Origin of the sequence: Nonlabens dokdonensis DSW-6 (genome assembly GCF_000332115.1) — a bacterium.
Classification (GTDB): Bacteria; Bacteroidota; Bacteroidia; order Flavobacteriales; family Flavobacteriaceae; genus Nonlabens; species Nonlabens dokdonensis.
In genome coordinates, this window is record NC_020156.1 from 3,662,301 (window position 1) to 3,719,971 (window position 57,671).

Sequence of the window (57,671 nt, forward strand, 5' to 3'; positions counted from 1 at the left end):
TACCGCTTTATCGATAGGACACAATACCATTTGAGTATCTTTTATTCCTACCATGTAATTAGTCTTTCCTTCTAGAAGACTCTCTACTGCTTTCACGCCCATGCGACTTGCAAGAACACGATCTGCACAAGAAGGAGAACCACCACGCTGCATATGTCCTAAAACAGATACACGCACTTCATATTCTGGTAAGTTTGCTTCTACATAATCTTTAAGTTCAAAAACATTTTCACCAGTTTGATCACCTTCGGCAACTACAACTATACTAGAAGACTTTCCAGACTGTCTAGAGCGTTTTAAACTTTCTAGTAATCGATCTTTTCCTAAGTCTTCTTCTGGAATTAATATTTCTTCAGCTCCTGCTCCTACTCCTGCATTTAATGCGATGTGTCCGACGTCACGACCCATTACTTCTACAAAGAACAAACGGTTGTGTGAACTCGCCGTATCTCTAATTTTATCGATCGCTTCTACTACTGTGTTCAGCGCGGTATCATAACCTAAAGTAGCACTAGTCCCGAAGATATCATTATCTATTGTACCAGGAATTCCCATAACTGGAATATCAAATTCTTGAGAGAAAATCATCGCACCAGTAAAACTTCCATCTCCACCTATCACTACTAAGGCATCCAGCCCCTTTTCTCTCGCTTTCGCGAAAGCGGACTCACGACCTTCCTTAGTTCTAAATTCTTGCGATCGTGCAGACTTAAGTATCGTACCACCTTTATTAATGATATTATTTACACTACGAGCATTCATTTCTTTGAAATCACCTTCTATTAAACCTTGGTAACCTCTATAGATTCCTATGCACTCAATTTCATGAAAAGCACAGGTACGAACTACAGATCGTATAGCGGCGTTCATACCTGGAGAATCACCTCCAGAAGTCATCACACCTATTTTATTTATTTTACTATTCATTGCATTTTTAATAATAACCATGCTAATCTATTAAACTTTTACCGTTGAAAGTAGCTAATTATTTTATATTTAGCATTTCCACAAAATTCAAACGTTATCGTTAATAACTTTTTTTATGAAATTAGAAATCATTGACATTTGCATCATTGTTTGCTTCTTTTTAGTCTCTCTAGCTATAGGAATAATCGTCTCCAAACAGAGTTCTAAAGACAGTTCTTCTTTCTACCTATCTGGTAGAAATATGCCATGGTGGCTTTTAGGTGTTTCTATGGTTGCCACCACATTTGCTGCAGACACGCCTAATCTGGTCGCTGGACTCGTAAGAGCCGATGGTGTTTCTGGAAATTGGGTCTGGTGGGCGTTTCTATTAACCGGTATGCTTACCGTATTTTTTTATGCCCGATTGTGGCGCCGTAGCGGTATTACTACAGATCTTGAGTTTTATGAAATGCGTTACAGCGGTAAAAGCGCTGCGTTCTTGCGTGGTTTTAGAGCTATATACTTAGGAGTCGTCTTTAATATTATTATTATGGCAACCGTTTGCCTTGCTGCGATCAAGATAGGTCATGTAATGTTCGGTTTTAGCGCAGGAACCACTTTGGTTTATGCCTCTGTTGTTACTCTAGCCTACTCGCTTTTAGGAGGTTTAAAAGGCGTTTTAATAACTGATTTTGTCCAGTTCATCATTGCGATGGTAGGATCGATCTGGGCGACATGGTACATTCTTGATTTACCAGAAATCAACGGTATGGCCAACTTAATAACGCATCCTAATGTACAAGAAAAGCTGGACCTCTTGCCCGACTTTAGTAATACCGATATGATGATGGGAATTTTTATCATTCCTATCGCGGTACAATGGTGGAGCACCTGGTATCCTGGAGCTGAGCCTGGTGGTGGCGGTTATATCGCACAAAGAATGCTGGCTGCCAAAGATGAAAAAAACGCCACTTGGGCAGTACTTTTCTTCAATCTAGCACATTATGCACTACGTCCATGGCCGTGGATCATTATAGGACTCGCTTCCTTAATCATTTACCCAAATCTAGAATCGCTCGCCACAGCTTTTCCTGATCTGGATAGTAGTTTTATCAAAGACGACTTAAGTTATCCTGCCATGCTCACCTATTTACCAGCAGGATTATTAGGACTGGTCGTTACCTCGCTCGTTGCCGCATTTATGAGTACCATTTCTACCCATTTAAATTGGGGTTCTAGTTATGTGGTAAACGACTTTTATGCCCGATTTATAAAACAAGACGCCAGCGAAAAAGAAAAAGTCATCATAGGACGTCTTTCTATGGTTGCCATGATGGCACTTGCCGCAGCGCTGTCCTTTGTGCTGGAAGAAGCAAAATTTGCCTTTGACCTCATTATACAAATAGGAGCTGGATCTGGACTCTTATTTATACTGCGCTGGTTCTGGTACCGCATCAATCCATGGTCAGAGATTACTGCAATGGCAGTTTCTTTTGTTATTGCGCTATTGTTTTTTATCAACTCTAGTGAAGAATTAGGATTAGAAAACCAACTTTTTGGCGCGCTAGAGAGCTGGCATATGATATGCATTAATGTATTCATTACCAGCATTGCCTGGCTGGTCGTTACCTTTCTCACTGTACGTAGCAACCAAAACACCATAAACCGTTTTCACGAAGCTATCTTTGGTAAAGAATCTAAGTTTCACAACTTCCAGTACAAAACCATAGGTTTCCTTTTAGGAGTAATAGGCGTTTATAGTTTGCTATTTGCCACTGGTAAATTGCTCTATAATGAAATAGGTATAGGTCTGGGATTGCTATTTGTTTTTCTAGTCTGTACCGCAAGCATTATAGGATTGAGAAAAAAGTTGTTTTAGAAAAGTTTCGCTTTCGCGAAAGAGAGAACGTCCCAATTAAGTTATCAACAATTGTTGAAATTCGTAAAAAGTTCTCATATACACCTAAAAGCGCAATATATAAAAATTAGCAAAAAAGTTCTCATATACGCCTAAAATGGTATGGTTAGTATATAGTTATTTATTAAATTGCTTATATATACTAGTTGTGGTGCATTTGAAAAAAATGAAAATAAGACAAATTTCGATATTAATATTTACTCTTTCAGTAGCCTTTTCTTGTAGAAAATATATTCAAAAAGAAACTACTGACTATAAATATTTTGACAGACCTAAATCTGACACAATTTCGATTAATAAACTGAAAGCAATAACAGACGAAGAATATTTACAATATGGAGTAAGAGTTGCATTTGTAAGTGAAAACAATGACACTATTATTCCATTTGGTAAATATGCATATTACGGAACCGATACATTAGAGTTTTATGCGAATGTAATTGAACATCCGAATGATAGTACTTATGGAAGACAGATTGCTATCGACAGAAATCAGAATGTTTTGTTTGATATTGTAATGTTTGACAATGGGCCAGAACCTTTTAATAATGGACTGACTCGAGTTCTTAGAAATGGTAAAATGGGCTACGCCAACAAATTTGGTCAAATAGTGATTTCTTGTGAATATGATTATGCAAAATGGTTTGAAAATGGAAAAGCCGAAGTGACTTATAAGGCAAAAGAGTATTTTGATTTGGAAGAACATAAAAGAGTTGAAAGTGACGAATGGTTCGAAATTGACAAAAAGGGAAAGAAATTAAAATAAAAACGACACCACAACAAGGTGTATAAAACATAGCTAATAAGTGTTTAACCGAAAGGTTTGTGTATACTTAGAAAGTCCGCCAAATTTTTAATTTGGCTTTTAAAAAGAGAAAAATTAAAAACAAAATATAAAAATTCGGTTCTGTGTTTATCCGAAAGGTTCGTGTCTTTTTACACGCTACGTTTCATACACAAGTCCGTTGAAAAAAATCAACGATTTCGCAACATTGAAATTCATCGATTCTATTCTGAGCTTGGGTTTAATTTAGCAGTATTATGCTGGATATTACGATGTAGCTAGCCTTTCAAGTTGTTTCGATTGCATCGTTGAAAACTCTTGTTTTCAGAACGTAAAAACGTACAAACAACTTGTAAAAGGTAGCGTAAATAGAATAGAAATCCGCATTAACACTCTGAAATTATGTCAGCTACAGAATGATCTTACAGAAATCAACGTCCCTTATACTCAGGTATAAAGGGCATAGATTCCTTATGAAGTTTTATTTTCATTTATTGACGAGTGGCAAATGATTGACATTTAACAACACTAGCGATAATTCATTTCAAAGAGAAGACAGTAATTTAGATCAAAGTAATATCTTTAGAGCAATCAACTAAGAATTAACGGTAAGGGTTGATGCGTGAAACGAATCATAGCCTTACCGTTACCCACAATTTAAAAAAACATCGAGACTTTAAACAAAATAATCAGTTGGATAAATGATAATTCGGGATTTTTATCCTTGATATTATTTATTGCGACAATCATTTATGGATGGTGGAGTGGACTTTGGTCATCGTTGACTAAAAAACCGAAATTATCCGTTCGATTTATTGATAAAGTGTCATTTTACAGTTTCTATTTCACCGGAGAAAAATGGATGAATAAAGAATTAAATACGGAATTTGAACTTCATAAAACGGGATTTGTTGCTTATATGTCAATTGCGAATATTGGAAACAAACCGACTTCCATAGATAAAATATTTCTCGGATATGAGAAGAATAAAGCAAAATCATTTTGGAAAAAACCTGAAATGGAATGGCTTGCTCAATGGCATCCAGCAGAAAATTTTTTAATCACTAATAAGAGTGGACATACGATTGGAGTAAATAATCTGAGAGTGAAATTTAACGAATTTGGTAGCGACAGCGATAGTGAATTAAATGTTGGAAAAAGTTCTGTAGGTGTTGCCTATTTTGAACAAGTTACTGCCTGGGGAAATTTGAACCCTAAGACTACCGAAAATGACGCGATTAACGTAATTATTAAAATAAGAGATATTTATAAAAAGGAATATAAATTTAAAACCAAATTAAAAAAACTTCCGATTGAAAAAGCTCGAGAATTTAATCCGCATTTTGGAAATGTTGAGAAATTATTAGATTAGAAGTAGATAAAAACTGTGGGTAACAATGTATATAAAAAATAGCGCAAGTCATTGCTATCACTATGGTTTGGGCGTTTTTGGAAAGTCGCCAAATTTTTAAATTTGACGATTTCCAATAAAAAAAAGGAATAGTAAAATTTAAAAATTCGGCTTGTGTTTAATCCGAAAAGTAACAGCTTATTTTCAGCGCTACTTTTCATATACGGAGCCGTCAGTTCGTCTCAAAACTGCGTGATTTCAGTTTAAATATACGTTAGAAAAGTGAAGTGAATGGATTTTGAGAAAGTGAGTTGGTAAGATTATTTTTGGTTTGAAAAGGCTTAAAAATGTTGATAGGAGCTTAAAAATGGCTTTATGGCGTTGTTTATTAAGTATAAAGGCTAGTTTTCCTTGCTCTTTTATGATGTTTAGGATTCTTTTGAGGTTGTATGCGATAGCGATGAGGCCAAAATCTGCACTGGCGTTCTGGATTCCTTTTTTAGTAATAATGTGATCAAAACCCCATTGGCGCTTTATGGTGCCATATGGATGTTCTACGATGGCTTGTCTTTTTTTATAGATCTCTGGTTGGTGTTGTACTCGTTTAAAATTAGCTTCTATGTACTGTTTGTATTCACTACGCTGTACTATTTTACCGTTTGCTTTTGAGGTGGTGCATAGCGACCTGACTGGGCAGTTTCTACAGGCGCTGGTCTTGTATTGCTTGAACTTATAATTACGTGCTTTGTACCAGTTTCCATTGCTTTTAAGCTCGTGACCTTGCGGACATTGATAGCTGTCAGATGCTTTATCGTATTTAAAATGTTCTACGTTATAAGCTGGATCGGGCGCTTGACTTTTACGTCCTATAGCTGGTATGGCTACTAGGGTATCGATACCTAAATCGTGTGCTGTTTTAAACTCGCTGCCCGTGTGATAGCCTTTGTCGTAGAGAGCGGTGAATTGGTTGGTTTTAAGGATGGATTTTGCTCTGCGCAGCATGTTTCCCATCGCTTTTTTATCATTCTCGTTAGTAACTTTATAATCTAGGAGTACTTTATGGTCAGCATCTACCGTGGTTTGTGCGGTGTAGCATACTTCTGTGATCATCCCACGAGTAATTTGGTGCCTGCTATCTGGATCGCTGGTGGACAACTGCGGATTTTCGGTCGTGGTATCTTCCTTCAGCGTTTTATTGATTCCTTCGTAACGCTTGCGCTGTTTGTTGTGCTTGTCGATTTGGTCTTTGTGGTCTTGCTTTTCTTGGTCGTTGTCCGCTTTTGCAAGAGCGGTATTATGCTCCTCTAATTTTTTATCGATGTACTCGATGTGTCGGGCTACTTTTTTGAGGTTGTAATTGTTTTTCTTGCTGTTTTGAGCTCTGAGTTTAGTGGAGTCTCCAGCGATTAAGGTGGCGCCTATCAGGTTGTGGTTTTGGGCGATACTCACGGTGGCTCTAAAGACGCGTTTAATGGCTTTGGGGTTGTTTTTTCTAAACCTAGAGATGGTGTTGTGGTCTGGTTTGAGATTGCCTAGCAACCAGATGAGCTCGATGTTGCGATTGCATTCCAGTTCTAGTCTTCTAGAGGATCTCATGCGGTTCATGTAGCCATAGATGAAGAGTTTGAGAAGATCTGCTGGATCATAAGGTGGTCTTCCTTGAGATGCTAGTGATGCAAAGCCTAGATGTTCTAAATCGAGACTGTCTACAAAGGTGTCAATAGCCCTAACGGTATTATCAGCGGCAATCATGTCATCTAGGCATGTGGTGTATAAAGTGAGCTGACTGCGCGACTCTTTTTGCAAGTATTCCATATATAAATATCGGAAAAATCGATATAAATATCAAGCAGAATGGGAGAGTTTTGAGACAGTCTGACGTTTATGTATAAGAATAGTTGCGGGTTTGTATGCGAGGATTTTCCGAAGGAAAATCAGACGTTACAAACCAGCAACGACCTTTGATTAAGCACTAAACCGCAATTATTTTTATACGGTGTTATGCAATGTTTTTTAATTTTTATATTTCAGACTTTCAATATCTTTTTTGTCGCCAATGATTTGATAATTCAAAATTCGATTAAAAACATCTTGTTTATTTATCTCAATAATTGTCTTGTCAAATTTATTCTTGATTAAAATGTCCTTGTCGATAATAATATTCTTGATTAAACTGTCAAAGACGTTTTCATCTGGTTCTGTCGTAATGATAATTCCGTTAACTAGCTCTTTTTTGGTTGTTATTTGGTTTATGTTGACACTAACCTGAAAATCGTTTGTTGTAAACTTACATTTTAAAATTATTTCCAAATCATTGGATTTAAATCTTTTCTTTTTTATTAACCATTCATTCTTGCAACCAGAGACGATAAATTCATTAAGAATATTCAATAACTCTTTTGTTGGTAATTGTTTGAATTCAGAAGCTTTTTTAAACCCTAATTCTAACAATTCTAAATAGTAACTAAAGTCAGAAGTTCCTTTAATTTTTAAATATCTGTCTCTATCAAATGGTAATTGAACGTTTAATACATCTATTGGTCTAATTGAAGGATTTTCAATTTCATCTTCGTGCAGCGATATTGATAACATATTGAAATTTCCATCAGTTTTAAAACGAAGCCTTCTTAACTTTTTAGAAAAGTAGTTGCTTATAAATCTTGTTCGTAATTGAAACTCATACCTTAAGTCGTTTTCATCTTTAATGTACTTGTCGTATTCAAGTCCTAAGTTAAAATAGTAAAGTGTCATTGGGTTGTCAAAATGGATTGTTTTTCTCGTCGGTGATTTTTTAAATATTGCATAACGGTAAGGCTATGATTCGTTTCACGCATCAACCCTTACCGTTAATTCTTAGTTGATTGCTCTAAAGATATTACTTTGATCTAAATTACTGTCTTCTCTTTGAAATGAATTATCGCTAGTGTTGTTAAATGTCAATCATTTGCCACTCGTCAATAAATGAAAATAAAACTTCATAAGGAATCTATGCCCTTTATACCTGAGTATAAGGGACGTTGATTTCTGTAAGATCATTCTGTAGCTGACATAATTTCAGAGTGTTAATGCGGATTTCTATTCTATTTACGCTACCTTTTACAAGTTGTTTGTACGTTTTTACGTTCTGAAAACAAGAGTTTTCAACGATGCAATCGAAACAACTTGAAAGGCTAGCTACATCGTAATATCCAGCATAATACTGCTAAATTAAACCCAAGCTCAGAATAGAATCGATGAATTTCAATGTTGCGAAATCGTTGATTTTTTTCAACGGCAGTTCGTCTCAAAACTGCGTGATTTCAGTTTAAATATACGTTAGAAAAGTGAAGTGAATGGATTTTGAGAAAGTGAGTTGGTAAGATTATTTTTGGTTTGAAAAGGCTTAAAAATGTTGATAGGAGCTTAAAAATGGCTTTATGGCGTTGTTTATTAAGTATAAAGGCTAGTTTTCCTTGCTCTTTTATGATGTTTAGGATTCTTTTGAGGTTGTATGCGATAGCGATGAGGCCAAAATCTGCACTGGCGTTCTGGATTCCTTTTTTAGTAATAATGTGATCAAAACCCCATTGGCGCTTTATGGTGCCATATGGATGTTCTACGATGGCTTGTCTTTTTTTATAGATCTCTGGTTGTTGTTGTACTCGTTTAAAATTAGCTTCTATGTACTGTTTGTATTCACTACGCTGGACTATTTTACCGTTTGCTTTTGATGTGGTGCATAGCGACCTGACTGGGCAGCTTTTACAGGCGCTACTCTTATATTGCTTAAACTTATAATTACGTGCTTTGTACCAGTTTCCATTGCTTTTAAGCTCGTGACCTTGCGGACATTGATAGCTGTCAGATGCTTTATCGTATTTAAAATGTTCTACGTTATAAGCTGGATCGGGCGCTTGACTTTTACGTCCTATAGCTGGTATGGCTACTAGGGTATCGATGCCTAAATCGTGTGCTGTTTTAAACTCGCTGCCCGTGTGATAGCCTTTGTCGTAGAGAGCGGTGAATTGGTTGGTTTTAAGGATAGATTTTGCTCTGCGCAGCATGTTTCCCATCGCTTTTTTATCATTCTCGTTAGTAACTTTATAATCTAGGAGTACTTTATGGTCAGCATCTACCGTGGTTTGTGCGGTGTAGCATACTTCTGTGATCATCCCACGAGTAATTTGGTGCCTGCTATCTGGATCGCTGGTGGACAACTGCGGATTTTCGGTCGTGGTATCTTCCTTCAGCGTTTTATTGATTCCTTCGTAACGCTTGCGCTGTTTGTTGTGCTTGTCGATTTGGTCTTTGTGGTCTTGCTTTTCTTGGTCGTTGTCCGCTTTTGCAAGAGCGGTATTATGCTCCTCTAATTTTTTATCGATGTACTCGATGTGTCGGGCTACTTTTTTGAGGTTGTAATTGTTTTTCTTGCTGTTTTGAGCTCTGAGTTTAGTGGAGTCTCCAGCGATTAAGGTGGCGCCTATCAGGTTGTGGTTTTGGGCGATACTCACGGTGGCTCTAAAGACGCGTTTAATGGCTTTGGGGTTGTTTTTTCTAAACCTAGAGATGGTGTTGTGGTCTGGTTTGAGATTGCCTAGCAACCAGATGAGCTCGATGTTGCGATTGCATTCCAGTTCTAGTCTTCTAGAGGATCTCATGCGGTTCATGTAGCCATAGATGAAGAGTTTGAGAAGATCTGCTGGATCATAAGGTGGTCTTCCTTGAGATGCTAGTGATGCAAAGCCTAGATGTTCTAAATCGAGACTGTCTACAAAGGTGTCAATAGCCCTAACGGTATTATCAGCGGCAATCATGTCATCTAGGCATGTGGTGTATAAAGTGAGCTGACTGCGCGACTCTTTTTGCAAGTATTCCATATATAAATATCGGAAAAATCGATATAAATATCAAGCAGAATGGGAGAGTTTTGAGACAGTCTGACGGTCTTGTATATGGCTCGTAGCGTGTGAATTAGCGATAACCTTTCGGTTAAGCACGAGCCGAATTTTTTAATTTTCTTATTATCTTTTCTTTTCAATAAGCCAAATTAAAAAATTTGGCGGACTTGCAAATATACCTTAACTTTGAATTAAGCAACTGATTAGCTATGAGCTATATACGTTGTTGCCCACAGTGTTTTTCGCTCTGTAAACTCCAGATTTAATCCAATTCAGTTCATTTTCGTAATGCTTTTTTATAAATATATTCCAATCATCCCAACTGAAAAAATTACTCGTATGTTTTATGAAAAGCAATTTTGTTACTTTTCCATTTGAATGTTCAATTTTTACTTCTCTTGGAAATGTCCCGTTTATTTTTTCTGATTTCTTAAAATCTATAATTTTAAAATCACTTTTCTTAATTGCGGTTTTAAGATAGTTAGAAGCCTCAACACCAATAAATATGCAAAAGTCAGGTTTTAATATTGGCAGTAATTTAAAATAGTTCTCCCAACCATTCAAATAATCATTATCATTTGGTCTGCTTTTTCTCGTGTGCATTGAACTTTGAACAAAATTGTAAAATGCTAATTTCGACCAAAGAATTTTAGTGTCAATTCGGCTATCATTTCTAAATAACGCACGATTTAAATAATAGAAAACTTTCGTTCGGTCGTATTTTTTTTCGAGAGCAATTATCTTGTGAATATCTCTCGTAAAAGTTGGTTTATTATTCCAATCGATTGATTTTTGATTATCATCTCGATAATGGCTTTCGCCAATAATCACAACTTTTTTCTCTGAACCAAAATATTTCTCGCCAATAAAAGGCAACCATTTCAATTCGGTTATTTCTTTAAATTCCGAATCCTTTGATTTATCCATTAATTTATTTTTTCTTCTTCCATATATGTTGAGTTTGTTAATTTACTAACATCAACATTATATTTTCTTTGGTAAGCAGATTTGATTTCGGCTTTTCCTTTTGTGTAACCCATTGGTTTGTGAGTAAAAACAACTTCAACGCTCATTCCTTTTTCGATTTTCTGTCCGCCAAAAGTTCCACTACGTTTTATTGATACTTTGTATAATCCCATAATTTTAATTTAATGATTGATTTTCGTGTTTGTACTGTCTCCCAACATTGTGGGCAACGTCAGACTGTCTCAAAACTCTCCCATTCTGCTTGATATTTATATCGATTTTTCCGATATTTATATATGGAATACTTGCAAAAAGAGTCGCGCAGTCAGCTCACTTTATACACCACATGCCTAGATGACATGATTGCCGCTGATAATACCGTTAGGGCTATTGACACCTTTGTAGACAGTCTCGATTTAGAACATCTAGGCTTTGCATCACTAGCATCTCAAGGAAGACCATCTTATGATCCAGCAGATCTTCTCAAACTCTTCATCTATGGCTACATGAACCGCATGAGATCCTCTAGAAGACTAGAACTGGAATGCAATCGCAACATCGAGCTCATCTGGTTGCTAGGCAATCTCAAACCAGACCACAACACCATCTCTAGGTTTAGAAAAAACAACCCCAAAGCCATTAAACGCGTCTTTAGAGCCACCGTGAGTATCGCCCAAAACCACAACCTGATAGGCGCCACCTTAATCGCTGGAGACTCCACTAAACTCAGAGCTCAAAACAGCAAGAAAAACAATTACAACCTCAAAAAAGTAGCCCGACACATCGAGTACATCGATAAAAAATTAGAGGAGCATAATACCGCTCTTGCAAAAGCGGACAACGATAAAGAAAAGCAAGACCACAAAGACCAAATCGACAAGCACAACAAACAGCGCAAGCGATACGAAGGAATCAATAAAACGCTGAAGGAAGATACCACGACCGAAAATCCGCAGTTGTCCACCAGCGATCCAGATAGTAGGCACCAAATCACTCGTGGGATGATCACAGAAGTATGCTACACCGCACAAACCACGGTAGATGCTGACCATAAAGTACTCCTAGATTATAAAGTTACTAACGAGAATGATAAAAAGCGATGGGAAACATGCTGCGCAGAGCAAAATCCATCCTTAAAACCAACCAATTCACCGCTCTCTACGACAAAGGCTATCACACGGGCAGCGAGTTTAAAACAGCACACGATTTAGGTATCGATACCCTAGTAGCCATACCAGCTATAGGACGTAAAAGTCAAGCGCCCGATCCAGCTTATAACGTAGAACATTTTAAATACGATAAAGCATCTGACAGCTATCAATGTCCGCAAGGTCACGAGCTTAAAAGCAATGGAAACTGGTACAAAGCACGTAATTATAAGTTTAAGCAATATAAGAGTAGCGCCTGTAAAAGCTGCCCAGTCAGATCGCTATGCACCACATCAAAAGCAAACGGTAAAATAGTCCAGCGTAGCGAATACAAACAGTACATAGAAGCTAATTTTAAACGAGTACAACAACAACCAGAGATCTATAAAAAAAGACAAGCCATCGTAGAACATCTATATGGCACCATAAAGCGCCAATGGGGTTTTGATCACATTATTACTAAAAAAGGAATCCAGAACGCCAGTGCAGATTTTGGCCTCATCGCTATCGCATACAACCTCAAAAGAATCCTAAACATCATCAAAGAGCAAGGAAAACTAGCCTTTATACTTAATAAACAACGCCATAAAGCCATTTTTAAGCTCCTATCAACATTTTTAAGCCTTTTCAAACCTAAAATAATTATACCAACTCATTTTCTCAAAATCTATTCACATCACTTTTCTAACGTAAATTTAAACTAAATTTAGGCAGTTTTGAGACGAACTGCCGTTGTGCAACATTATAACCAAACACTAAAACAAAAAATGAAAAAAATTTACACTTTACTATTATTGTCTGTTTTTATTACATCTTGCGGAATCAAAAAATTTCCCGTAATACCAAATTCCGAAACTATTCTCACGCCTGAGATTAATGAAATAAACACTTCTGAAATTGGAATTACCCTTGTTTCTAAGGAAACTGCGAAAAAATATAGTGCGATAGAAATAACTAAGGAAGTAAAGATTAAGCCGAATATGCTGGTAAAAACTTTAGAGGTAGGAGAAACGTTTATCAAAAAATTTGAAACGGAAGATTTTGAATTGTATGAAAATGTGAATGACCAAACTTATGGTATAGCTATTTCAAAAAATGGGGAAATGCCAAAAGTTTATAGCACAGGACCTACAGGAACTGGATTAAGATTAAAACCTTCAAAGTATCAGATAGAATACGTTTCTACTCAAAGACCAATTAAAAGTGATGATTATTATAAGCAGGAATTCATTTATAATGGTAAAGTTGGAAATGGAATTAAATTTATATACCGAGAGTTTGTAAATGATTATGCAAGACCTGCTTTTACACAAGATTTGCAGTACGATTTAAGTGAAGATAGAATTATTGGGTTTAGAGGATTGAGACTTGAAGTGATAAGTGCAACCAACACTAAAATTGAATACCGAATATTAAATTACTTCGCGAATTAACGTTGCACAACACTGGCTATACGCAATTGCTCGGTTCTTGCTCATCCCAAAAATTTCTGCGAAATTTTCTACGGTTTGGTTATATTTAGAAACATAAGGCTGAGACACGCAACAGGGGATAGGCAAGACCGTTGTGCATAATATAAAACAAACTATGAGTACAACAAAAGAAAAACCGAGTTATGAGGAACTTGAAAAAAAAGTAAAACTGTTATCGCAGATTAACCTAAAAATAAGTATGTATCTAACGAGATTACTTCAGCAAGCAATCGATATTAGCCAAAGAGATGAAGTTAAAGATTTATTGCCTTTTACCGTCGAAATAAAAGTAGATCCAGAAATAGAAAATCTTTACGGAACATTCATTCAAAAGACTGAATAAAAAGCTTTTCCACTGCATCATCAAATCTTTTTAAACACTCTATTTGGTTTTTAGACACACCCATTAGTAAAAATTGAGTCATCGGTATAGAAGTACCTTTTATAATAACTCGTTGTTCAGGGTCTAAATTTTCATCCGAGTATACATCGGATATCAAATCGTTTGAGTTTTCGATTATCTGTTGACTTAAATAATGAGAACGTTTTATAAAGTGGTCTGCCTTGTTAGGGAAGTCTTGATTAAAGTCAGATATTTGTTTTGAAGTGAAATCCGAAAGTCTTTGGTAGTGTTCGTCTAAAAATTCTTGTATAGTCATAAACCAAACATAACGAAAATTACACTATGCACAACACGGTATATAGAAAATTGCTCAACTAATTGACAACACAAAAACCAGTAAGAAATTAAATTAACTAAAATGCCAAAAAATAACAAACAAAAACCGCAACTTTCTATATACAAAACCGTCAGACTGTCTCAAAACTCTCCCATTCTGCTTGATATTTATATCGATTTTTCCGATATTTATATATGGAATACTTGCAAAAAGAGTCGCGCAGTCAGCTCACTTTATACACCACATGCCTAGATGACATGATTGCCGCTGATAATACCGTTAGGGCTATTGACACCTTTGTAGACAGTCTCGATTTAGAACATCTAGGCTTTGCATCACTAGCATCTCAAGGAAGACCACCTTATGATCCAGCAGATCTTCTCAAACTCTTCATCTATGGCTACATGAACCGCATGAGATCCTCTAGAAGACTAGAACTGGAATGCAATCGCAACATCGAGCTCATCTGGTTGCTAGGCAATCTCAAACCAGACCACAACACCATCTCTAGGTTTAGAAAAAACAACCCCAAAGCCATTAAACGCGTCTTTAGAGCCACCGTGAGTATCGCCCAAAACCACAACCTGATAGGCGCCACCTTAATCGCTGGAGACTCCACTAAACTCAGAGCTCAAAACAGCAAGAAAAACAATTACAACCTCAAAAAAGTAAGCCCGACACATCGAGTACATCGATAAAAAATTAGAGGAGCATAATACCGCTCTTGCAAAAGCGGACAACGACCAAGAAAAGCAAGACCACAAAGACCAAATCGACAAGCACAACAAACAGCGCAAGCGTTACGAAGGAATCAATAAAACGCTGAAGGAAGATACCACGACCGAAAACCCACAGTTGTCCACCAGCGATCCAGATAGCAGGCACCAAATTACTCGTGGGATGATCACAGAAGTATGCTACACCGCACAAACCACGGTAGATGCTGACCATAAAGTACTCCTAGATTATAAAGTTACTAACGAGAATGATAAAAAAGACGATGGGAAACATGCTGCGCAGAGCAAAATCCATCCTTAAAACCAACCAATTCACCGCTCTCTACGACAAAGGCTATCACACGGGCAGCGAGTTTAAAACAGCACACGATTTAGGTATCGATACCCTAGTAGCCATACCAGCTATAGGACGTAAAAGTCAAGCGCCCGATCCAGCTTATAACGTAGAACATTTTAAATACGATAAAGCATCTGACAGCTATCAATGTCCGCAAGGTCACGAGCTTAAAAGCAATGGAAACTGGTACAAAGCACGTAATTATAAGTTCAAGCAATACAAGACCAGCGCCTGTAGAAACTGCCCAGTCAGGTCGCTATGCACCACCTCAAAAGCAAACGGTAAAATAGTACAGCGTAGTGAATACAAACAGTACATAGAAGCTAATTTTAAACGAGTACAACACCAACCAGAGATCTATAAAAAAAGACAAGCCATCGTAGAACATCCATATGGCACCATAAAGCGCCAATGGGGTTTTGATCACATTATTACTAAAAAAGGAATCCAGAACGCCAGTGCAGATTTTGGCCTCATCGCTATCGCATACAACCTCAAAAGAATCCTAAACATCATAAAAGAGCAAGGAAAACTAGCCTTTATACTTAATAAACAACGCCATAAAGCCATTTTTAAGCTCCTATCAACATTTTTAAGCCTTTTCAAACCAAAAATAATCTTACCAACTCACTTTCTCAAAATCCATTCACTTCACTTTTCTAACGTATATTTAAACTGAAATCACGCAGTTTTGAGACGAACTGACGTTAGGCAACATTTGACAAAAATTCTGCAAACATTAAAAATTTTACTTATCTTTGACGTTAGTAACGTAAAACAAAACTATGATTATTTCTTTCGGCTCGAAACAAACTGAACAAATTTGGAATGGAATGCGAGTTAAAAAAATGCCGATTGAAATACAGAACGTTGGACGTCGAAAATTAAGAATGCTGAATAATTCACAAGATATTGCTGATTTGAGAATTCCGCCTTCAAACCGACTTGAAAAACTGACTGGAAAATTAAAAGAGTTTTATAGTATTCGGATTAACAAACAATGGCGAATTATATTCATTTGGGAAAGCGGAAACGCAAGCGAAGTGGAAATAATCGACTATCACTAAAAAAGTAAAATAATGGAAAAGTTAGCAAACGTACATCCAGGAGAAATTTTGAATTTTGAATTTCTTGAGCCACTTGAAATTACGGCATACCGACTTTCAAAGGACTTGAAAATTCCGCAAACTCGAATATCTGAAATCATAAAAGGGAAACGCAGAATTACTGCCGACACAGCTTTACGATTGAGTAAATATTTTGGAAATTCCGCAAAATTTTGGCTTGGAATTCAAGATGATTATGACATCGAAGAAGAAAAAGATGCGAAAGAAAAAGAATTGAACGAAATTAAACATTACGGAAATAAAAACGTTGCCTAACAAAGAACTGAGGTAAAAAACAACCTTTTTCTTCATTAAATTTAGACACTAATTTTTGAGGCTCAGAAGTCAGTAATTTGATTTCTGAGCTTTTTATTTCTATATAATTACTTCCAGCTACCCTAATTTTGAAACGTAGGTTTCATCGTAGGGTTTACCAGATTTTGCAATCGCAAAACATTGTTTGAGCAGCTTATTACAAACAGCTATTAGTGCCAGTTTTTTACTTTTTCCTTTTGCAACAATACGTTCATAGAGTTCTCGGCATGCTTTATTGTACTTACAGGCATTAAATGAGCATAGAAATAAGAGATTACGTAGCTTTCTATTTCCTACTTTGCTGATTCTGGCGCGTCCTCTGACACTACTGCCTGATTCTCTGATAGTAGGTGTTATTCCTACATAACTACATAATTGTGCAGCATTCTCAAACTTAGAAAAACCATCAGTCACCACTATTAAAAACAAGGCTGTTTTTTTACCTATTCCTGGAACTGATGTCAGTAAAGTAAGCTGTGCTTGTTGATCTGCTTTTACAAGAGATAGAATATGTGACTCGATTCCTTTTATTTCCTTGTCTAGATGTTTTCTACTTCTTCTCAAAGATCGATAGACTTGCTTAGAAGGCAGCCCTAACACTTCTTCTCCATGCATTTTATTCTTTAGCATCGTACGCTGTTTCAAATAAGAGTCCAGTAATCTAAATAACTGAAGGCATTCGCTTTGAACATCTGTTAGCGCATTGTAAATAGGAACTTCATTAGTTAAAGCGTACTCACAAATTGCTTTTGAATCGCTCTTATCCGTTTTAACCTTGGCTAATTTCATTTGTATAAAACGCTTAATAGACAAGGGATTTATTACCGATACTACTACTCCATTCTTGTAAAGAAACTGTGCAAGTCTATAATGATAATAACCTGTGGCTTCCATGGCTACTATACTATATTCAGGTAAAGACTTTAATAACTGTTTGAATCCAGACTCATCATTTTTATACTGATTATGACCAGATTTACTACCGTGTACATCAAATACATCTTTACTGATGTCAACTCCAAAAGTTTCTTTATATTTATTCATAAGAAATAATTTAGGAAAGAACCAGCTACTTTGCTCACAACAACTTAAAAACGAGATCAATAGTCTCACAGAACTGATCGTGATTTAGTAGTAAAAGAGAGAGGATTATCAATGTTGTCGAAGTCTGAAGCTTCACCGTGTATACTAACCTTAATTCTCTCTTTTGTTCTTTCTGATTTATGCTATTAATTTAATATTTTAATAGAAATCAAACTTAAGACGTATATAGCTCATAGCTAGGTAGTTGACAAATAGAAGTTAAGGCATATTTGCTAGTCCGCCAAATTTTTTAATTTGGCTTATTGAGTAAAAAAGATAATAAGAAAAATTAAAAAATTCGGCTCATGCTCAATCCGAAAATAATTTGATAATTTGCACGCTACGAGCCATATACAGAGACGTCAGACTGTCTCAAAACTCTCCCATTCTGCTTGATATTTATATCGATTTTTACGATATTTATATATGGAATACTTGCAAAAAGAGTCGCGCAGTCAGCTCACTTTATACACCACATGCCTAGATGACATGATTGCCGCTGATAATACCGTTAGGGCTATTGACACCTTTGTAGACAGTCTCGATTTAGAACATCTAGGCTTTGCATCACTAGCATCTCAAGGAAGACCATCTTATGATCCAGCAGATCTTCTCAAACTCTTCATCTATGGCTACATGAACCGCATGAGATCCTCTAGAAGACTAGAACTGGAATGCAATCGCAACATCGAGCTCATCTGGTTGCTAGGCAATCTCAAACCAGACCACAACACCATCTCTAGGTTTAGAAAAAACAACCCCAAAGCCATTAAACGCGTCTTTAGAGCCACCGTGAGTATCGCCCAAAACCACAACCTGATAGGCGCCACCTTAATCGCTGGAGACTCCACTAAACTCAGAGCTCAAAACAGCAAGAAAAACAATTACAACCTCAAAAAAGTAGCCCGACACATCGAGTACATCGATAAAAAATTAGAGGAGCATAATACCGCTCTTGCAAAAGCGGACAACGATAAAGAAAAGCAAGACCACAAAGACCAAATCGACAAGCACAACAAACAGCGCAAGCGATACGAAGGAATCAATAAAACGCTGAAGGAAGATACCACGACCGAAAATCCGCAGTTGTCCACCAGCGATCCAGATAGTAGGCACCAAATCACTCGTGGGATGATCACAGAAGTATGCTACACCGCACAAACCACGGTAGATGCTGACCATAAAGTACTCCTAGATTATAAAGTTACTAACGAGAATGATAAAAAAGCGATGGGAAACATGCTGCGCAGAGCAAAATCCATCCTTAAAACCAACCAATTCACCGCTCTCTACGACAAAGGCTATCACACGGGCAGCGAGTTTAAAACAGCACACGATTTAGGTATCGATACCCTAGTAGCCATACCAGCTATAGGACGTAAAAGTCAAGCGCCCGATCCAGCTTATAACGTAGAACATTTTAAATACGATAAAGCATCTGACAGCTATCAATGTCCGCAAGGTCACGAGCTTAAAAGCAATGGAAACTGGTACAAAGCACGTAATTATAAGTTTAAGCAATATAAGAGTAGCGCCTGTAAAAGCTGCCCAGTCAGATCGCTATGCACCACATCAAAAGCAAACGGTAAAATAGTCCAGCGTAGCGAATACAAACAGTACATAGAAGCTAATTTTAAACGAGTACAACAACAACCAGAAATCTATAAAAAAAGACAAGCCACCGTAGAGCATCCGTATGGCACCATAAAGCGCCAATGGGGTTTTGATCATATTATCACTAAAAAAGGAATCCAGAACGCCAGTGCAGATTTTGGACTCATCGCTATCGCATACAACCTCAAAAGAATCCTAAACATCATAAAAGAACAAGGAAAACGAGCCTTTATTCTCAATAAACAAACCTATAAAGCCATTTTAAAGCTCCTATCAGCATTTTTAAGCCTTTTCAAACCTAAAATAATTATACCAACTCATTTTCTCAAAATCCATTCACTTCACTTTTCTAACGTATATTTAAACTGAAATCACGCAGTTTTGAGACGAACTGACGTTAACCGCAATTAAAAAACATATAAAAATAATTTCATCATATGGAACACGATAGAAGAAGTTTTATTAAAGCAATTTCTCTACTTTCAATCTCTTTAGGTTTAAATCCGTTGGAATTGCTAGCAAATAATGTTAATGGGGCTAGTATTGATCAACTTGAATTATTTGAAGAAGTTCGTAGGAACGTTGAAGAATTCAATTATGTAACTCAAATTTTAAATGCAGACCCAAACCTTCTTCAAAAAAACTACAATAAGCTTTATAAAGTTTCAACTAAAATTTCAGATGATAAATTCAGAAATTACAATCAGGAAAAACAAATCAAAAAAATCTCAAGATATGAAAGAAGAATAGGTAGAACTAAAGTTTCGAAAGAAGATATCAGAAATTCATTAATAAATAATTCAACTTCAGATTGGGTAGGTGCAATGAATGCATTAAGTTTTGGTTATAGCCTAACTTCAACCATTTTCAGTGGAGTAGCGTGTGCAGCTTCTATAGCAGCAGTACCATATGGAGCAGGCGTACCTGCTGTCGCAACTACTTGTCCTGTTTTTTTATTAAATGCTGGCTTCACTTCATTTGCAGGCACTCAGCTTGTAGGGAACACCAATCGCGCTAATAAAGCTCTACAACATTCAAGTAACCATTTGGTAAATCTTGTTAAGAATAACCCTTCGAACAAATTTTTAAACTCCAACGATTATACTTTCAAGGTTGGTAGTATCAATCTGAGCCAAGATTCGAATACATTTCAACTGCCTACTCCTGGAACGACTGAAGCTGAAAGTGATTTTCAAAATTTTCTTAGAGAGAAACTATCTAATGGCGGAATAATTCTTAATGAAGATAGCCTTAAAAAATTTTTAGAAGGATATGTTGAAAAAGTTGGAAAAGTACAAACAGAATTGATAACTGAATATATTGAAAGATCTAACAAAAAAAAATCAGTTCAACAAAGAGAACTTAAAGAGAAAGTTGCCTTCTATCAAAGTCTTGGGCGTTTAACTTCTGTCTTATTTAATTCAGTATTCCCGCCAAAAGAGGCAGAAATACTTTCAATATTGACTAATGTAGGATTCGAGTATATGGCGACAGGAATTGTTTTAGGTCCGATGGGTTGGGGAGCCGTAGGTATTCAAATTGCCTCCGTTTTACTTAGTTCAAAGAATAAAACTGGAGAGTTTCAAAATTATGTGTTAAAAGCCCTTGAACAAATTAATTTTCAGCTAGAAACTATTAACAAAAAACTAGATGATATATATTATAATCAAATAGAAATACTTGTAGAACTACACAAAATATCCTCAAAAATCGACTCCCTTTCTTACAACGTACTTAAGGGGTTAGAATCTATATCCGGAGAACTAAATGATCTATCTATATCTATAGATCAAGTCCAAAGAAACAGATATTATATTCAGTTGAAGACGAATAATTTAAATCTCAAGGATGAACTAATTGACGATTCATCAATAATGACTACTAAAGATGTGTTTAATGAGATTAGGTCTTTAAGAAATGCTTTTAGTAATCATCTTAGTGAAAATTATTTCACCAATTATATAGATGGGAATTTAGATGGAAATTTACTTAAAAAAGAAACATACGAATCTTTCAATTACCTAACTAAAGTATCGTTATATGACAAAGTTGGACTGATTCCAGCTGCTTATAATTTTTCACCAGAAAAAATAATTGTTCAGTCGAAAAAAGAGATATATCATCCTTTAGAATCATACTTAGCTTGTCAAAACATTACGTCATGGCTCACCCTCAGCAAATTAAATAAAAAACTCTCTAGGCAGCTAATTGAAGAGTTTGAAATTTATGTAACAAACTCCATCTCTTTATTAAATCAGTATAGTAATTTAGAAGTTATTATTTCTAAATCCCAAGAATATAAAAGCTACCATCATTCAAATATTGCAAACCTTTATAAAACCTTGAATGATGATGAAAGTATTTTATTTTCAAACTCAAATAAAAAATGGCTGAAGAATTTAAGCTTAACTCCAGAAAGCTATTTTTTTAAAGCAGATCCATTAATCGGCAATAATATTGATTTTACTGACAACAAATTCGATGAAGTTTATTTTGACGTGTTATTAGATTTTGGTCTAATAAAAAGAATAAGAGAGATTGGAACTACGCCTGTTAATATGGCGAAAAGGTCAGTTGAAAAAAATGAAAAGTTAGTTGGAAGAGAAATCGGGAATAAAGTACTTGAAATAGAATTTGGAGATTTAATTTTAAACCATAAAGGTAACAAGGGTACTATTAAAGATTTAAAGATTAATTACAAAAAAGTTGCCATATGTAAAACTGAAGAACAAGATGCCGATTATCTATCATTTGGATCAGGTATCACAGAAAACAGTCATTGGGTATATTATAGTACGCCTAAAACATATTCACTTAAAACCAATTTTTTTACTAATTGGAAATCGATTGTAAAAACTCACTATATAGACAAGACGAATCAAGATATTAATATAATTATTGAAAATTTCGATTCTATAAGTTTTAGTGATTTCGCTAAGGTTCTTATTCTTGAATATGTGAATAAGAAAAAAAATGACTTACTCAAAAAAGCTTATGATATTCATTATAAACAAAATGCACAAATAAATGGCATAGGTACAAGTCTATTATTACTTTCACAATTGAATAAAACCATCAACTCGGATTCTATATATCCATTTGTTATAGACTATATTGACGAAACGTATGTTGATTTTGATTTTGAAAGGCTTTTTGATAAAAATTATTTTTTTGCACTAACTGAAAAACAAGAGAATTTAAAAATTAAATTAGAAGAGATATCAGAAACATTTTTACTTGAAATAGATAGCAAAACAGTAAAATTAAATATTAATAGTTGGAAGGACTATATATGTCTTTTAATTAAACATAGAATAGATTTGACTATTAGCAGGTCATTAAACGGATGTGAAAAACTAAAACCAAATGATGCGGAACCATATTTAGCAGATTCGTTAAATAAACTCAACTGGTTTAAAAATAATTATCTTAAGTTAAAGAACTAATTTAACTGTTTATAAATAGAAAAAAAGCGGTTAACAAAGAACTGAGGTAAAAAACAACCTTTTTCTTCATTAAATTTAGACACTATTTTTTGAGGCTCAGAAGTCAGTAATTTGATTTCTGAGCTTTTTATTTCTATATAATTTCTACTAGCTACCCTAATTTTGAAACGTAGGTTTCATCGTAGGGTTTACCAGATTTTGCAATCGCAAAACATTGTTTGAGCAGCTTATTACAAACAGCAATTAGGGCTAGTTTTTTACTCCTGTCTTCCTCTCGATCGTTCCTCACTCGTCGGAGACAAGTGGCAACTATTCGCTCATAAATTTCTCTACATGCCTTGTTGTATTTACACGCATTAAAGCTGCACATAAATAATAGGTTTCTTAATTTTTGATTTCCTATTTTACTGATCCTACTTCTTCCTTTTACACTACTTCCACTCTTTCTTATCACTGGTGTTAATCCGGCATAACTACATAATTCTGCAGCACTGGTAAATCGATCAAATCCATCGGTTAGAACCACTAGCATCAGCGCTGTTTTCTTTCCTATTCCTGGTATCGTTTTTAATCGTGATAGCACATCGCTATGAACTTCTTTAACTAAGATCTGGAGTTTTCCTCTAGCATTTCCATCTCTTTTTTAATTTGTCGTAAACTACGTTTAAGAGAGCTTACAACTGCTTTACTTGGATTTCCTAGTACCGATTCTCCATGTAGTTTATTTTTAAGCGCTGTGCTTTGTTTTGTATACACAGCAAGCAGTCTAGTCATTTGAAGACACTCTAATTGATGCTTAGAATTACCTCTCCAGAGCTTTAATTCAACCTGCTTTGCATATTCACAGATTAGTTTTGAATCACTCTTATCGGTCTTTATTTTGGACAAATGTCTTCCTCTCGTCACGCTTTCGCGAAAGCGTAACTCGTCGGAGACAAGTGTATAAATCGTTTTACTGATAATGGATTCTCTACCGATACTTTGATACCTTCTTCAAGTAAATAATAAGCTAATTGATAGTGATAATATCCTGTTGCTTCCATTACACAATGACTATCGTGATCTAAGAGTTTTACAAACTTTTTGAATCCTGCAGGAGAGTTTTTAAACTGATAATGATCTCCACAATGGTCCGTAACATCAAAGACTAAATGGCTGATATCAATTCCATAAAATTTAATATCTTTATTCATAACTAAATGATTTTTGAAAGGTCTACCTACGCGAGTTTCAACGACTTAAAATCGAGGTCTAAAAGCCTCATAGAACTGTACGAAATCTGTGTAGAAAAAGAGAGGTGATTTTCAATGTTGACGAGATCTAGGTCTCTGCGTATATAATAACCTTATTCCTCTCTTTTGTTCTTTCTTATTTATATCTAAATTTAATAAGATTCAAACTAAAGACGTATATAAAAAATAGCGGTTTAGGTGCTTACCTGAACCGCTTTTGTATTTAATTAAGTATCTTGCTTTACGAAAAGTTAGTGCTTATAATTCCGCTACTATTCTTATACTAACCGTTGAAAAAAATCAACGATTTCGCAACATTGAAATTCATCGATCCTATTCTGAGCTTGGGTTTAATTGAGCAGTATTATGCTGGATATTACGATGTAGCTAGCCTATCAAGTTGTTTCGATTGCATCGTTGAAAACTCGTGTTTTCAGAACGTAAAAACGTACAAACAACTTGTAAAAGGTAGCGTAAATAGAATAGAAATACGCATTAACACTCTGAAATTATGACAGCTACAGAATGATCTTACAGAAATCAACGTCCCTTATACTCAGGTATAAAGGGCATAGATTCCTTATGAAGTTTTATTTTCATTTATTGACGAGTGGCAAATGATTGACATTTAACAACACTAGCGATAATTCATTTCAAAGAGAAGACAGTAATTTAGATCAAAGTAATATCTTTAGAGCAATCAACTAAGAATTAACGGTAAGGGTTGATGCGTGAAACGAATCATAGCCTTACCGTTGTGAATAATGCGGAAATCGTGCTAAAATTGAACATTTGAACTAAAAACGCCAACGCACAAACAGCACATTTATTTTTTTGCCCACGCGAAATGCCAACGCTAAAAAAAATAAAAGAGCTGTTTCTTGCCAACGCTCAAAACCAAAGAAATGAACACCTTCAATGACATAAAAGAATTAGTAACCGCTTTAAAAAGAGAGGAAAAACTAATATCTGAAATGTTCAGCAAAAGGAAATCTATTGACTACAAATTAAATGATGCTTTAGAACTTGTTGATTATGAAGAAAGTCGTATTGACTTATTAATTCAAAAAGCTGTAATTAGACAAAATGGAGATTTTTTGGAACTTGATGGCCAATTTCTGGAGTTTTTTGAGCAAGTTCTGTATGTGAGTGAAGAAATAAACCTCTCATATATTGATGAAAATATAAAAAACATAAAAGAAAACATTGTTTACTTTTTAAATGAGTCAAGCGAAAACAGAAGATACGCTTACTTACGATTTATTAAAAAAACTTTTCGAAATATGGGACTTATCACACTTAGAAGTGTGGTGGATATGAGACGAAATATTGAGAATACCTTTAAGAATGAATCGAATTACAAAAACAAACAATTAAAACTAGAAAATCTTGATGAGAAAAGAACAGTAGTAACAAATTTGATACAACAAACACTTTTACTCATTAATGAGGAAGAACTTACCTTTTTTAATAGAGCTCTAGACGAAGAATTGGGTAGAATCATTATTGAACTAAAAAATCAGCTAGGAGAATGCTCACACAACCTAATTGAAATAGAAAAACAAATAATTGATTATTTAAACCAAATAAAACAACAAGGAAAATTTTTAGAAAAGCTAAGAAAACTGAAATACTTAAAAGACAATTTTATTATAGAAGCAGAAACTAACATCAAACAGATAGTTTCAAACAAAAATGAAGTCATTTTTGAAACAAAACCTAATGAATCTATAAACTTATCTATTGACTTTCTTAGAGAAGACGAGCGAGCTTTTAATGCAATTAAGAGAATTGCTAAAAATTATAGAGACAGACTACTTTTTAAACCAGAAATGGCAGAGCGTATTTCTAATGATTATCTTGACAATAATATTGAAGAAGAGATAATGGTAAATCTAGAAGAACTAAGAAACCGTTTCATTGCAACAAGCGATAATTTATTCAATTTTATTTTAAACTATGACTTTTTGAAAGAGGTAGAATTTAATGAAAGAGTCACTATTTTTTGTCAAATTATTTCTCAGTATGAAGAAGAATTACAAATACAAGATAACTACCAAACCACCAATGGCATTGAATATGCTATGGTATTTTCAAGATAAATTTCAATGATTACAAAATATACATCAGAAATTTTTAACGTGCTTCGCAAGGGACAATTTATCTGTTCAAATAGTCCTGATGATGACATTAAAAAACTTTACAAAGTTTTAGAAGATGAGGAAACTTTTGAAGACTTACACGAATTTTTTTATCAAATTAATTACATATTAGAGCAAGGCAACGAATATTATTATTTCAGTCGAAAAGAAAATAATGTTGACTTAGATAGAAAACTAGAAAAAGCCTTTAATTGGATTGATATTCTGGACTTTTTTAAAACTTTCGATACCTCTTTTGATGTCGGCTTTAGGTTTTCGCCATCAGACATTGTAAATCAATTAAAAAATAATGCTGATTTAAAAACGAAATTGGAAAAGCTTAAAAAAGTAAGTGGAGATAAAAAAACTAATTCTGAACGCATAAAAAAAATAATTGAAAAACTAGAAAAAGATAATTTCATATCCTTAGAAAATGAGATAACTGAAACTTACAAAGTGCTTACATCTTTTAATTATTTGAAGGACATTATAACAACTATTAATATTCCCGAAGAAATAGAAAATGAGATACCTGAATAAAATAGTTTTTATAAATAGTGCATCTGTACAATATGCTGAAATCGAACTAGATGGAAATGTTCACTTAATTGGAACGCAAGGCGTAGGAAAAAGCACACTACTTCGTGCTATATTATTTTTTTACAATGCTAATAAAACCAAGCTTGGAATTCCGAAACAAAAGAAAGGATTTGATGATTATTACTTTCAGTATCAGAACTCTTACATCGTTTATGAAATACTAAAAGACAACATCCCTTTTTGTGTTTTAGCCTATAAAGTAAATGGTAAAGTTGCATTCCGATTTTTTAATTCTTCCTATAACAGAGAATTATTTATTGACAATAACAATAAAGCTTTTGAAAGTTGGGACAGTATCAGAAATGCATTTGGTAAAGAAATTTATTATACCAAACTCATAAAAAGTTATGACGAATATCGCAGAATCATTTATGGGGACAATAGCGGTTTAAAACCTGAATTTAAAAAGTATGCTCTAGCGGAAAGTAAGCAGTATCAAAATATACCAAGAACTATTCAAAATGTACTTCTAAACACCAATCTTGAAGCAAAATTTATTAAAGATACTATCATAAATTCTTTAAATGATGAGGAGTTTATAATAGATATTGAGAATTATGCAAAAAATCATTTACGTGATTTTGAAACGCAAATCAACGATATCAAAATATGGTTTAAAGAAAACAGAAGAGGACTGATTGTTGTTAGAAAACAAGCTGATAAAATAGTTGACCGATATAGAGCTTACAATTTTCTCAAAAGAGAAACAAAGGATTTAGCTTATGAGTTAGCTACTAGAATGAATTTTATAGAAAACGAAAAACCGCTTTTAAATTCTAGTTATTCCAAAGAAATCAATGAATTAAATGTTATAACAAAAAAAAGAGAAAACTTAGTAAAAACACATCGTAGAAGAGAGCAAGATATCGTTTCTGATTTAAAACTAATTACAACAGAATTAGGAAAAGCTAAACAGAAACTAACAGAATACGAAAATCAAAACATTAAAGAAATAATTTCAAAAGTTTCAAAAAAAGACACACTAACTATTGAGCAAAAGACTTTAGAAGACGAAAAAAATCTACTCACCTCAAAATTTGCAGAAATTAGTCAAAAATTTGAGGCTCTTATAAAACAACTTCAAAACCAACAGCAGGAGTTTACAAACAAACAGAACTCAGATATCATTAAAATAAAAAGTGACTTTGGAGAGCATAAATCTTCAATATTTGATACTTACCAGAAATTAATAAGTCAAATTAATGAAGAAAACAAAGATGAGATAGAAAAGGCAACTAATGACTTAGAAAAAATAAAAGAAAATGAATACAGCCTAAAGAGAAGCAAATCAGAATTAAAACATAAAACCTTTTTTTTAACAGAAATTGAGAAATTTAAAGCCAATGAAAAAACACTTAGTAACAAAATCTCAAACTCGAAAAACATCATTCTAAATGCCACAAACGAAACAAAAACAATTCGTAAAGAATGGGAATTAGAAACAAAAGAAGTTGAAAACACATATAATTTATCAGTTGAAAGAGAAAACGAAAAAAGTAAAAAACTAAGGTTGAAAATTGAGAATATCGAAAACAAAATTCAACAAAGCAAACCTTCTCTTTATGGTTGGTTAAACGATAACATTAGTGATTGGCAAAGTACCATAGGCAAAGTGATTGATGAAGACAATGTACTCTTCAACACAGAATTGAATCCTAAATTGATAGATACTAATTCCTCTACTCTATTTGGCATAGAGTTAAACTTAAATACATTAAAAAACAGGATTAAATCCGTAAAAGAATATCAGCAAGAAATTGAGGTTTACAATGATGAGATTAATGAAATCCAAAATGCTATTCAACAGCTTAGTACGAATAAAGAAACTAGCTTGAGTAAGCTAAAGATTAAATTTGGTAAAAAACTAAAAGAACTTAATGAGGCTATTGCAGAAAACGAATATGCCATTTCTCAAAACGAAGCGAAGTTTAAAAAGAATAAGGTTGATTTAGAGGAATGGATTTTAAAAGCAAAATCAGAAAAAGAAGCTGTTTTTCAAAAATTAGAAGATAATTTAAATGAATTTGCATCAAAGAAATTAAAAGCTGAAGAAACTTTAAAAAACATTAAGAAAGGAATAAATCGAAAACAAAGCTTAAAAGAAAAAGAAAGAGACACGGAGCTTAAAGTTTTAGAAGAAACTAAGAATCAGAAAGTTTCTGAAATAAATAGTGCTATCTCAAAGGCAAAATCAGCATTTGATAATCGAATTCAAGAATTGAAGAAAGAGCAAAGTTCTGAATTAGAAAACAAAGGAGCTGATACAAAAAGGCTTAGCCATATAGAAAGTAGATTAAGCAAAATTAAAACAGACCTAGAGTACATAAAAGAGAACGAAACACTTGTTATAGAATACAATAAAGACAAAAGAGAACTCTTTGACAATGTACCTCAATTAAAAGTTGATAAGGCAAGTTTAGAGAAAAAACAAAGTACAATAATCAATGAACATAAAATTGAACTGAATAAAGTCAACACAAAACGGACTAAACAAGAAAAATTTGTTAAGTCAATACAAATTCAAATTAATGAATTTGATAATGACTTAAAGGATTTTGAAAGTTTTAAGCTCTCAGATGCATTTCTAAATATTAAAAGCTATTACGAAGTTCCTGAACCTATTGCTGATTTTGATGAACAGAAGAAAGCCACAACATTAATCAAAGAAATTATTGATAAGCATTCAAAAAGTCTAAGCACTTATGAAGAACTAAGACAAGCCGTTAACTTATTTAATGGGAACTTTAATGAAACTAATATTTTTAGCTTCAAAACAAAATTAATTACAAAAGACGATTTTCTAAGCTTTGCATTCGAGCTCAAAGAGTTTATTGAAGAAGATAAAATTAAAGAATATGAAAAACGTGTGAATGATAGGTTTGCACACATAATTCATTTAATTGGCAGAGAAACAACAGAGCTGAACTCTAAACAAGGCGAAATTGAAAAAATAATTAAAAAAATAAATGATGATTTCCTAGGCAAAAACTTTATAGAAGCTATCAAGACAATGGAAATAAGAACGTTAGAAAGTTCAAATCCCATCGTAAAATTATTGATTAAGATAAAAGAGTTTAATGATGAAAATAGTTTAGTTTTAGGAGAATCAAATCTTTTTACCTCTTCAGAAAGTAACACAAAAAATCAAAAAGCAGTTGACCTACTGAAGCAACTTGTAAAAGAGTTAGAGAAATCAAAAAATACAAATTTAACGCTATCCGAATCTTTTGACCTACAATTTAGAATCATAGAAAACGATAACGACTCTGGTCGGGTGGAGAAGCTTTCTAATGTAGGAAGTAATGGCACAGATATTTTAGTTAAAGCAATGATTAATATTTCGTTATTGAATGTTTTTAAAATTGATGCTTCAAAGAAATTTAAAGATTTTAAGCTTCATTGTATGATGGATGAAATAGGAACACTTCATCCTACTAATCAAAAAGGAATTTTGAGATTTGCCAACGAAAGAAATATTTTACTCATCAATGGTTCGCCAACAAGTCAAAATGCAACAGATTATAAATACACTTATAAATTAGCCAAAGAACAGTCTAAAACTAATTCTAAAAAATACATTACTAAAATTAACAGATTGATTAAAAAAGTAAACACTAAAGTTCTTAATTAATGAAGTTAAGCTTAAAAATAGCACAAGTGTTAGTAAAGCTAATCAATGGCGAATCAATTCCAAATAGTTTGGCTAAAAGTAGTCTAATAGATGCTTTAGTTGCTGAAAATATTATTTATCGAAAAGGAAAGCATAAAAAGTCGCTAGAGTTAATCAATGAAAAAGGACTGCATACATTTCTTGCAAATCAATTACAGATTACTGATGTATATAGCTATATTTCATTAAAAGAGAATCCAAATGCTACGCGTGCAGAATCAACCAAAATCACAACAGACTCAAAGATTTCAAATGAAAGAGCTTTTAAAGGATTTTTAGTAAATAGTTATAATTCTATAACAGCTGAATTAAACAACAAACAAATAATAATTAATCCTCAAAAAGGAAGTTTTATTTTTATTTATGACTATGAATCATTTAAAATTCCCAAAGAGGTAACAGTTGTTGGAGTTGAGAATACAAAAAATTTTAGTCAAATTAACAAACAGAAATACTTGTTTAATAAAGTCAATCCTTTATTCATATCACGCTATCCACAGAACCAAAGTAAAGACTTTATAAAATGGATGAAATCTATTCCAAATAATTATATGCATTTTGGAGATTTCGATATCGCAGGAATTGGAATTTATATAAATGAATATAAGAAACACTTATCGGAAAAAGCGTCCTTGTTTATTCCTGAAAATATTAAAATTGATTTGAAAAAAGGAAATAGAGAACGATATGATAAACAAAGAATAAATTTTAAGATAGACGATATACAAGAGCCAAAAGTTTTAGATTTAATTGAATTAATAAAAAAAGAAAAAAAAGGCTTAGACCAAGAATATTATATTAACACGAATAGCCAACGCTAAAAGCCATACACATTTACAGTCTCACCATCCAAGCATCACCAAAACTGTAAAAGAGTATGTCTCGCCAACGCTCAATCCGAAGTAAATAACAAACATCGGAAAACCTAGCAGAACGTGAAAAGCACTATGCACAACAAAGTACTGTGGTAAAAAACAAGTAAAATCTGCTTTATTTTATCACTAGACTACTTCTGTAAGAATCATCGTAAATGAGTCCTGATTTGGCTATGGCAAAGGCTAGTTTACGAGCTTGCTGGCTACTCTGATGAATACTTGTAGATTACTTATGTCTTTATCTTGTTACGCTTTCGCGAAAGCGTACTCAAGTGAATAAATCGTTTGACAGATTATAGATTTTCTATCGATGTTATGATACTAGGTCTAAGTAACTAGTAAGCTAGTTACTAATAAATCAATTCTATTTTGGCAATCATACTACCCTATTAAAAACACTTCTGTAGCTTTTATACTTCATGTTCACCTGCACCTCGATTTGCTTAATAAGGAGCTAGAACATGTACCCATTACTTAAAATTCAATAAAATTAGGAGAATCAATATAATATTTAGATATTTGTCTAAATACCTAAATAATATAATGAATTCTTTATTCAAAGCTCTAAATGATGAAACTCGTAGACAAATTGTTGAGTTATTAAAAGAGAAAGATATGAATGCTGGAGAAATCGCAGAACAATTCAACATATCAAAACCTAGTATCTCACATCATCTTGATATTTTAAAAAGAGCAGATTTAATAACAAGCGAGAAAAAAGGGCAGTTTGTAGAATATTCATTAAACACAAGCATATTAGAAGACTTGATCAGCTGGATACTAACTTTAAAAAAATAAATGATGGACCTAAAAAAAGAATTACCCATTATAGCAATTGTATTATTACCTTTTATTTATTTGGCTTATGTCTGGAATCAATTGCCAGAAAAAATTCCTATGCATTGGAATATGCAAGGAGAAGTAGACAGATATGGTGACAAAGCGGAGTTGCTAATTATACCATTTTTATTGCCGCTTCTCGTTTATTTAATTTTTCTAGTTGTTCCTAAAATTGATCCCAAAAAGAAATTGAATAAAATGGGAAACAAACTTCAAGCGATCAAATTTTTAATGACCACATTTATGTCAATCTTAGCATTATTTATTATATACACAGCAAAAAATGAATCTTTTGCAAATCCAAATTATATAATACTGTTCATCGGAGTTTTATATGTAATTCTAGGTAATTATTTTAAAACAATTAAAGCAAATTACTTTATTGGAATTAGGACTCCTTGGACTTTAGAAAATGAAACGGTCTGGAAGGAAACTCACAAATTAGGCGGGAAAATGTGGTTTATCGGTGGATTGATAGTTATAGTTTCAAGCTTATTATTTGAAAAGCAAACAAATATGATACTATTTATTGCGATCACTGCTGTGATAACTATCGTCCCTGTAGGCTATTCCTATTTAAAATTTCAAAATCTTAAAACACAAGTAAAATGAAAACTAAACTTATTTATTTTCTGATCCTAACGATAATTTCGTGCCCTATATATGCTCAAAATAATAGGCCTCAAGAACCTAAAGAGCCTTTTGATTATATAAGCGAAAATGTGAAATTTAAAAATAACCTGGACAGCATTTCTCTTGCGGGAACAATTACTTATCCAAAAAATGGCTCTGATTTCCCTGCGGTAATTTTAATAAGTGGCAGTGGACCGCAAGACAGAAATTCAGAACTAATGAACCATAAACCATTTCTGGTTATAGCTGATTATCTAACTAAACAAGGAATTGCAGTTTTAAGAGTTGATGATCGAGGAACTGGTGAATCTGAAGGTAATTATAATGAAACAGGACTTGCTGGGTTTGTAAATGACACTCAAAGTGCCTTAGAATTCTTAAAAACTCGAAGTGAGATAGATCCTTCTAAAATCGGATTAATTGGTCATAGTTTAGGTGGTACAATTGCACCAATCGTAGCTAATAATAATACCGATGTTTCGTTTATTGTTATTCTTTCTGGTGCTGGAATGAGAGGTGATCAATTGATGCTGTTACAAAAAGAGAAAATAGAACGGCAAATGGGCGTTCCAGAAATAGGAATTACACAAGGACAAAATAATATGAAAGGAGCATATGAGATTATTTTAAAATCAAAGGATGATAAAATCCAGTTACAAACGGAATTAAAAAATTATTTTACCGAATTATTTGGTGCCATGCTTCCTGAAAATCAAATTCAAACCCTTTCCCAACAATTGTCATTACCGTGGCTGGTAGATTTTATTCAAAATGATCCACAAACATCCTTGAGAAACACTAAATGTCCTGTTCTAGCGCTTAATGGATCAAATGATTTACAAGTGCCTGCAGAAGAAAATCTTGAACTGATTGAAAAACTATTGAAGGAAAATGGTAACAAAGATGTTACAACCCAAAAGTTAGAAAATTTGAATCATTTATTTCAAGAAAGTGAAACAGGATTACCTAACGAGTACGCTACTATTGAACAGACCTTCTCTCCAAAGGCATTGGAAATAATAACAAAATGGATTAAACAACGTACGAAATAATAAAGTGTAGAGGAAAATAAATACTTCACTGCTCAATTATTTGTCGTTGCTTGTTAAATGCTTAGTTATTTCCATTTCGTTTTTATGTGCTAAATTAGTTCAACAAATGCATAATCAAGTGCACATAGAACTATTGATTTCATTTTAACCAACTACACATAAATGATAAAATTCTTAAGGAAATATAGACTGAAAACTCTACTTGAAAATAAATTAGGTAGATATGTGTTTTACGCAATTGGAGAGATCATACTTGTTGTTATTGGAATTTTAATTGCATTGCACATTAATAATTTGAATGAAAATAAAAAAAGTGACAACCAACTTAGTAATATTTACAATGAAGTTAGGTTAAACTTAAAGTCAGACCTTGCAGATATAGATGAAATAATAATCGAGTACCAAGAACTACAAAATAGACTTGAAAAAATGGTTACTGTAGAATATTCAAACATTCTTTTAGACTCGATTACTGCAGATAATTATTTGGATTGTATTCCCTGTCAAGGCGATATCAACTCTTATATACCATTTGAAATAAAAGATAAAGGTTTTGAACTACTTAAAACATTTAATGATTTTAATGCAAAGAACAATAAAGAATTGACTAATGAAATTCTCGAGTTTTATACGATCAAAGAGTCTGCAAACATTGTGCTCGATAAATTAAAAGAAGAATCATTTAATAATATAAAGTTTTTTGAAGAGTTCCCCTGGTATAATGACTTTATGAATGGTACATATAATCCTGAAGCAATAAACTTTTTTGCTAAAAATCAAAGGTTTAAAAATAAGGTGATAACTTATAAATTAATAGCTATTAAAAACTATTTGCCTTTATTAAAACAGTATAAAGTAGATGCGACTGTGTTATTAAATAAATTAGAAAAAGCCTAAGAATTTTAATATAATAATTTCAAAAAACATGTCTGCCTCTTATAATTCCAGATACAATGCTTTGATTATCATAGAATTAATTGGTTGATTCTGGAGCTTTTTTTTGATTCCTATTCTCACCATATCGATACATAAAATTTTTATTCTTCTTATATTTTTTTAATTTAGAAATCTCAAACACGCAACTATTACGAATTCATTAAGTTGCTACAACAACAAATAAAACTCAAAATAAATCATTAGAGTTCTATTATTTTAAAACTTTTTAAAATGGAAAAAAAACATCAACCTATCAAAAACCTCTTGCTTATCCTATTATTTGCAATATGTATGTCGGTTACAGCTCAAAACGAAAGCAGTAAAACTTGTAACGTATTACCGTCAGAAATAAATTCCGAAATATACTTTGGAATTGATTTGGCCGAATTCAAGAAAATAGTTGGAAACAACCTCAAACTAGAAACCAAGAGTAATACTAACTTTAGACTCATATACTCTCAAAAAACTAACTTGCCAGAAATACCTATGATCACTTACTACTTTGATAATAAAGAGAACAAACCGCTTTATGAAATTATTCTTAATTATCAAAACGAGAAGCAAGCTCAAAACGCCGCTACCTTGCTATTTGGGCAGCCCAACTATAACCAAACAGAATGGAGAACAAACATTCAGGGGTTTCCAAACATTTGGAGTTGGGTTTATAAAAATAAACTGGTAGTAGTAGCAAAAATTCCGGGCAGTGAATGGTTTGACGAGTGGGACAAGAAATAACCACAAATGACCTTCTCTAGTACCTAAGATTTACTTTGTGACTTTTATGGTGAATACTAACTGTTTGTAGAACTATATTTTAATACAGATTATTTTCTGCATCTCACAATTTTGTACCGCATAAAGATTACTATGTTAACATTTAAAAAATTACTTTTAATAATTTCGCTTTCGCGAAAGCGAGACATCAACTGCAAACTTGCTGTTACTTGAATCTAGTATGTCGACAAGCTTCCTTGTTATAAGTCATGATTTCAATGCCAATAATAAGATAAAGAATATATTTGAATCGGATTTAACGAGTTTCGTTTTATTACAAACACTTCATAAACAACATAATACCATAAATGACGTAAAAATGTCATAGACTAGGCGTTGCCAAATGAATGAAACTAAAATACTTTTACATCGAATTAATATATCAAAATGAATAATTTGAATTTATCAGTAAGAGTAAAAGAATTAAGAAATAGAAAGGGGTTTTCCCAAGAGATGTTGGCTGAAGAATCTAGTTTAAGTTTACGAACCATCCAACGAATTGAAAACGATGAAACCGTTCCAAGAGGCGACACTTTAAGAAGATTGGCTGTTGCGTTAAATACTTCGCCTGATGATATCATAGATTGGAAAATACAAGAAGATCAAAGCTATTTAAGGTCAATGAGCCTATCAGCTCTTTGGTTTCTAATTTTCCCATTACTAGGAATAATAATTCCTCTTACAATGTGGATGCAAAAAAAGGATAAGCTTAAAAGCGTAAATGAATTAGGAGTATCTATGTTAAATTTTCAAATTACTTGGACATTTTTCTTTACGACTATTCTTCTTTTTCTGTTAATTGTAAAATCTGGTTCAGAATGGAATTTTCTTTCTCTATTAGTGCTCTTCTCGCCGATAATAATATTATATATCTATAATTTTATAGTTATTATATCTAACACAATAAGGATTAGTAAAAACCAAGATTTTAAATTCAGACCGTCATTACCTCTAATAAGAAAATAATAATGAAAAAATTAATATTAATTAAGTTAATACTTTCGACAGTTATTCTTTCAGGTCAAAATACCACAGAAATTAGAGGATTTATAAAAAACATAGATATAGATACCTTAATAATTGCTAAAGCATTTCAAGACTTTAGATATAATGGAATTGAAATACCTGTACAAAAAGAAGAACTTTTTAAATATGTCTTGAAACATAAATATATTGAGGAATATTCTATTGTATATAAAAGCGACCTTAAAAAAGGTGCTTGGAGACCAATCATTTTTTATCCAAACAGCAAAACAATAGAATTTGAAATATATCCAACGAGTGAATATCACAAAAACAAAATAATTGGAGATGATCTTGGAGAGCGAAAAATAAAATATCAATTACAATTCGGTCAAAAGTTTTCAAACATAGGTAATGAAATTTATGGAAGGATATTTCAATTAAAAAAAGGTACCGATTCTTATAATGAAGCAAAATCAAGATTAGATTCATTAAATAGAGAAGCAATATTATTTCAGCATAATTACTTTCTGAACGATGAGAGTATTCTTGGATTAAACGAATATGTTTACTTATTAAAAAACGCCAATCAAATGATGATTTCGCCAGAGATTCTGAAAGAATATCAAGGCTTCTATCTAAAAAAAGAATACGACCATCCTCTTATTGAAAGAGCAATTAATTTATATGCAAATCTATCTGATGAAATTGAAGTTGGGAAATTATTTGTTGATGTCACGCTAATAGATCAAGAAAGTAATTCTACAAAGCTGTCGGAATTACTTAAAGAAGATAAATTCATCATCCTCGACTTGTGGTCACCTTGGTGTGGTCCTTGCATAAGGAAAAGTAAATTATTAAAGCAGAACTATTCGATAATAAAAAGAAATGCCAAAATAATTGGAGTCATTGGAGGAATTAACGAAATTGAAAAAGCAGAAAATGCAATAAATCGTTTAGATTATCCTTGGAAAAACTTTATCGAAGTATCTGATAAAAATCAAATTTGGGAAAAATATGGAATAGCAAATTCTGGTGGAGCTCAATTTCTGATAAATAATGAAGGGAAAATTTTGGCAATAAATCCTAAATTGGAACAACTATTAAAAATAATAAATGAAAAATAATATAAGCACCACACCGAATAAGATTCATTGCTAGTTCGAGCCTAGATACTAAAGTCCTCGTGGACTGTCTAACTGTGATTTATTTGTTTATTTTGTTACATAAACATGCAACGAAATTATAGACTAAACCTTTGTCACGGATATAAATAAAAAACAACCATATTCAGCAAGGGATATCCTGAACCAATTTGACCCATGTGCGAAAAACTATACTTTCCCTATGCTCGATAAGGGATATTTTTATCCTGTTCATTCCAAATGAAATGCCTATCAAGATGAAAAGCGCTGATCTGTAATAAATGCATTAGATATAGCCCGCGAGGTACCGGACACAATGCAATTAGTAACTGTTAAGACCTTTTTGTAAATGGTACTGATACGAAGCCTTAAAAAACATAGAAAATCGCATCCAAAAAAATTCAGTAATTATTAATTATCAAAAGCCAATTTCAATTATGTGACCTATGCAAACGTTTATACACTACTTTTTACATTTAGGGTTTCCGTTTTTTATCGCTTTTGTGTTTTTTAAAAAGGATTGGAAAAATGTCTATCTCATACTGCTTGCTACCATGTTAGTAGATTTAGACCATGTAGTTGCTGACCCTATTTTTGAAGCAAATAGGTGCAGTATCAATTTTCATCCATTACATACCTATTATGCGATGATATTCTATGTGGGATTGCTCTTTTTCCGCAAACCTTTTAAAATAATTGGTATTGGACTCTTATTTCACATGTTGACAGATTTTATAGATTGTATGATGATGTATGCTAACTGCAAAGAATGTTTAAAAGACTCATCAGCTATAGAACTTTTGAAGACAGTATCAAATCTATTAGGAATTTGAAACAACAGCGTTTAGAAAAAAAAGAGTTTGGTTATTTGACTTTTTAAATTTTAAAAGTGGAAACTCATTTTATTAAATTGGTCTTGAACAATTAAAGTAAATTTCCTACTCTTCTCTTTATTTACTAAATTAGATGCTACATCTCGTGAACTTAAAAAGTGTGAAAGGCTGTGTTAACTTCTTGTAGGTAACAGAGCACAAATAATCTAAATATGAAAAAATTACTTTTAGGAATAATTGTTTTACTACTAATTTCCTGCAATGAAAATCCAGCTCATGAGTTTTCGCTAAACGGTAAAACGAAAGGGCTTAAAAATGGAACAGTTCTTTATTTAGATGTGGAAAACAAAACAATCGACTCTACACAAATTGAGAATAATACTTTTAAATTCAATACGGTAATTTCAGAATCACCATTACAAGTAGTATTGAGAACAAAAGACTTTTCTCAATATAGGTTTTTATGGATAGAAAATAAACCAATGACTTTTGACGCCTTAAATACTGACTTCAAATATGCAGTAGTAACTGGTTCTAAAGAAGAAGAATTGGTTCAAAAGCTACGAGATGAAACTAAAGAGCTTACCAGACCAGAGAGATTAAATAAGAATATTCAATTTATTGAAGATAATCCTAACAGCATTCATAGTGCTTACATCCTATCTGTTTATGCTACTACTTGGGGTAAAGAAAAAACTAAAGAATTGTTTGATCATTTCTCCCCTGAAAACAAGTCAACAGAATACGGTGAAGGAATCGCAACATTCATCGAGCTTAATAAGAATCCAGATATCGGTGAAAAATATGTGGATTTTGAAATGAATGATATTACTGGAAAAAGCAGGCGATTATCAGAATTTGAGGGGAAATTAGTCTTGTTAGAATTTTGGTCTTCCAGTTGCGGTCCTTGTCGCAAAGAAAATCCTAATCTGGTTCAAACCTATGAGGAATATCAGGACAAGGGCTTTGAAGTTTTTGCTGTATCTGAAGATACGGACAAAACGAGATGGCAAAAAGCAATTGAAGAAGATAAACTGCCTTGGACTCAAGTAAGCGATCTAAATCGTAAAAACAAAGCCTCAATGATTTATGGAATCAATGCAATACCTGACAACTTCCTGATTGATAAAAATGGTGTCATCATTGACAGAAATCTGAGAGGAGAAGAGTTGAATAAGAAATTAAAGGAGCTATTGAATTAATTCTTGTTGCGATTACATAAGTAGTAACAATTCTAATTTCTTAATGACAAACAAAAGCTACCGAAGTACGCAGAACTCCAAAATTTAAAGAGCAACATGATTAAAAATAAAAAAGCCAAATGGATCGTTCGTATTCTGTTACTTTTAGGAACTGCTGTCTCGCTATATTTTGTACCGTGGTTATTAGTTAAGGCGTGGATTCTTCCATTACCAGATACGGTTCAAGGACAGTTAGATGAAGCTATAGGTCATGGTTTTGATGGAATGATCGTTTATGTAGATCAAGAAGGTAAAGAACCGGTCTCTTATGCAGCAGGTTGGAAAAATAAGGAAAAACAAATTCCAGCAAATCCTCATTCCTTATTCAAAATTGCTAGCATTAGTAAACTCTACGATGCTGTTGCCGTTACAAAATTAGTAGGTGATGGACGTCTTTCTCTGGATAAAACCATAGCAGATTATTTACCAGAATTAAAAGGTAGAATTGAAAACGCAAATCAAATTACTTTAAGATTGTTGATCCAGCACAAAAGTGGCATCCCTAATTTTACAGATGCACCACGTTTTTGGGAAGCGCCTACAGGATCCTATGAAGAAAGTCTTGCATTGATACTAGATCAACCAGCTAATTTTGCTCCTGGCGAAGATTATGAGTATTGTAATACGAATTATTTACTACTCAATAAAATCATGGATAATGAATTGGGTTACGAGAACTTTCAGTTTATTGAAGAAGAAATATTGTCGCCTCTACAACTCAACAACACGTTCAGTTCGGTTGCTGCGGTAAATGTAGATGATGTAATGAGCGGTTACCACGTAGGTTATCCGCATGACTTAAAAGCAAACGATTACGGCATGCACGCAACAGCTGAAGATGTAGGTACTTTTCTAAGAGCACTAAATGAAGGAACCATCTTTGAAAATGATGAACGCAACATATATCCTTATGAATATGAGCATTCTGGTTGGGTTCCTGGATATCAAAGTTTTGCAAATTATGATGAAGAGCTTGATGCTGTTATCGTACAGTTTTACAGCACGACAGATCCAGACCTCTACAACTGGAACCTATCTGAGATCATAAATAACCGAATAGCTAAGATTTTAAAGGAACAATAAAATGAAATTAATAGTAACAGCGCTTTTGGTATTATTTACACTAACTACACATTCTCAAACTTCCGACAGCAAGACTTCTGACGATAATCAATCAGTTATGAAAATGACTAAAGAAGTCTTATATAGAGCAGAAAATGGAGCTCTTAAAAGTCGAGAAGACTTGTTTAACTCAAAGATTAGTTCCTATACAATCTACGATAAGAACGAGAGACCAATAGAGTTTGGTCAATATGAAATAGACGGTTCTCTTTATGAAAAAACTACCTACGAAAGAGATGAAAATGGAAACGCAAAAAAAGCAATAATAGAAAACGCTTCAGGTGATTTGACAAGTTACCGGATCTATAAATATGATTCTGAATCTAATATGATTGAAGTAAGAACTTTTGATACCGAAAACAACCTGAGTAATGTTCAATCAAACACGTAGGATGAAAACGGAAATAATATTGAGATGCTAGTTAAGAGACCGTCAAGTGAAAATGGCTGGAAATACGTTTGCAAATATAATTTTGAAAATAAAAAAATTGAACAATTCAGATATAAACCAGATGGTAGCCTTAAAGATAGAAGAACTTATTCCTACGATAAAGACGGAAATGAAAATGTGCAATACAAGTTTAATCCAGATGGTAGTTATATTAAGTTTGAGTCTGAATATGATTCTAAGAATAATCTTTTAGTTCAAAATTGGTTTGATGAAGAAGGCAAGCAAACACACCAAACCTCTTTTGAATATATCTACGATAAAAATGATAACTGGACTACTAAAAAAAGAAGTTCTAACGGAGAGTTAAGTATGGTGTGGGAAAGACTTATCACATACCACAATTAAAAGTTACCCAATCCATCTAGAGAAAATATTCTCAAGTGCTTACAAGGATTTAAAGTAAACGTAAAATTGAAGTATCAAATTAAAATTTAGTTTCTTAACTGATATTGCAACATATAAATAAATTTAAACAAATGAAAAAATTCGGAATCGTAGTATTATTCATCTCAGTCAGCTTATGGAGTTGCAATACCAACAAATCAAAAATAGACGTTGAATATTCTGATAAAACTACGACCAAAGCAGTAAACGATTCACAATCCTACCAGCATAAGGCTATTGAGGCAAACTTACCTACGATTGGTCTTTTGATGTACGATGGAGTATTACAAAGTGAAGTGATTGCAGCATCAGACGTGTTTGCCAAAGCTTCTGAAGATGGTGAGCATTTATTTAATGTGATTACCATCGCTGAGAATATGGAACCTGTAATTACAGAGGAAGGAATGCGATTTTTACCTGATTATACATTTGAAAACTGTCCCCACTTGACTGCGCTATTTGTACCAAGCGCATACGATATGTATGCTCAGGTCCATAATGAAGAAATTATCAATTTTATTCAGTCTAAACATCAAGAAACTGACTACATCGTGAGTAATTGTGCAGGAGCTCAATTAATAGGGAAATCGGGAATAGCACAAGGCACTAAAATCGTTACTTGGATAGGAGGCGGCGAGCAATTACAAAAAGATTATCCCGACTTAAAAGTACAAAATGATAGTCTTATTACATTTGTAAGAGACGGTAAATTTCTTTCTTCTAACGGTAATTTAGCAAGCTACATTTCTTCATTAGAATTGGTTGAAATTATGACTAGTAAAGAACACAGAGCATTTGTTGAAAGTTACCTTTATTTAGATCGTTTGCAAGAGTGGAATAACTAACCTAGCTCCTATTTATGATTCTACATAACTTTTAATCTCCTATAAGCTAATGCTTTCAGTTTATATTTTCGCTTGATTTTTACTCAAAAGTAAAAATTTACGATTCAGATTTCATTTTTGACAACTCAGAGATTTAAAATTGAATTATTTAGAAAGTGTTTTGATATTTATATCAAAAATTAGGAAATGCCACAAGATATAATTGGATGGTTTCATACTATCGCAGCAATAATTGCACTTATCACGGGAAGTCTAATACTGTCCTATGCAAAAGGAACTGAAACTCATAAATTCATCGGTAGAGTTTATGGGGTTTCCATGCTGGTAGTTTGTGCAACTTCATTCATGATATACAGAGTTCACAATACATTTGGGGTTTTGCACGTATTTGCAATTATCAGTACCATTACCTTGCTATTAGAAATGCTACCGCTGTATTCTAGACTTTATAAAAAACCTGTTTTGACTCATCTGGCATGGATGTATTGGTCGGTTATCGGCTTGTACTGTGCATTTGCTGCCGAGGTTTTTACAAGATTACCCACCATTCTAGAAATAAAAAATTCTTACGGAATATTTTATGCATTAGTAGGGATTTCAGCAGGTATAGTAGGTTTTGTAGGAAGTTATTTTTTTAAGAAAAGAAAAAGGATTTGGGAGCAGCGATTTGGTTAGCAAAAAATTAAAAACAACTCGCTCTGTTTTATCTAAGAAATTATTTGAATCCCGCTTTCGCGAAAGCGGAATTTTACCACCTAAGAAAAAGCTTAACAATATCATTCACTTATCTTTGTTCAACGATCAGTCAGGAAAACGGATTGAATAATTAACAATGACTAGTAAAAAAAGTAGCTATGGAATGGATTTATGATATGAAAGACCCAATATGGGAAACTCTTTTAGGAAGTCTCTTGGTTTTTATCGTTATTATCATTTTAACAAGGATAGTAGGGTTGAGATCGTTTGCTAAGTTTACGGCTTACGATTTTGCATTTACTGTTGCTATAGGAAGTATTATATCTTCTACGCTCACATCTTCTACCACTATCGTACATGGAAGCGTTGCAATTGCAAGTCTGTTGTTCTTGACATACTTATTCTCTTACCTTCAGAGAAAATTCCCTGCATTGAGTACGGCAATATCTAATAAACCGCTATTGTTAATGGACAAGGATCAAATACTTGAGAAAAACTTAAAACACGGTAGAATTGAGAAAACACAGTTAATCGCCAAATTAAGAGAAGCAAACGTGTTAGACTTTAACCAAGTAGAAGCGGTAGTTTTAGAATCTACAGGAGCAATCTCAGTCCTTCACAAAACAGATGGCGATACTTCATTGCACAAAGATTTATTAGAAGGTGTAAGAAGAGAACCATAATTTATCGGGCTATTTTCAATGGAATTATGTTAACTTGTCTGTTCAAAAACAAGCGATTAACCCATCAATTTGAGATCATCTCGTTATGCAAAACAGAACAAAACACTTACAACTTCCTTTTAAATTTGATAAAGAAAAACTGGAACAAGATCTAGATCGTGTTCTCAACGAGAAATGGGTTCCTCATTTTAATACTAATAACTATAGTGGAGAATGGAATGTGATCTCGTTATTTGCAAAAGGTGGTGATGCCACTAATATTTTTGCCTTACAAGACGCTGATGCATCTATAACAACAACTGAAGTTTTAAAGCAGTGTTCTTATTTGAAATCGGTAATAGATTCTTTTAAGTGTCCTATTCTAACGGCTCGCATTTTAAGATTAGGAGCAGGCGCAGAAATTAAACCACATCGAGATCATGAGTTGGGTTATGAAGATGGGAATTTCCGTTTGCATATTCCTATAACAACAAATCCAGATGTAGAATTTATACTGGACGGTGATAGATTAATCATGCTGCCAGGAGAATGCTGGTATACAAATGTGAATTATGTTCATTCTGTCAAGAATTCTGGAGATCAAGACAGAATTCATCTAGTTATAGATGCTGGTAGAAATGAATGGTCTGACCAATTATTTTTTTCATTAGCGCCTAAAGATAGTTTTGATCCTCTACCAGAAAAAGAAGCGTCACCAGAAACTATTCAAAGAATGATTGAAGAATTGAAAAATCAAAACACTCCAGCGGCAATACAAATGATTAAAGAATTAAGTAAAAAACAAGTCACTTCTAGCAAATAATGATATAGAATGGGATATTTGAATTAAATTTTTTAATCTAGAATACTTACAACACAGTTTCTATATGAATAATGCAGGAATTATAGTAGCTACACTTGTAATCACAATTGGAATTGTAGTTATCTTTTTTTACTATCTTTCACAAAGGAAAAAAAGAAACCTAAAAACTATAGCGGCAGACTGGAAAGCCTTTCAAAATGCTATTACCCACCAACGGATTCAAGCTATCGAAAGGCTAGGCACTCAACTTGTCTATAACGAACATATCACCGTTAAACAGATGAAAGAAATGTCTAGAGTTATAAATACTCTTGAAAATGAACATAAAGAACTAACTGAGTTAAAATGGATTATTTACAACAAGCGTAAGGACTGGAGTAAGCAATATCCACGGCATTTTGATGGACCGATGATGTAAAATCAACTTTAATTTAATAGGTTGTATATGCAAGTCATTCTTGTTTTTCAAAAAATTCTCAGATTCATCTCAAAATCCTATTTTTGCTCATGCTTAAAAAATTCCTACCCTTCGTCTTCATTCTATTATTCACCCATTTGGTTCATGCTCAAAATGAAACTGTAGAAGCAATGACTGCTGAAGTGGAAGAGATGACTAAAGAAATAAGCAAGCGCGAATCCTTTACCTTAACCCTTTTTAAAAAGCATCTCGTTTCATTGAGCCTATTAAGAAAGGCAGCCGATGAACCTGCTTTGCGTATGTCACAGAAGCATAAGGATAATATCAAATCTGTTACAAGAACTCGTTATGCAGAGCTTTTAAAAGAAGATCATCAATCCATTGTTGATGAAGCAACAAAGCAAGATATCAATTGGAAAAAAATTGAATTTGTCGATTTGCTTTATAAGCCTAGAGCATTTTTTAAATTTGGCCAACCAGGTTATGAAGGCCTGTGGATTTTTAAAGACACGTCTAAAAAAGATGTGCTTTTTACCATGCAAGTCGATTTTATTATTCTAGGGACAGATGCCTATATTCTAGAAATAGATGACTTTAAAAAACAGCTCAAATAGGTTTTTAAGCAAGTAAAAATTACTTCTCTCCACTTCTTTATTATTTAAAAAAGTTGAAAATAGCTCTGTTTAGTAATAAATGGATGTTATTCTTATGCCCGTTTCAAAAGGGCGTTGAAATGGACTACAAGCCGATTCTAATTTATTGTAAATATTAGCTTCACACGTGTTTAATTATCTGTATTTTAAATAGTTGATATTATTTTACTAAAAATCCTCATGTTGATATGAACTTCATGGGACAACTCAAAATTGGGTATTCTTACCTATTGTAAAGTATGAGATACCGTTTTAAATTTACATGGTAGTAAATAAGATATTATGTGCTGTACGGATTTGTAGCCTGATTTTTTAGTTTGGACTTTAGGCCATTAAAGTAATTGATTTCATTCTAATCATTTCTCATAGAATTTACTAACCAACCATTATTTTAATCTCACTTATTCTTACAGCACTTTTTATTTTCAAAAAGTGCTTTCAGTTATTTTGAAGAACTCTACATTACGTTTAGTCTTTGTAAATAGAGACCACCGCTTTAGAATCCGAAGATTTAGTCGCTCTATACATTCCTTCAGTATTAAATGGCATTGAAATATTTCCATTGGTATCAACAGCAATTAGGCCACCGTCACCTCCTATTTCAAGAATACGTTTATGTATAACTTCGCTTGCCGCTGCTTCTAAGGACATATTTTTATGTTCCATTAAACAAGCCACATCATAGGCTACTACACCTCTTATAAAAAACTCACCACTTCCCGTACAACTTATCGCACAGGTTTTATTATTAGCATAATTTCCAGCGCCTACCATAGGACTATCTCCTACTCGACCCCATTTTTTATTAGTCATTCCTCCTGTAGATGTTGCAGCCGCTATATTTCCATTTTGATCGCAAGCCACCGCTCCTACAGTACCAAATTTAGAATCTTTTTTTGTGGAATGATCTAGTTGAAAGCTGTCCGTATCTTTTATTTCTAACCACTGTTTATGCCTAAAATCATCGTAGAAATAAGATGGATCTTCAAAATTATAATTCAAATCTTTAGCAAATTCATGAGCTCCTTCACCAGCTAGAAAAACATGCTCACTCTTTTCCATCACATCTCGAGCAAGACTTATGGGATTTTTTATTCCAGTAATTAAAGATACCGCGCCAGCATTCAAGGTGTTACCATCCATGATACAAGCATCCATCTCATGTGTTTCATTTGCTGTAAACACAGCTCCTTTACCAGCATTGAATAATGGAGAATCTTCCAAAACTTTTACCGCTACCTCAACAGCTTCTACCGCAGATTTGCCTTTTTCTAAAACGCTATATCCAGCATCTATTGCAGCTTGTAGATCAACTCTGTACTTTGCTTCTAGCTCTGGAGTCATCATTCCTTTTACCAGAGTTCCTGCGCCACCGTGTATGGCTATTGAAAATTTATTGTTCATTACTTAATTTCAAAAATTTTTATTGAAAACTTTAGAAGTTGACACTTATTTTATGTTGATTACTTTAATTTAATACATATTCTTAGTATCAAACTATCTGCATTCCATTTATGAAGTCTTATTCAAAAATAATTTCTTGAACACAACAGGCATTTTTCAACCTTTCCGAGCAAATTTCCGTAAACTCCAATTTGTCCACCTTTCCTATTCTTAGGAAAGGAGCTTTTACTTTTTGGTTTTATACAGTCACATTATAAAATTATAGCACGGTCGCAATACCAAATTGACCATTCATTTAATCCAACAAATGCAACTCACCGCGGTTATCCATTTCTTTTAGTTCTTTAACTAAATCCAACGCATCTGGAACGACGTCGCTACAAAGAATGATAAGTGAGCCTTCTTTAGCATTTTTTACAGCAAATTTAATTGCTTCTTTTTCTGACGGAATAATGGTGGTTTTTTTATTAGGATCTTTGCTTTTGATCCCATCATTTAGCATTTTGATAAGCTCTTCTTCGGTTTTACCTCTTAGTCGTTTATCCTGTCTGATGATGATTTCATCAAACATCTCTGCGGCAATACTTCCCATTTCATTATTATCCTCTACTCGCCTATCACCTATTCCAGCAATGATTCCTACTTTAATTGTAGCATCTAGTTCATCAGTAAAGTTTTTAAGTCCTCTCATTCCTGCAGCGTTGTGTGCATAATCTAATAAGATCGAGAAATTAGAAAACTTAAACATGTTCAATCTTCCAGGAGTTTGTGATGCTGATGGCACAAAAGTTTCTAAAGCTGCTTTGATATCTTCGTTGCTTATTCCTTGCACATGCGCGGCAAGAATCGCAGCTAGAACATTTTGAATCATGAACTTGGCTTTTCCACCGTAAGTAAGTGGTATGTGCTCAGCTTTCATTAATCGCATCTTCCATTCTCCTCTACATATAGTTACAAACCCTTCTTCATAAACGGCTGTAATACCATTCAATCGTTGCAGCGCTTTAATTCTTGGATTGTTTTCATCCATTGAGAATAAGGCAACATTACATTCTACTGAACGACGCATGTCGTAAACAAGATCATCGTCTGCATTAAGAACAGCATAACCATCTGGTAAAACCGTTTCTGGAATAACTCCTTTAACCTTAGCTAGTTGATCAACCGTATGAATTCCTTTAAGTCCTAAATGATCTGCAGCGACGTTTGTTACGATTCCCACATCACATTTTTTAAAACCTAGACCAGCTCGTAGTAATCCTCCTCGCGCCGATTCTAAAACGGCCATATTTACGGTAGGGTCTTTTAAAACAAATTCGGCACTTGCAGGACCAGTACAATCACCAGTCATTAATAACCTGTTTTGAATGTAAACACCATCGCTTGTTGTATAACCAACTCTGTAACCGTTCATTTTTGCAATATGAGCAATGAGTCGAGAGGTAGTAGTTTTACCGTTTGTTCCAGTAATAGCGATTATAGGAATACGGCCAGTTTCTCCCTTAATAGGAAATAATTTATCAATAACCGGAGCAGCTACATTTCTAGGTAAACCAGTTGTAGGCGCTAAATGCATTCTGAATCCAGGTCCTGCGTTTACCTCTAGCACGGCTCCACCAGTTTCTGAAAGTGGTTGTGAGATATCTGTAGTCATGATATCAATTCCGCAAATGTCAAGATCGATTATTTTTGAAATACGCTCTGCCATACTCACATTTGCTGGATGGATTATATCAGTAATATCTTCAGCAGTTCCTCCAGTGCTTAGGTTTGCGGTGTCTTTGAGAATTAATCTTTCGCCTTGAGCGATAACAGAATCAAGTGTGTAACCAGCATCCTTAATAATGGTTTGTGTCAACTCATTTGTAGTAATTTTAGTCAATACATTTTCATGTCCAAAACCACGACGTGGATCACTATTTACTTTATCAATTAATTCTTGTACTGTAGATTTTCCATCACCTATAACGTGAGCTGGAGTTCTAATCGCTCCTGCGACTAACTTGTTGTTAATGACTAACAATCTATAATCAGCTCCCTTAATGAATTTTTCTACTATGATAGCGCCACTTTTAGAACTATCCTTGGCATGATGAAAAGCAACTAGTGCTTCATCATAATTATTGATATCTACAGTAATTCCGCGACCGTGATTTCCATCTATAGGCTTGATCACTAATGGATAACCTACGTAATTACAAGCTTCTTCAAGACTTCTTTCACGTCTAATGATATCGCCACGAGGCACTTCTACCTCGGCTTGTTCTAATAAGAACTTTGTATCTTCTTTATCGCAGGCTAATTCTACACCTATGCTACTCGTTTCACTAGTTACAGTAGCTTGAATACGTTTTTGATTTGCTCCATAACCCAATTGTACTAAGGAATATTTATTCAATCGTATCCATGGAATACCTCTCGATTGTGCTTCTTCTACTATAGAACCAGTACTAGGTCCTAATCGAGAACTTTCACGCAACTCGCGCATTTCCTGAATATCGTCGTTAATATCATAATCTTCGGCAGCTATTAATGCTTCACAAATTCTTACCGCAGCTTTTGCAGCATAGCGTCCTACGTTTTCTTCCATATAGGAAAACACAACATTATAAACACCTTCTTCACCATAACCACGAGTTCTTCCAAAACCAGTATCCATTCCAGCAATGGTCTGTATTTCAAGAGCTATATGTTCGATTACATGTCCCATCCATGTTCCATCATCCACACGCATGAAAAAACCACCTTCACAACCTTCAGAACAGCGGTGGGAATACATGGTAGGAAACATCGCTTTTAAACGCTCAGGAAAACCAGGGACCTTGTTAGTAGGAAATTCTTCCATCTTTTCTAAATCCAAAACCATAACTATCAACTTATGACGTCTCACAGACCAGTAATTAGGTCCTCTCATGGCATTAATTTCGCGTATTTTCATTGATTGGTTTTTTTATAAGTTGATAGAAAATTAGGTTGTCATATTGATTTGAAAATGATGCATCCTAATCGATTCAATAATTCTTAAATATATTGTTTTTGATTAAACTGTAGACATAATTTATGCAATTACTTCTAGATTTATTACTGTGTTCTTTGTGGCTCTTGTGGTTGCTGTGGATTTCTAAATAATTGCAAAATACTAGCCCCTATAAAATTAGAAATCACAGAGGCTTTTAAACCTTCGTGAGCATAAGTTTGTGCAGCAAGATCACCACTCGCTCCGTGAATGTACACAGCAAACACTGTTGCTGTCAAAGGGTCATAACCTTGAGCGAGAAAAGCAGCTATTACACCGCTTAAAACATCGCCACTTCCAGCAGTGGCCATTCCTGGATTACCGGTATCATTAACATACTGACTCGACCCTGCAACTGTAATCGTATGAGCTCCTTTTAATACCAATATAAGGTTGTGTTCTTTAGAGAACTCTTGGGCTTTTTCTAGTCGCTCGTAGTCATCCTTCCATTCTCCTAGGAGCTGCTTTAACTCTCCATCGTGCGGAGTCAGGATAGAATCCTTTGGCAAATCCTTCAATAATTCTGGTTGTTGGGCAAGTATTAGAATTCCGTCAGCGTCTATTACTATGGGAGAAGATTGTTTTATTACCGCTTTCGCGAAAGCGGAACACGTATCCTTCTCTGTACCTATTCCAGGCCCTATACATAAAACGGTATCTTTTAAAGAATGTTCAAAATCTGTGATATGATCTTCTCCTTCACTTTGTAGGGTCATCACTTCAGGAAGAGAAGACTGTAGCATCACGTTTCCATCTTCTGGAATATAAGCGGTCACTTTGCCAGCACCAGCGTTAATGGCTGCGCCAGCACTTAAAACAGCAGCGCCCATTTTACCTTTACTTCCAGCAAAAGTCAAGACGTGCCCATAATTGCCTTTGTGAGTGAATTTTTTTCTAGGTTGATACATATTTTGGGCAGCTTCTCTAGAAATTACTTGAGCGAGAGGTGCGACTTGCATCATGTATTCTGGATCTAAACCTATGTTGATCACTTCAAATGTCCCTACATTATCGCCAGTTTCTGGGAGAAAAAACGACAGTTTAGGCGTTTGAAACGTGAATGTATGATCTGCCTTAAGAATGGCGTCTTCTTTTTTGTGAGCTGTGTTTGCGTACAATCCACTAGGCATATCTACTGCAACTTTAAAAGTTTTGGATTCATTGAGGTAATGGATCAAATCTGCCATCCAGCCATCTAACGCACGGTTGATACCGGTACCAAAAATGGCATCAATAATAATATCTTGGGAAGAAATTTCTGGAAAATCCTCTTTACAGCTCAAAAGAATAGGCCAGTCGTTTGTCACATCTTTTATCCGATCATAATTGACTAGAAAATCTGGAGATCTTTTTTTACTGCAATTAGTTACGTAAACTGTTACTTGGTAACCATGCTGAATCATATGTCTCGCTATCGCAAGACCATCGCCTCCATTATTACCTATCCCACAAAATATTTTAATAGGAACTGGCGCTCCATTTAAACGCTGATGGATGCGTTCAAAAACAAGTGTTGCCACGCGTTCCATTAAGTCATTACTTGATATTTGTTGTTTGTCTATGGTAGATTTATCAGCTTCAGCGAGCTGTTGTGCACTTAGAATTTTCAATACGTAGATTTTATGTTCTCGCAATTTAATGAATAGAAAACAAATCTGAATTTGCTGATTACCATTTTACTTATCTTTTTTACTTATCTTTTTAAATAGGTCTGTAATCTACTATTGAGCACTTCAAATTAGTCGCTTACTCAAAAGATTTGAAACCATTTAATTTTACTATTGAAAGTATGAGTCGTATGTGTAATTACGAAAATCTTAAGAAAATTTAACTTAAGATACTTGTGTTAAACCGCTATCGAAAACGATAAGAGTAGCGCTATTTAACTTCAAATTAAAAACTATAATCCATACATTTGCGCAACCAAAAAAACATGACATGAAAAACACAACACTTACTACTATACACGAATCTTTAGGAGCAAAAATGGTTCCTTTTGCTGGATTTAATATGCCAGTACAATATGAAGGTGTCAATATTGAACATCAGAATGTTAGAGATCATGTAGGTGTTTTTGATGTTTCTCACATGGGAGAGTTTTTAATAAGTGGTCCTACGGCGCTAGAGCTAGTGCAACGAGTTTCTTCAAATGATGCGTCAAAGCTGACTATAGGAAGAGCGCAATATGCTTACTTGCCTAATGAAACTGGAGGAATTGTAGATGACATGATTGTCTATAAAATCAAAGAAGAGCAATACTTACTTGTGGTTAATGCTTCTAACATCGATAAAGACTGGGAACATATCTCAAAGCATAATATCATGAATGCAGAGATGAAAAACCTATCTGATGATTATTCCCTACTTGCCATACAAGGTCCTAAAGCCGTTGAAGCGATGCAATCACTAACTTCTGTAGATTTAAGTGCGATAAAATTTTATCACTTTGAAGTAGCCGATTTTGCCGGAGTAGAGCATGTCATTATAAGCGCAACCGGTTATACTGGTTCTGGAGGTTTTGAGATCTACTGTAAAAATACAGAGGTGAAACAAATCTGGAACAAAGTGTTTGAAGCAGGTGCATCTTTTAATATCAAGCCTATAGGTCTTGCTGCAAGAGATACCTTGAGGTTAGAAATGGGATATTGCCTTTACGGAAATGATATTGATGAAACCACATCTCCTTTTGAAGCTGGATTAGGTTGGGTAACAAAGTTTACTAAGCCATTTGTTAACTATGAGCAGCTACAACAACACAAAGAAAAAGGAGTAGATAGAAAGTTAGTCGGCTTTGAAATGGACGATCGAGCAATACCTCGTGGTGGTTATGAAATAAAAGACAGCAACCAGCAAGATCTAGGAATTGTTACCAGTGGAACTATGTCTCCATCCATGGCCAGAGGAATAGGAATGGGATATGTCCCACCTGTTTTTGCTACTCCAGGAAGTAAAATTTACATTCAAATTAGAAAAAAGTTAATGCCTGCAACTGTGGTAAAGTTGCCTTTTTATAAAAAATAAAGATTTAGATGATTCTCTTTGGCTACAATTTTAAGAAATAATGTTTTTTTTAATTTGAGAGTTACAAATCATAAGAATAGAACTAGTAAATAATGAAAGTTACAATTTTACTCATCTGCACTTTATTATTGTTTAGTTCGTGTGATCTTAAAGAAACTTTTAAAAGAATACAAAAGTTAGAATTTGAATTACAAGAGGAATTCAACGACCCTAATATTTCAATAGATTTTACTTTATCGACAGAAGAGGATAGCAGTTTTTATCAAGTAACTTTTTACGAATACGACATATTAGATAAAACAAATGCAGAGCTAAAATCAAAAGCAAATTTGGTATACAATTTCATCGTAGAGAAAATTGGCAAAAATGCGAGATTAAATTATATTGAAATAAGATTTACTGAATCTGACAAAGACAATGCTTATTCATTTACAAGTTTTAGGTATAATAAGTACGATCAATCAAAGTAATTAACAATTCACATTTCATCAAAGCTTAAATAGATATTAAAAACAAAACTTTAAGTGAAGTTTAATAACTAACATATTATTGATGCTAAGTAAAAAATACATTTTTGAATAGAATTCTTATACTAGGCGGTAGCGGCTTTATAGGTAACGCACTTTATAAAGAATTGGCGCCGTTCTTTGATGTTCACGCGACATATAAAACAGATAATCCCATATTTGAAAAGAATAAACATTTTCATCAGTTTGATTATGAAATGGAGCGTCTACATATATTGCTGGACAATTTAAAGCCTAAATTCATTGTTACCGCCTTGAGAGGTAATGTGACCAGTCTGGTAAGATTGCATTTTGAAATAGCAGATTATGTGGAGAAAAACGATTGTAAAGTCATTTTTCTATCCAGTGCCAACGTTTTTGACCGATTTACTAACTACCCAAGTTATGAGTACGATAAGACCTTATCAGAAAGTATTTATGGCCGTTTTAAAATTAAAATCGAAAATGAACTACTGCGTAAACCCATCTCCAAATATGTGATATGTCGCATTCCTATGATTTATGGAGCTGGCTCGCCTCGTATTAATGAAATCAAAGCGCAACTCCAAATGAATGAAGCAATAGAAGTTTTTTCTAATGTGGTTATTAACGCTACGCACATCAACAAGTTAGTGCAGCAGTTGCATTATATCATTAATAGAAGACGTCGTGGTATTTTTCATTTGGGTAGTAATAACCTCATTCATCACATTGATTTAATCAAAGATATTTGTGAAGAATTAGGACATCCTGATGCCTTGATCAAGCAAGTTTTTGATTCTAATGAAGATAGACATCTAGCGGTTTTGCCTAAAGATAATATGTTACCTAAACATCTACAGCTCACGATTGAAGATGTTGTAAAAAGTAGTGTGGTGTTGTAGATTTTGTACTGTTTCGCTTTCGCGAAAGCGAGATCCATAAATAGCTATAAAACTAATTAAGACTCAGAATTCTGAAGCATTTTATAGGTAAAACCTCCTAAAAGTAATATGATAATTGCCATAATCGCCCATAGCCAAATTTCGTTTTCAAATAAAGCAGCAATACCTTTTTCTTCATTCTTTTCTATCTTCTCTTCTTTACCAAGTTTCAAGTATTCTAAGTCTTGAGGGATATTATTCTTGAAATTGGTGATGTCATAATTTGGTCTGTAAGCAGACTGATTACCATAAACTAATTTATAGTCAGCTTCCTCAGTGAATCTTGCTATTAGTTCATGCTGATATCCTTTAATGACTAAGGAGTTCATATCAAGCGGCTGGTTATCTGCATTATAAATGCTCACTTTAAACTTTTGTGCAATCGCATCAAATTCTAACGCACTCTTCTCTAAAGAACTTAAATAGCCGGTAGCAAGGGTTCTATAATTATAGCTCCATCCTTTTTCTGTCTTGATGCTGTCAGAGAGATATTCAATTCTATACCTACGATAATAGTCATAATTTGCAGCCACATCTATCTTCAAGTAATTTACTGGAACTGTTTGATTTAATTCTACATCAATTATTGTTGATTTTGAATTCTTATCGTCTGTAACAGTTTTGCTTTTGATTTTATAACGATTGTATTTGGCTTCTACACGTTTTTGATTAGATACCTCAACTCCTTTTAAATAAGGTTGACTTTTACTTTTGATTAAAACTCTATAATATGTAAAGTTTGATGGAGAAAATGCTAACTGCGTGAAACGGTAATCTGTAGCATCGTTTTTGATGTCTAGAATTCGATAATCTTCAAGTAGTGTAAACCATTCGGTTTGATCATTGCTTCCTTCTAAATTTACTTTCCAATCAAAATTGGAGTTGTCAAAATTCAATAAGATATTTTCTAAAACAGAATCTTTATTCAATTTTATGGTATAAAAGTATCCTTGATTGTTTTTAGAAGAATTAATTATTTCAAAAGAGTGTTGCTGCTTTTCATATTCAGCTTTTTGGATTTTAAGTAAATAAGGGACTTCAATCGTGTCGTTAGTCTGATTCACTCCATAAATTCTTATGTCAGAAAGCGAAGGATTTAGCTTTCCAAAAACGTCATTAGGAATGGTAATGCTATGCCAAGGTTCTGAAACATTCTCAATAGAACGCTCGTAGTCATAATCTGTTATTTGTGCTGTCGATACGGCACTAACGAGAGCTAAGATAAAAGTGAAGTATTTGAATTTCATTTTACTCATATTACATATCATTCTTGTCATAAAACTCATCATAAGCAGACACTTGATTCTCATTTTGTTGTGGTTCTGTTTCACTATTATTATCTAGATAAATGATTTGGCTCTTGTATTTATTATAGAGAAAAGAAATAATTAAAAGTAAGACTCCCAAAGAAACAAAAACAATAGTTTTAGAAATGGTATTGAGATGCGCAATATCATAGAAGAATAGTTTAATTAAAGTGATGGCAAACAAGCCCATTCCTCCTATTCTTAAATAAGGTTTCCCTTTCCAGATTCCAAAACCGATTAATAAAAAGGAATACACTCCCCAAAGAATACTCAAACCTAATTTATAAGAATCTCTCGCTCCTGCTAGATCTAACCAATGGATCAATTCACTACTCACCACCCAAACTATAGTAACATGCAGCATAGCATCATAAGCAATTTTCCAGCCTTTTTGAATACCTTCTTTTTTAATAAATCTGTAAAATGCGGTCATTGCCATTGCAAGGAAAACAAAAGAAACATACCTTATGATGAGATAGAATCCACCTCTATTAAAATACTCTGAAGTCTCTAAATATGCTTCTCTCAAGTCGCTTAATGCATATAATCCTTGAACTAAAAATACTAATACCGTAATAAATGAAAGTACTAATGTGCCTATTTCAAGAGCTGTATTTTTAATTTTTCTATAATTTAAATAGGCCAAGGCACTTACGAAAAACAAGGTGTAATTAATGATCCATACTGCTTTAAAGTCTTTTAAACTCCAATCTTTTAAGGTGTTGTCATAACCACCACTCGTACCTATTGTAATTTCAGAACTATTATACCATTGATCAAAATAAAAAGCTATCTCTAGTCTAAATGCGTAATACGAACTGAAAATAAAAATCAAGGGCACGCCATAAAATACGATTTGGTGAGCGATCTCGTTAGAATTCAAAGAAGAAACAAAAACCTTTTTTGTTTGTAAATAAACAATAGTTCCAAAGATTAATAAGAATAATACAGAACCTAAGAAATAGGTGTTCCATATAGGCGTTTCCATAATACCATCGACATTTGAGTAAAAAATGTAACCAGATTGCCAATCTTCTAACAAACTCAAAAAAGCCAGCACCATAAGTGGATAAGAGAGTTTTTCATAAATAGCGATTTTCTTTGATGTTCCTATCCAAAATAATAACGCAGCTTGAATAGTCCACAATAAGGTTACCCAATTACCATCTAATTGTACTGGTATCGCAATAGAAATAAAAGTAAGAACTAAAGCAGTTGCGAGATAAAACAGCTTTTTATCGCTTAGATTTTGCTTAAAAATGACTGCTGCAACTACGAAATGAATCACTGCATTGAATAGAGTAAACAAACCAAGGTAATGCTGTCCGGTTTCATGATCACTTAAAATAGCATAACCTAGTCCGTAATAAATAAATGAATTGAGTAATAGAAGAACAACATCTGCCGTTGCAAAAGTTTCTTTTTTAAATAATTTATATGCTAAAAACGTCAAGTAGAAAATAATATAGAACGTAGTTGAAAAAGTCAATCCTAATGTAAAATGAGCATCGTCTCTATAATCTAAAACAAACCACCAACTAAAAATCAACCAAGTCAACCCAAAGGCAGTATAATACAACGGTTTCCAATACTTCTTAAAAGAAATTACTAAAATCCCTATGTTGATGATCGTCATATAACTAAAAAGTACCGCTACTTTTCCAGAGCCATCACTTAGTAAAAACGGTACGGCATAAGCTCCGACTAAACCGAGATGAGCAATAATTTGTCTGTTATAATTTAAGGAAGCTACGACAGTAAAAAT

The 57,671-nt window shown here is 33.7% G+C and carries 48 protein-coding genes and 3 pseudogenes (2 of these 51 cut by a window edge); 37 read left to right on the forward strand and 14 right to left on the reverse strand.

Annotated features, from left to right (window positions below; all coding sequences use genetic code 11):
* On the reverse strand, window positions 1-927 hold the 5' portion of the coding sequence (gene pfkA / locus DDD_RS16160) for a 6-phosphofructokinase (protein WP_041567515.1). It extends 60 nt beyond the left edge of the window; only the first 927 of its 987 coding nucleotides appear in the window; the start codon lies at window positions 925-927; its stop codon lies off the left edge, out of view.
* 115 nt (window positions 928-1,042) lie between these two features.
* Here pfkA and DDD_RS16165 point away from each other — a divergent pair, with 115 nt between their 5' ends.
* The 3 genes from DDD_RS16165 (at window position 1,043) to DDD_RS16175 (ending at window position 4,980) form a co-directional block, all read left to right on the forward strand.
* Complete coding sequence (locus DDD_RS16165) at window positions 1,043-2,785, forward strand: sodium:solute symporter family protein (RefSeq protein WP_015364036.1); 1,743 nt, start codon at window positions 1,043-1,045, stop codon at window positions 2,783-2,785.
* Between the two features lie 205 nt (window positions 2,786-2,990).
* Complete coding sequence (locus tag DDD_RS16170; protein ID WP_015364037.1) at window positions 2,991-3,590, forward strand: WG repeat-containing protein; 600 nt, start codon at window positions 2,991-2,993, stop codon at window positions 3,588-3,590.
* Window positions 3,591-4,470: 880 nt separating this feature from the next.
* Complete coding sequence (locus DDD_RS16175) at window positions 4,471-4,980, forward strand: hypothetical protein (RefSeq protein WP_015364038.1); 510 nt, start codon at window positions 4,471-4,473, stop codon at window positions 4,978-4,980.
* Window positions 4,981-5,217: 237 nt separating this feature from the next.
* Here the strand turns inward: DDD_RS16175 and DDD_RS16180 are convergent, their stop codons facing one another.
* From DDD_RS16180 to DDD_RS16200, 5 genes are all read right to left on the reverse strand, one after another.
* Window positions 5,218-6,774, reverse strand: coding sequence for an IS1182 family transposase (locus tag DDD_RS16180; protein WP_015364039.1), 1,557 nt, complete (start codon window positions 6,772-6,774; stop codon window positions 5,218-5,220).
* 198 nt (window positions 6,775-6,972) lie between these two features.
* Complete coding sequence (locus DDD_RS16185) at window positions 6,973-7,710, reverse strand: hypothetical protein (protein ID WP_015364040.1); 738 nt, start codon at window positions 7,708-7,710, stop codon at window positions 6,973-6,975.
* Between the two features lie 548 nt (window positions 7,711-8,258).
* Window positions 8,259-9,815 (reverse strand): IS1182 family transposase, encoded by a 1,557-nt coding sequence (locus DDD_RS16190; protein ID WP_015363367.1) that lies wholly within the window; start codon window positions 9,813-9,815, stop codon window positions 8,259-8,261.
* Between the two features lie 228 nt (window positions 9,816-10,043).
* On the reverse strand, window positions 10,044-10,763 hold the full coding sequence (locus DDD_RS16195; protein WP_015364041.1) for a hypothetical protein: 720 nt from the start codon (window positions 10,761-10,763) through the stop codon (window positions 10,044-10,046).
* Entirely contained in the window at window positions 10,763-10,975 is a 213-nt protein-coding gene (locus DDD_RS16200) for a DUF6140 family protein (protein WP_015364042.1), read from the reverse strand. The genes DDD_RS16195 and DDD_RS16200 overlap by 1 nt, the downstream gene beginning before the upstream one ends.
* A gap of 123 nt (window positions 10,976-11,098) precedes the next feature.
* On the opposite strand from DDD_RS16200, the pseudogene DDD_RS16205 reads away from it, so the two are divergent.
* The 3 genes and pseudogenes from DDD_RS16205 (at window position 11,099) to DDD_RS16215 (ending at window position 13,765) form a co-directional block, all read left to right on the forward strand.
* Window positions 11,099-12,638, forward strand: a pseudogene (locus DDD_RS16205) (IS1182 family transposase).
* A 79-nt stretch (window positions 12,639-12,717) separates the two neighbouring features.
* The gene (locus DDD_RS17410) at window positions 12,718-13,383 is read left to right on the forward strand and encodes a hypothetical protein (protein ID WP_015363451.1); all 666 of its coding nucleotides are present in this window, start codon (window positions 12,718-12,720) and stop codon (window positions 13,381-13,383) included.
* A gap of 154 nt (window positions 13,384-13,537) precedes the next feature.
* Entirely contained in the window at window positions 13,538-13,765 is a 228-nt protein-coding gene (locus tag DDD_RS16215) for a hypothetical protein (protein ID WP_041567178.1), read from the forward strand.
* On the opposite strand, the gene DDD_RS16220 is transcribed toward DDD_RS16215, so the two are convergent.
* Window positions 13,746-14,081 (reverse strand): hypothetical protein, encoded by a 336-nt coding sequence (locus DDD_RS16220; RefSeq protein ID WP_041567177.1) that lies wholly within the window; start codon window positions 14,079-14,081, stop codon window positions 13,746-13,748. The two genes, DDD_RS16215 and DDD_RS16220, sit on opposite strands and share 20 nt — an antisense overlap.
* A 215-nt stretch (window positions 14,082-14,296) precedes the next feature.
* Here DDD_RS16220 and DDD_RS16225 point away from each other — a divergent pair.
* From DDD_RS16225 to DDD_RS16235, 3 genes and pseudogenes are all read left to right on the forward strand, one after another.
* A pseudogene (locus tag DDD_RS16225) lies at window positions 14,297-15,855 on the forward strand (IS1182 family transposase).
* A 106-nt stretch (window positions 15,856-15,961) separates the two neighbouring features.
* Window positions 15,962-16,243 (forward strand): type II toxin-antitoxin system RelE/ParE family toxin, encoded by a 282-nt coding sequence (locus tag DDD_RS16230; protein ID WP_041567230.1) that lies wholly within the window; start codon window positions 15,962-15,964, stop codon window positions 16,241-16,243.
* Window positions 16,244-16,255: 12 nt separating this feature from the next.
* Window positions 16,256-16,558, forward strand: coding sequence for a HigA family addiction module antitoxin (locus tag DDD_RS16235; protein WP_015364048.1), 303 nt, complete (start codon window positions 16,256-16,258; stop codon window positions 16,556-16,558).
* Between the two features lie 117 nt (window positions 16,559-16,675).
* Here DDD_RS16235 and DDD_RS16240 read toward each other — a convergent pair whose 3' ends face one another.
* Window positions 16,676-17,641, reverse strand: a complete 966-nt coding sequence (locus DDD_RS16240; RefSeq protein WP_015364049.1) for an IS110 family RNA-guided transposase — start codon at window positions 17,639-17,641, stop codon at window positions 16,676-16,678.
* Between the two features lie 465 nt (window positions 17,642-18,106).
* On the opposite strand from DDD_RS16240, the gene DDD_RS16245 reads away from it, so the two are divergent.
* Together DDD_RS16245 and DDD_RS16250 are read left to right on the forward strand one after the other, a co-directional pair.
* On the forward strand, window positions 18,107-19,663 hold the full coding sequence (locus DDD_RS16245; RefSeq protein WP_015364050.1) for an IS1182 family transposase: 1,557 nt from the start codon (window positions 18,107-18,109) through the stop codon (window positions 19,661-19,663).
* Window positions 19,664-19,731: 68 nt separating this feature from the next.
* On the forward strand, window positions 19,732-22,740 hold the full coding sequence (locus DDD_RS16250) for a hypothetical protein (protein ID WP_015364051.1): 3,009 nt from the start codon (window positions 19,732-19,734) through the stop codon (window positions 22,738-22,740).
* Window positions 22,741-22,891: 151 nt separating this feature from the next.
* Here DDD_RS16250 and DDD_RS17770 read toward each other — a convergent pair.
* Window positions 22,892-23,933: pseudogene (locus tag DDD_RS17770) on the reverse strand (IS110 family RNA-guided transposase).
* A gap of 944 nt (window positions 23,934-24,877) precedes the next feature.
* Here DDD_RS17770 and DDD_RS16270 point away from each other — a divergent pair.
* The 23 genes from DDD_RS16270 (at window position 24,878) to DDD_RS16375 (ending at window position 45,690) form a co-directional block, all read left to right on the forward strand.
* Complete coding sequence (locus DDD_RS16270) at window positions 24,878-26,074, forward strand: hypothetical protein (RefSeq protein WP_015364054.1); 1,197 nt, start codon at window positions 24,878-24,880, stop codon at window positions 26,072-26,074.
* 6 nt (window positions 26,075-26,080) lie between these two features.
* A complete protein-coding gene (locus tag DDD_RS16275; RefSeq protein ID WP_015364055.1) occupies window positions 26,081-26,653 on the forward strand; it encodes a condensin complex protein MksE in 573 nt (190 codons plus the stop codon).
* Window positions 26,637-30,344: an ATP-binding protein gene (locus DDD_RS16280; RefSeq protein ID WP_015364056.1), complete on the forward strand. Its 3,708-nt coding sequence runs from the start codon at window positions 26,637-26,639 to the stop codon at window positions 30,342-30,344. Before DDD_RS16275 ends, DDD_RS16280 begins: the two co-directional genes overlap by 17 nt.
* Window positions 30,344-31,204, forward strand: a complete 861-nt coding sequence (locus DDD_RS16285; RefSeq protein ID WP_015364057.1) for a DUF7281 domain-containing protein — start codon at window positions 30,344-30,346, stop codon at window positions 31,202-31,204. The genes DDD_RS16280 and DDD_RS16285 overlap by 1 nt, the downstream gene beginning before the upstream one ends.
* Before the next feature lie 597 nt (window positions 31,205-31,801).
* Window positions 31,802-32,056, forward strand: coding sequence for an autorepressor SdpR family transcription factor (locus tag DDD_RS16290; protein ID WP_015364058.1), 255 nt, complete (start codon window positions 31,802-31,804; stop codon window positions 32,054-32,056).
* A gap of 3 nt (window positions 32,057-32,059) precedes the next feature.
* Window positions 32,060-32,710: an SdpI family protein gene (locus DDD_RS16295; protein ID WP_015364059.1), complete on the forward strand. Its 651-nt coding sequence runs from the start codon at window positions 32,060-32,062 to the stop codon at window positions 32,708-32,710.
* Window positions 32,707-33,783 carry an alpha/beta hydrolase family protein gene (locus DDD_RS16300; RefSeq protein WP_015364060.1) on the forward strand — a complete coding sequence of 359 codons (1,077 nt, stop codon included), beginning with the start codon at window positions 32,707-32,709 and terminating at the stop codon, window positions 33,781-33,783. The genes DDD_RS16295 and DDD_RS16300 overlap by 4 nt, the downstream gene beginning before the upstream one ends.
* Window positions 33,784-33,945: 162 nt before the next feature.
* The gene (locus DDD_RS17420) at window positions 33,946-34,680 is read left to right on the forward strand and encodes a DUF6090 family protein (protein WP_015364061.1); all 735 of its coding nucleotides are present in this window, start codon (window positions 33,946-33,948) and stop codon (window positions 34,678-34,680) included.
* Between the two features lie 270 nt (window positions 34,681-34,950).
* On the forward strand, window positions 34,951-35,454 hold the full coding sequence (locus tag DDD_RS16310) for a hypothetical protein (protein WP_015364062.1): 504 nt from the start codon (window positions 34,951-34,953) through the stop codon (window positions 35,452-35,454).
* Window positions 35,455-35,880: 426 nt separating this feature from the next.
* Window positions 35,881-36,459 carry a helix-turn-helix domain-containing protein gene (locus DDD_RS16315; protein ID WP_015364063.1) on the forward strand — a complete coding sequence of 193 codons (579 nt, stop codon included), beginning with the start codon at window positions 35,881-35,883 and terminating at the stop codon, window positions 36,457-36,459.
* A 2-nt stretch (window positions 36,460-36,461) separates the two neighbouring features.
* A complete protein-coding gene (locus tag DDD_RS16320; protein ID WP_015364064.1) occupies window positions 36,462-37,583 on the forward strand; it encodes a peroxiredoxin family protein in 1,122 nt (373 codons plus the stop codon).
* 178 nt (window positions 37,584-37,761) lie between these two features.
* The gene (locus DDD_RS18425; RefSeq protein ID WP_407635540.1) at window positions 37,762-37,845 is read left to right on the forward strand and encodes a hypothetical protein; all 84 of its coding nucleotides are present in this window, start codon (window positions 37,762-37,764) and stop codon (window positions 37,843-37,845) included.
* A gap of 202 nt (window positions 37,846-38,047) precedes the next feature.
* Window positions 38,048-38,434, forward strand: a complete 387-nt coding sequence (locus DDD_RS16325) for a DUF6122 family protein (protein ID WP_015364065.1) — start codon at window positions 38,048-38,050, stop codon at window positions 38,432-38,434.
* 212 nt (window positions 38,435-38,646) lie between these two features.
* Window positions 38,647-39,636: a TlpA disulfide reductase family protein gene (locus DDD_RS16330; protein ID WP_015364066.1), complete on the forward strand. Its 990-nt coding sequence runs from the start codon at window positions 38,647-38,649 to the stop codon at window positions 39,634-39,636.
* 96 nt (window positions 39,637-39,732) lie between these two features.
* Complete coding sequence (locus DDD_RS16335; RefSeq protein ID WP_015364067.1) at window positions 39,733-40,758, forward strand: serine hydrolase domain-containing protein; 1,026 nt, start codon at window positions 39,733-39,735, stop codon at window positions 40,756-40,758.
* Between the two features lies 1 nt (window position 40,759).
* Window positions 40,760-41,188 carry a hypothetical protein gene (locus DDD_RS16340; protein ID WP_015364068.1) on the forward strand — a complete coding sequence of 143 codons (429 nt, stop codon included), beginning with the start codon at window positions 40,760-40,762 and terminating at the stop codon, window positions 41,186-41,188.
* A 24-nt stretch (window positions 41,189-41,212) separates the two neighbouring features.
* Window positions 41,213-41,593, forward strand: coding sequence for a hypothetical protein (locus tag DDD_RS16345; protein ID WP_015364069.1), 381 nt, complete (start codon window positions 41,213-41,215; stop codon window positions 41,591-41,593).
* A 131-nt stretch (window positions 41,594-41,724) separates the two neighbouring features.
* The gene (locus DDD_RS16350) at window positions 41,725-42,477 is read left to right on the forward strand and encodes a DJ-1/PfpI family protein (RefSeq protein WP_015364070.1); all 753 of its coding nucleotides are present in this window, start codon (window positions 41,725-41,727) and stop codon (window positions 42,475-42,477) included.
* A 186-nt stretch (window positions 42,478-42,663) separates the two neighbouring features.
* Window positions 42,664-43,152, forward strand: a complete 489-nt coding sequence (locus tag DDD_RS16355) for a DUF2306 domain-containing protein (protein ID WP_015364071.1) — start codon at window positions 42,664-42,666, stop codon at window positions 43,150-43,152.
* Window positions 43,153-43,331: 179 nt separating this feature from the next.
* Window positions 43,332-43,856 carry a DUF421 domain-containing protein gene (locus DDD_RS16360; RefSeq protein WP_015364073.1) on the forward strand — a complete coding sequence of 175 codons (525 nt, stop codon included), beginning with the start codon at window positions 43,332-43,334 and terminating at the stop codon, window positions 43,854-43,856.
* 85 nt (window positions 43,857-43,941) lie between these two features.
* A complete protein-coding gene (locus DDD_RS16365; RefSeq protein ID WP_015364074.1) occupies window positions 43,942-44,658 on the forward strand; it encodes an aspartyl/asparaginyl beta-hydroxylase domain-containing protein in 717 nt (238 codons plus the stop codon).
* Window positions 44,659-44,722: 64 nt separating this feature from the next.
* Entirely contained in the window at window positions 44,723-45,076 is a 354-nt protein-coding gene (locus DDD_RS16370) for a hypothetical protein (RefSeq protein WP_015364075.1), read from the forward strand.
* Window positions 45,077-45,165: 89 nt separating this feature from the next.
* Window positions 45,166-45,690: a hypothetical protein gene (locus DDD_RS16375; RefSeq protein WP_041567231.1), complete on the forward strand. Its 525-nt coding sequence runs from the start codon at window positions 45,166-45,168 to the stop codon at window positions 45,688-45,690.
* Window positions 45,691-46,197: 507 nt separating this feature from the next.
* Here the strand turns inward: DDD_RS16375 and DDD_RS16380 are convergent.
* From DDD_RS16380 to DDD_RS16390, 3 genes are all read right to left on the reverse strand, one after another.
* Entirely contained in the window at window positions 46,198-47,133 is a 936-nt protein-coding gene (locus DDD_RS16380; RefSeq protein WP_015364077.1) for an isoaspartyl peptidase/L-asparaginase family protein, read from the reverse strand.
* Between the two features lie 295 nt (window positions 47,134-47,428).
* On the reverse strand, window positions 47,429-50,071 hold the full coding sequence (gene cphA, locus DDD_RS16385) for a cyanophycin synthetase (protein WP_041567232.1): 2,643 nt from the start codon (window positions 50,069-50,071) through the stop codon (window positions 47,429-47,431).
* Between the two features lie 143 nt (window positions 50,072-50,214).
* Complete coding sequence (locus tag DDD_RS16390; RefSeq protein WP_015364079.1) at window positions 50,215-51,759, reverse strand: NAD(P)H-hydrate dehydratase; 1,545 nt, start codon at window positions 51,757-51,759, stop codon at window positions 50,215-50,217.
* Between the two features lie 328 nt (window positions 51,760-52,087).
* Between DDD_RS16390 and gcvT the strand changes: the two genes are divergently transcribed.
* The 3 genes from gcvT to DDD_RS16405 all read left to right on the forward strand — a co-directional run bounded on the left by gcvT (window position 52,088) and on the right by DDD_RS16405 (window position 54,560).
* Window positions 52,088-53,170 carry a glycine cleavage system aminomethyltransferase GcvT gene (gcvT, locus tag DDD_RS16395; RefSeq protein WP_015364080.1) on the forward strand — a complete coding sequence of 361 codons (1,083 nt, stop codon included), beginning with the start codon at window positions 52,088-52,090 and terminating at the stop codon, window positions 53,168-53,170.
* A gap of 92 nt (window positions 53,171-53,262) precedes the next feature.
* Window positions 53,263-53,640 carry a hypothetical protein gene (locus DDD_RS16400; RefSeq protein WP_015364081.1) on the forward strand — a complete coding sequence of 126 codons (378 nt, stop codon included), beginning with the start codon at window positions 53,263-53,265 and terminating at the stop codon, window positions 53,638-53,640.
* 104 nt (window positions 53,641-53,744) lie between these two features.
* Window positions 53,745-54,560, forward strand: a complete 816-nt coding sequence (locus DDD_RS16405; RefSeq protein ID WP_015364082.1) for a sugar nucleotide-binding protein — start codon at window positions 53,745-53,747, stop codon at window positions 54,558-54,560.
* A 56-nt stretch (window positions 54,561-54,616) separates the two neighbouring features.
* Here the strand turns inward: DDD_RS16405 and DDD_RS16410 are convergent, their stop codons facing one another.
* Together DDD_RS16410 and DDD_RS16415 are read right to left on the reverse strand one after the other, a co-directional pair.
* On the reverse strand, window positions 54,617-55,846 hold the full coding sequence (locus tag DDD_RS16410) for a DUF3999 family protein (RefSeq protein WP_015364083.1): 1,230 nt from the start codon (window positions 55,844-55,846) through the stop codon (window positions 54,617-54,619).
* A 10-nt stretch (window positions 55,847-55,856) separates the two neighbouring features.
* On the reverse strand, window positions 55,857-57,671 hold the 3' portion of the coding sequence (locus DDD_RS16415; protein WP_015364084.1) for a DUF2339 domain-containing protein. The gene runs 678 nt beyond the window's last position; only the last 1,815 of its 2,493 coding nucleotides appear in the window; the start codon falls outside the window, past its right edge; its stop codon occupies window positions 55,857-55,859.

Coding starts and splice junctions, on each gene's coding strand:
- DDD_RS16165 (WP_015364036.1), top strand. CDS start 1,043: ATGAAATTAGAAATCATTGACATTTGCATCATTGTTTGCTTCTTTTTA.
- DDD_RS16170 (WP_015364037.1), top strand. CDS start 2,991: ATGAAAATAAGACAAATTTCGATATTAATATTTACTCTTTCAGTAGCC.
- DDD_RS16175 (WP_015364038.1), top strand. CDS start 4,471: ATGAATAAAGAATTAAATACGGAATTTGAACTTCATAAAACGGGATTT.
- DDD_RS16180 (WP_015364039.1), bottom strand. CDS start 6,774: ATGGAATACTTGCAAAAAGAGTCGCGCAGTCAGCTCACTTTATACACC.
- DDD_RS16185 (WP_015364040.1), bottom strand. CDS start 7,710: ATGACACTTTACTATTTTAACTTAGGACTTGAATACGACAAGTACATT.
- DDD_RS16190 (WP_015363367.1), bottom strand. CDS start 9,815: ATGGAATACTTGCAAAAAGAGTCGCGCAGTCAGCTCACTTTATACACC.
- DDD_RS16195 (WP_015364041.1), bottom strand. CDS start 10,763: ATGGATAAATCAAAGGATTCGGAATTTAAAGAAATAACCGAATTGAAA.
- DDD_RS16200 (WP_015364042.1), bottom strand. CDS start 10,975: ATGGGATTATACAAAGTATCAATAAAACGTAGTGGAACTTTTGGCGGA.
- DDD_RS17410 (WP_015363451.1), top strand. CDS start 12,718: ATGAAAAAAATTTACACTTTACTATTATTGTCTGTTTTTATTACATCT.
- DDD_RS16215 (WP_041567178.1), top strand. CDS start 13,538: ATGAGTACAACAAAAGAAAAACCGAGTTATGAGGAACTTGAAAAAAAA.
- DDD_RS16220 (WP_041567177.1), bottom strand. CDS start 14,081: ATGACTATACAAGAATTTTTAGACGAACACTACCAAAGACTTTCGGAT.
- DDD_RS16230 (WP_041567230.1), top strand. CDS start 15,962: ATGATTATTTCTTTCGGCTCGAAACAAACTGAACAAATTTGGAATGGA.
- DDD_RS16235 (WP_015364048.1), top strand. CDS start 16,256: ATGGAAAAGTTAGCAAACGTACATCCAGGAGAAATTTTGAATTTTGAA.
- DDD_RS16240 (WP_015364049.1), bottom strand. CDS start 17,641: ATGAATAAATATAAAGAAACTTTTGGAGTTGACATCAGTAAAGATGTA.
- DDD_RS16245 (WP_015364050.1), top strand. CDS start 18,107: ATGGAATACTTGCAAAAAGAGTCGCGCAGTCAGCTCACTTTATACACC.
- DDD_RS16250 (WP_015364051.1), top strand. CDS start 19,732: ATGGAACACGATAGAAGAAGTTTTATTAAAGCAATTTCTCTACTTTCA.
- DDD_RS16270 (WP_015364054.1), top strand. CDS start 24,878: ATGAACACCTTCAATGACATAAAAGAATTAGTAACCGCTTTAAAAAGA.
- DDD_RS16275 (WP_015364055.1), top strand. CDS start 26,081: ATGATTACAAAATATACATCAGAAATTTTTAACGTGCTTCGCAAGGGA.
- DDD_RS16280 (WP_015364056.1), top strand. CDS start 26,637: ATGAGATACCTGAATAAAATAGTTTTTATAAATAGTGCATCTGTACAA.
- DDD_RS16285 (WP_015364057.1), top strand. CDS start 30,344: ATGAAGTTAAGCTTAAAAATAGCACAAGTGTTAGTAAAGCTAATCAAT.
- DDD_RS16290 (WP_015364058.1), top strand. CDS start 31,802: ATGAATTCTTTATTCAAAGCTCTAAATGATGAAACTCGTAGACAAATT.
- DDD_RS16295 (WP_015364059.1), top strand. CDS start 32,060: ATGGACCTAAAAAAAGAATTACCCATTATAGCAATTGTATTATTACCT.
- DDD_RS16300 (WP_015364060.1), top strand. CDS start 32,707: ATGAAAACTAAACTTATTTATTTTCTGATCCTAACGATAATTTCGTGC.
- DDD_RS17420 (WP_015364061.1), top strand. CDS start 33,946: ATGATAAAATTCTTAAGGAAATATAGACTGAAAACTCTACTTGAAAAT.
- DDD_RS16310 (WP_015364062.1), top strand. CDS start 34,951: ATGGAAAAAAAACATCAACCTATCAAAAACCTCTTGCTTATCCTATTA.
- DDD_RS16315 (WP_015364063.1), top strand. CDS start 35,881: ATGAATAATTTGAATTTATCAGTAAGAGTAAAAGAATTAAGAAATAGA.
- DDD_RS16320 (WP_015364064.1), top strand. CDS start 36,462: ATGAAAAAATTAATATTAATTAAGTTAATACTTTCGACAGTTATTCTT.
- DDD_RS16325 (WP_015364065.1), top strand. CDS start 38,048: ATGCAAACGTTTATACACTACTTTTTACATTTAGGGTTTCCGTTTTTT.
- DDD_RS16330 (WP_015364066.1), top strand. CDS start 38,647: ATGAAAAAATTACTTTTAGGAATAATTGTTTTACTACTAATTTCCTGC.
- DDD_RS16335 (WP_015364067.1), top strand. CDS start 39,733: ATGATTAAAAATAAAAAAGCCAAATGGATCGTTCGTATTCTGTTACTT.
- DDD_RS16340 (WP_015364068.1), top strand. CDS start 40,760: ATGAAATTAATAGTAACAGCGCTTTTGGTATTATTTACACTAACTACA.
- DDD_RS16345 (WP_015364069.1), top strand. CDS start 41,213: ATGCTAGTTAAGAGACCGTCAAGTGAAAATGGCTGGAAATACGTTTGC.
- DDD_RS16350 (WP_015364070.1), top strand. CDS start 41,725: ATGAAAAAATTCGGAATCGTAGTATTATTCATCTCAGTCAGCTTATGG.
- DDD_RS16355 (WP_015364071.1), top strand. CDS start 42,664: ATGCCACAAGATATAATTGGATGGTTTCATACTATCGCAGCAATAATT.
- DDD_RS16360 (WP_015364073.1), top strand. CDS start 43,332: ATGGAATGGATTTATGATATGAAAGACCCAATATGGGAAACTCTTTTA.
- DDD_RS16365 (WP_015364074.1), top strand. CDS start 43,942: ATGCAAAACAGAACAAAACACTTACAACTTCCTTTTAAATTTGATAAA.
- DDD_RS16370 (WP_015364075.1), top strand. CDS start 44,723: ATGAATAATGCAGGAATTATAGTAGCTACACTTGTAATCACAATTGGA.
- DDD_RS16375 (WP_041567231.1), top strand. CDS start 45,166: ATGCTTAAAAAATTCCTACCCTTCGTCTTCATTCTATTATTCACCCAT.
- DDD_RS16380 (WP_015364077.1), bottom strand. CDS start 47,133: ATGAACAATAAATTTTCAATAGCCATACACGGTGGCGCAGGAACTCTG.
- cphA (WP_041567232.1), bottom strand. CDS start 50,071: ATGAAAATACGCGAAATTAATGCCATGAGAGGACCTAATTACTGGTCT.
- gcvT (WP_015364080.1), top strand. CDS start 52,088: ATGAAAAACACAACACTTACTACTATACACGAATCTTTAGGAGCAAAA.
- DDD_RS16400 (WP_015364081.1), top strand. CDS start 53,263: ATGAAAGTTACAATTTTACTCATCTGCACTTTATTATTGTTTAGTTCG.
- DDD_RS16410 (WP_015364083.1), bottom strand. CDS start 55,846: ATGAAATTCAAATACTTCACTTTTATCTTAGCTCTCGTTAGTGCCGTA.